Below are 57,671 nucleotides of genomic sequence, written 5' to 3'. Positions count from 1 at the left end.
CGCGACGACCGCCGTGCCGCCGCCGAGGGCGTACGTCCCCGTGAGCAGCCAGTGGTACGCCCAGTCGAGCTGGATCTACGCCCAGCCCTGGATCACCATCGTCCCGGCGGCCGGGCAGACGCCGTGCCAGTGGCTCTACGCCAGCGGTTACCCCTACGCGCAGGCCTACGCGGCCTGGGCGCAGAACGGCTACCCGGCGACCTGGTCGGCCACCGGCGACGGCTACCCGTGCCAGAAGTCCTACGGCATGCAGCACTAGCCCGCCCAGGCGCGGACGACGTCCTCCAGGACCTTCAGCGGCAGCGGGCCGCCGCCGAGCACGACGTCGTGGAAGTCCTTGATGTCGAAGGAGTCACCGAGCTTCTCCTCGGCGAACCGGCGCAGGCGCAGGATTTCCAGCCGGCCGGTCATGTAGGCCAGCGCCTGGCCGGGACTTTCGATGTACCGGTCCGTCTCGGACTGGACCTCGACTTCGCTCAGCACGGTGTGCGCTCGTAGGAACTCGACGCACTGCTCGCGCGTCCACCGCAGGGCGTGCAGGCCGGTGTCGACGACCAGCCGCGCGGCACGCACCGAGTCTTCGGCGACCATGCCGAGCCGCATGACGTCGCCGGAGAACAGGCCCATCTCGTCGGCGAGCCGTTCGGTGTAGAGGGCCCAGCCTTCGCTGTAGGCGGTGATCAACGCGATCCGCCGCAGCTGGGGCAACCCGGTCAGTTCCTGCGCCAGCGAGTCCGCGAAGTGGTGGCCCGGCACGGCTTCGTGGAACGCCACGGTCTCGGCGATGAACCGGTCGCGCGTGCGCACCTCGTGGGTGTTGGTGTAGTAGACGCCCGGGCGCGAACCGTCGAGCGCGGGCGGCATGTAGTACGCCGGGGCGGCGACCGGCGCGTCCGCCTCCGGGACGGCCCGCACGACGCACTCGGCGTCCGGCACCCGGGGGAACCAGCCCGGCGCGGCGGCGGTCGCGCGGGCGACGGCCGCACGAGCGGTTTCGAGCATCTCCTCGGCGTCGCGCCAGCGGAGGCTTTCGTCGGTCCGCAGCCGGCGGCGCACCGCGGCCGGGTCGGTCAGCCCGAACACGTGCCCGCCGATTTCGGCGTACTCGGCCTCGAGCCCGGCGAGGACGTCGAGTCCCAGCTGATGCAGCTCGGCCGGCGTGCGGTCGGTGGTCGTGTGCGAGCGCGCCAGCGCCGCGTAGTGCGCTTCACCGTTTTCCAGCCAGCAGATGCCGGGCCGGTCGTCGGGCCGGCCGTGCCCGGCGACCTCGGTGGCGAGGAACTCGCGGTAGCGGGTCAGCGCGGGCCGCACCACTTCGGTCACCAGCCTGTCCCGGCGCTCGCCGCGGTCGCCGGTCAGCGGCTGGGGAAACGGCGTTTCCTGCGCCAGGAACCGGTCCAGGAAGCCGATCGCGTTGTGCGCCATGCGGTCCACCGGCGTCCGGCCCGCGTGCAGGCCGTCTCGCTGGCGCTGCGCCAATGCGTCGTAGAACGCCGGGAAGGCGGCCAGCCTGGCCAGGAAGTCCTCCTCGGCCTGTTCCCCGGATGGGGTGAGCTGCGGCAGGAAGGCCAGGTGTGACATCGCGGTCGCGAACATCGGGTCGGCGAGGGTGAACTCCACCACCCGCGCGTCGAGCTGGGTGAGCACCACTTCCGCCTGCTGGACGACGACGCCGAGCGTGACGCGGTCGTCGTCCGCCGAGGTCCGCGCCCGCGCGAGCACGCCGGCGGCCCGCGCGCGCAACCGCTCGTGGCCGGCTTCGCTCGGGTCGGGCAGCTCGGCGTCGTGGCCGGGGATGCCCACGAAGGTCGCTTCGAGCGGCATCCAGGTGCCGAGGACGTCCAGGAGTTCGTCGGCGAGGGCGATCGCTTCGGAGGTCATCGCCCCATTCTGTCGGCGCCGCTCAGCCCCGATCCAGCGGATTTCGCACCGGGGCCAGCGCGAGCTCCCGCGACAGCGCGAGCGCCGCGGTCCGCACCGCCGGGGCCAGCCGGTCGAGGTCCAGCTTCGCCGCGTTGCCCGTGATGGACAGGGCCGCGAGCACCCGGCGCCGGGCGTCGAACACCGGCGCGGCGACCGCCGACACGCCGACCTCGTACTCCTCGTGGTTGACGCCGTACCCGCTCGCCGCCGCGCGGGCCAGCTCCTGCCGCAGCCGCCCGGGCGCGACGATCGTGCGCGGCGTCCAGCGCGCCAGCCCGGCGACGGCGACCCGGCGGAAGTAGTCGGGGGAGCCGAGCGCCAGGAAGATCTTCCCGGTGGCGGTGCAGTGCAGCGGCAGCTTCCCGCCGACCTCGGACTCGATCTGCATCGACCGCCGTCCGCTCACCTTCTCCAGGAACAGCGTGTGCGGGCCGTCCTGCACCGCGAGGTGGATGTTCTCGTGCGTCGCCTCGTACAGGTCCTCCAGGTACGGCAGCGCCGCCTCACGCAGGTCACGCCGCCGCGGCACGCGCTGGCCGAGCTCGAACAGCTTCATGCCGAGCCGGTACCGGCCGTCGCTGCGTTCCAGCCCGCCCCAGCCGACCAGCTCGGCGGCCAGCCGGTGCACCGTCGGTTTCGGCAGGCCCGTCCGCGCCGTCAGCTCGGCGAGGGAGAGCGTCGTGTCGGCGGAGGCGAACGCGTCCAGCAGCGTCAGGCCGCGGGCGAGCACGGACTTCGGCGGGCCGCTCATCCCGTGATGATGATCCGGTGGGGGCGGTGAGGCAACGTCGCTGAGCCGAGCGGTCACCGGATCGCCTCGGCGACCTTCGCGGCCAGCGCCCGCACGGTCAGCTCCGGAGCCACCGAGAGCACGGCCGGCAGCAGCGACGCGTCGGCGACGTACAGGCCGTCGACGTCGTGGGACCGCCCGTCCGGGCCGACGACCGAGCGGGCCGGGTCGTCGCCCATCGGCGCGCCGCCCTGCGGGTGCGCCGCGAAGAGGCCGCTCCACACGACGTCCCGGGCCCCGGCCGCGCGCAGGCGGTCCACCGCGAACTCCAGCGCCCCGGCCAGCCGTCGCCGCTCGGCCGTCGAGAACCGCTTGCCCACGACGACCTCGTCCCCGACGCCGAGGTCGGCCACGGCGGTGTTGTCGTCGGTGACCAGCACCCGCAGACCGGTCCAGCCGGGATGACCGCGCACGACCTCGGCCAGCCGCCCGCCCCACAGCGGCCGGTGCCCGGCGTCGACGAGGCCGGCGGCGAAGGCGGCCGGGCCGGGCAGCGCGGCCGGTTCGACGGCGAACCCCGCGCCCGCGTGCGGGTCCGGGGACCCGGCGAGCAGGCCGTACACCAGCCGGGCCGGGCGCAGGCCCAGTGTCCGCCCGGTCAACCGTGCCGACGGCGCGTCGATCCCGGCGGTTTCGTGGGTGTGCAACAGGATCCGGGGCGTCGCGAGCGGGCCGGCGGCGAGCACGACGACCGGGGCGCGAAGCACGCCGTCGTCCCCGTCGCACGTGTAGCCGACGCCGGTGACCTTCGGGCGCGGCCCCGACGAGTCGAGGAGGACGCGCCGGACGTCGTGCCGCCGGCGCACCCGGGCCCCGGACGCCGGCACCGGGCGGTCGTACCACGGTTCGAGGTCGGCCGGTCCGAACGGGCCCGCCGCGCCGAGCAACCCGGTGTGCTCGTGGAACTTCGCGAGGTCGGCCGCGGGTGCGCGCTCGGCCTTCGCCGGGCCGGGCGCGGTGGGCGGCCCGATCGGCTCGTCGTCCACTGTGGACACGAAACGAGCGCGGCCGGGTCCGCTGTCGAGCAGCAGCACGTCGGCACCGCGCGCGGCCAGCGTCGCGGCGATCGGCCCGCCGCCGGCGCCGACGACCAGGACGTCGGCCCGGTCGGGCCCCCGCCGGCCCGGCGGGGTGTGGTCGCCGTAGAACGCTTCGATCGCCAGCAGCCGGAACCGGTCGAAGGCCGCGCTCCCGGCCACCCGCGCCATGGCCGGCGGGCTCGTCACCCCGGCCATGACCCCGATCGCGGCGTGCACCGCGTCCTCCTCGGCGGGGCTCAGTGCGGGCAGGGCCGTGGCGAGGTAGCGGTCCGGCCGGGCGGCGCCCGAGCCGGGGACCAGCAGCTCGCAGACCCGCGTCACCACCGCCGACTCGCCGGCGCCCAGCAGATCGCCCACATCGCCCTCCCCGCTCAGTGGAATGCCGAACCACCGTCGACGTTCAGCGTCTGGCCGGTCAGGAAGCCGCTGCCCTCATCGCAGACGTACCGCAGGGTCGAGGCCAGGTCCGCCGGGCTTTCCGTGCGCGGCACCGCCTGGCTCGCCCGGACGCGCTCGAACCCGCCCCCGGCGCCGGTCGTCCGCGCCGCCGTGTCCGTCGACGTCAGCCCCGGCGCGATCGCGTTCACCGTGATGCCTTCCGCGCCGACCGCGTTGGCCAGCGCTCGCGTGAAGCCGACCAGGCCCGCCTTCGACGTCGTGTACGCGACCAGGTCCGGCGGCCCGAGGAACACGACGGCGGACACGATGTTCACGATCCGGCCCCAGCCGGCGGCCCGCAGGTGCGGCAGCGCGGCCTGGGTCACCAGGAACGGCCCTTCCAGGTTCAGCCGCATCACCTGGCGCCAATCGTCCACTGTGGTCTCTTCGAAGGCGATCGGCGGGTAGATCCCGGCGTTGTTCACCACGATGTGGAGCGCACCGAAGGCGTCCACCACCTGTTCCACCGCGGCTTCGACGGCGACGGGGTTCGTCACGTCGACCGTCACCGGCAGGAACTCCCCGCCCGCCGCGATCACCCGCGCGGACGTCTCGGCCTGGTTCTCCACGTCCCAGCCGGAGACGCGGTGGCCGAGCCCGGCGAGGGTGACGGCGAACTCCTGACCGAGCCCGCGGGCGGCCCCGGTGACGACGGCGACCCGGCTGCTGGACGGCATGACGGGCAGCGTGGCGGCCGGCGCCGGGGCGCGACAAGGTCACCGTTTCACCCACCGAAACGCGCGTCTTGCCGAACCCGCGCCCGCCTGGTGACCTTCGCGGCTATGTCCACCCGGCTCGCCGACACCGCCCGCGGCACGCCCACCCGTCCCGAGCCCTGGTACCGCCACCTGCTGCTCGACGAGCTCGGTGTCGTGCTGGTCCTGGTCGTCCTGGTGGGCGTCGTCGGGCTGGCGCACCCGGACTTCCTCCGCCCGGTCAACCTGCTTTCCACCGCGCAGAGCTCGGTCTACGTCGGCCTGATGGCCTGCGGGATGGTGTTCCCGCTCGCGATGCGCGAGGTCGACCTGTCCCTCGGCGGGCAGTACGCGCTCGGCATCGTGCTGGGCGCCGTGCTGATCCGCGCCGGCTGGTCGCCGTGGCTCGCGCTGCCGGCCATCCTGCTGGTCGCGACCGCGCTCGGCTGCCTCAACGGCGCGATCACGACGTACCTGCGGCTGCCGTCGTTCATCGTCACGCTGGCGGCCGCGCTGCTCTTCCGCGGCGCCGCGCTCGCGCTCGCCGACGGCAAGCAGATCAGCGGCATGCCCCTGGACCACCCGTTCTTCAGCGTGTTCGGCGGTGAGCTGGCCGGCGTGCCGACGTCGGTCTGGGTGCTGGTGGTCGCGACCGTGCTGCTCACGGTGGTGTTCACCCGGACCCGGTTCGGCGCGCGGGTGCGGGCCATCGGGTCGAACCCGGACGCCGCCGAGTTCAGCGGCCTGCCGATCGCCCGGACGCGGATCGCGGCGCTCGGGCTGTCCGGCTTCATGGGCGGGGTCGCGGCCGTGCTCGGGCTGGCGTTCTTCACCGCGGGCGACCCGACCGTCGGCAACGGGTACGAGCTGACCGCGATCGCCGCCTGCATCATCGGCGGCACCCCGCTCGCCGGCGGGCGCGGCTCGGTGCCCGGCGCGATGCTCGGCAACCTCATCCTCACCACCGTCGCGGCCAGCCTGGTGTTCCTGCAGGTGCCGATCAACTGGACGACGTTCGCCACCGGCGCGGTGATCCTGGTCGCCGTCGCCTTCGACAGCGTGCTGCGCCGCACACGCGGCCACGGCCTGTTCCCTCGCTCGAGGAGAAACCATGAAACGCACCCCGGTCCTGGTCCTGATCACCTGCCTGACGCTGAGCGCCTGCGGTAGCTCCGGCAACTCCGGCGGCGGGTCGTTGAAGATGGGCATCGCCGTCGCCAACATCAGCCTCAACTTCGCCCACGAGATGGTCGAAGGCGCGGAAACGGCGGCGCAGCACGAGGGAGGCGTCGACTTCAAGGCCGTCGGCCCGCCGAACACCGACGGGCCCGCCGAGCAGCAACTGTTCACCAACCTCACCCAGACCAACCCGGACGGCGTCGTGCTGGAGAACCTCGACCCGCCGATCTTCACCCGCCCGGCCGCGACGGCGATCGACCGGGGCGTCCCGGTGGTCGCCCTCGACACGGCGCCCACCGAGGGCAGCAAGATCACCTTCTACGTCGGCAACGACAACTACGACCTCGGTGTGCAGCTGGCGCAGGAACTGCTGAAGCGGTTGCCCCCCAACCCGTCCGGCACGGTCGTCGTCGGGGTGCCGAACCCGGGGACGCCGGTGCTGGACAGCCGCGCCCGCGGCATCAAGGAGACGCTGAACGCCAAGGCGGCCGGGATCAAGGTGCTGGGCCCGTTCCAGACCTACAGCGACCCCAACCAGAACTACGGCGCGTGGTCGGCGCTGGTGCACGCGAACCCGGCGGCGCTGGCGTTCCTCGGCGTCGGGGACGCGGACAGCTACGACCTAGCGAAGATCAAGCAGACGGAGAAGGGCAAGTACCTCGTCGCGGGAGCGGACGTCGACGCGAAGACGTTGCAGGGCGTCAAGGACGGCCTCGACTTCGTCACCATCGACCCCGAGCACTTCCTCAAGGGGTACGTCGTGACCGCGCTGCTGATCCGTTCGGTGAAGGAGAAGAAGCCGTTGCCGCAGGGCTGGCTGCGGATGCCGGGCCTGGTGGTCGACTCGTCGAACATCGACGCGGTGATCAAGCGCCAGACGTCCACGCAGGCGGCTTATGACTTCTACAAGCCGGAGATCGACCGGATCCTGGCGAACCCTTCCGCTTTGGTCCGTCCCCTGGCCGAGGCTCGCTGACGTGCTTCGCGCCACTGGCCTGACCCGGCGCTACGGCGGTGTCACCGCACTGTCCGAAGTGGACATCTCGCTGACGCGCGGTGAGGTGCACGCCGTGGTGGGGGAGAACGGCGCGGGCAAGTCGACGCTGGTGAAGATCCTCTCGGGAGTCGTCCGGCCCGATGCGGGCGCGCTGTCGCTGGGGGGTGCGCCGGTCACGTTTTCGGGGGCCGGGGAGGCGGTCGGCCGCGGGGTGGCGCTGGTGGCGCAGGAGCTGGCGGTGTTCCCCGACCTGACGGTGGCGGAGAACCTGTTCCCGCTTTCCCCGCCGCGTCGCGGGTTGCTGCTCAGCCGGCGGCGGATGGCCGCGCAGGCCGAGCCGGTGCTGGCGGAGCTGGGGCTCGACGTCCAGCTGGGTGCCCGGGCGGGGTCGCTGTCGCTGGCGGACCAGCAGCTGCTGGAGATCGGGCGGGCGCTGTTGAGGAATCCGGCGGTGCTGATCCTCGACGAGCCGACGTCGGCGCTGCCCCGCGAGGCGGTGGAGCGCTTGATGGCCGTGTTGCGGCGGCTGGTGTCGCGCGGGGTGGCGGTGCTGTACGTGTCGCACTTCATCGAGGAGGTGCTGCGGATCGCTTCGCGGATCACGGTGCTGCGGGATGGGCGGGTGGTGCTGGCCGGGGTGGACGTGAAGTCGGTCGACCTCGACGGCGTGGTGGCGGCGATGCTGGGCGATCGGGCGCCGGCGGCGGGGCTCGGTGGGCGTGCTTCGGCGGGTGGCGAGTCCCTGCCCGGGTCCAGCGGGCGTGCTTCGGTGGGTGGCGAGCCGCTGGGCGAGGAGCTGCGCCAGACTGGGCCCGGCGGGCGTGCTTCAGCCGATCCGCTGGCTTCATCGCTTTCCGGCCGCCCGCCGGCCGCTCCCGATCGGCCGTCGATTTCGCGCGAAGGACTGCCGCCCGCTGTCGTCGTCGAAGGGCTGCGTGGCGCCGACCTCGTCGATGTCTCCTTCAGCGTCGCCCCCGGGGAGATCGTCGGGTTCGCTGGGCTGCAGGGCTCCGGGCACCTGGCCGTGCTGTCCGTGCTCTCCGGCCGGGCGTCCGCCGCCGGGTGGGTCAGCGTCAACGGCGCCCCCGCGCCGCGATCGCCGCGGGCCGCCGTGCGGGCCGGGATCGCGTTCGTGCCCAGCGACCGCAAGCGCTACGGGCTGATGCTCGACAAGCCGGTGTGGCAGAACACCAGCACGGTCGGCTGGCTCGCCCTGGGCCGCGGCGGCCGGTGGCTGCACCGCCGCACCCACGTCGAAGCGGCGCTCTCACTGGCCACGCGCCTGCGCATCCGCGGCGGCCCGCACGACCTCGTGTCCGGCCTCTCCGGCGGCAACCAGCAGAAGGTCGTCGTCGCGAAGTGGCTGGAAGCGGCCCCGGAGATCCTGATCCTGGACGACCCGACCCGCGGCGTCGACATCGGCGCGCGAGCCGAGATGCACGCGGTGATCGCGGCACTGGCCGCCGGCGGCAAGGCGGTCCTGCTGGCGTCGACGGACCTGGCGGAGCTCTGCGAGCTGTGCGACCGCGTCCTGGTGTTCCAGCGCGGCCACGTCGTGGCCCGGCTGACCCGGGCGGAGCTTTCGGAGCGGGCGCTGAGTGTCGCGATGAACGCGGGTTTCACCGCCTGAAAAGCAACCGGGCCGGGAGCTGGTCGCTCCCGGCCCGGCCGGTACCTAGGTCAAACTCGAACAAGGTCTCGCATCAGGATCCTTCGCCCCGTTCGGGACCCACCGCACGTTCGCGAACGACGCCTGGAACGCGGCGTCGGTGTAGACCAGGAACGGCGTGTTGATGTGCTCGAAGTCCAGCCCGTTGTTGAAGCAGGACAACGGGATCTTCACCGTCGTCTTCGCGCCGCCCGCCAGGTCGGTGAACAGCTTCGTCGCGTTCACCTCCGAGAAGCACGGGTAGACGCAGTGCATGCTGATCACCGTCCGGTTGACCGGCGCCTGCTGCACGACGGTGTCGAACTCCAGCGCCCCGTCCGCGTTCAGGTAGCTGCGCAGATCGTTCGTACCCGCCGGGTTCTGCAGGTAGAACTGGGCCGCGCCGGTGCCCGTCCAGGTCGTCTTCAGGCCGTCACCCTGCACGTTGACGTCCGTCGGGACCGTGGTGATCTCGGGGTGGTCGGCCGTGCCGTCCGGGCCGATCTCCGTGCCGCCCCAGTTGGACGCCGAGCCGATGAAGCTCTTGTACGGCGCGACGTCGGTCCGGTCGAAGATCGACAGGTCCTCGGTCGCCGTCCCGCCGCCGCCGGTGGACCCGCAGGTCGCCGGGCCGGGGGTCTCGTCCAGCTGGCCGATCGTGGTGCGCTGGCCGCTCTTCAGGCCGTAGCCCAGCTTGAACAGCGGGTCGTAGTCCGGGGACCACGGGTTGAGCGGCGACTGGCACGCGCTCTTCGGCCACGAGTACGACAGCGTGCCCTGGTAGCCGGTGCCGTCCTTGCCCTTGACCAGCATGTCGGCGACGCCGCCGCCCTCGGTGCCGGGCAGCCAGGCCGCCACGAACGCGTCGGAGCGGTTGATCTCGTGGTTCATGTACAGCGGGCGGCCGCCGACGTAGAGGGTGACGACCGGGGTGCCCTTGCCGCTGACCTTGTCCAGCACCGCCGTGTCCTCGGGGTAGAGCTTCGAGGCCTCGAGGGTCTTGCGGGTCAGGTCGCCGACACCTTCGGCGTACGGCGTCTCACCGATCACGGCGATGACGGCGTCGTAGCCCTTCGGGTCGATGTCGCCCTTCTCGTCGAAGGTGACGTTCGCGTCGCCCAGGTCCTGCTTGATACCGGTCAGGATCGAGGTGGCGTTCGGGAAGTCGGCGTTGGTGTTGCCGGTGCCCTGCCAGCTCAGCGTCCAGCCGCCGGTCTGGTTCTGGATGTTGTCGGCGCTCTTGCCGACGACGAGGACCTTGGACTTCGGCTTGAGCGGCAGCACGTTGCCGTTGTTCTTCAGCAGCGTCTGCGACTCGCGGGCGGCGTCACGGGCCAGCCAGTTGTCCTTCAGCGCCTCGTCGGAGTTCGCGTAGGAGCGGTCGGACGGCTTCTGCGACTCGAACAGCCCGTCCCGCAGCTTGACGCGCAGGATGCGCGTGACCGCGTCATCGATCCGCGTCATCGGGATCTGGCCGCTCTGGACCTGGGCGATCGTGTTGGTGATGAACGCCTTCCAGTCGGCGGGCACCATCACGACGTCGATGCCGGCGTTGATCGCCTGCGGGCACGAGGAGTTGGTGCAGCCGGGGACCTGGCCGATGCCGTTCCAGTCGGACACGACGAGGCCGTCGAAGCCCATCTTGCCCTTGAGGATCTCGTTCATCGCCTTGTCGCTGCCGTGCAGCTTGCCCTCGTTGATGCCGAGGTCGGCGTTGGTCCAGCTGTTGAACGACACCATCACGGTCTGGGAGCCGGCGGCGAGCGCGCCGTAGTAGCCCTGGCCGTGGATGTTGATCATGTCGGCTTCGGACGAGGGGTTGACGCCCTGGTCCTGGCCCTTGATCGTGCCGCCGTCACCGATGAAGTGCTTGGCGGTGGCGATCACGCCGTTGTAGCCGATGCGCTTGGTGGCGCCGTCCTGGAGGCCGTTGATGGCTTCGAAGCCGTAGGAGCGCGTGATGCGCGGGTCCTCGGAGAAGCCTTCGTAGGTGCGGCCCCAGCGGTCGTCCTGGACGACGGCGAGGGTGGGCGAGAAGGCCCAGTCCTGGCCGGTGGCGCGGATCTGCCGGGCGGTCGCGCCGGCGACGTCGCGGACCAGGCACGGGTCGTGCGCCGCGCCGAGGCCGATGTTGTGCGGGAAGACGGTGGCGCCGTAGACGTTGTTGTTGCCGTGCACGGCGTCGATGCCCCAGATGACGGGGATCTTGGTGCGGCTGGTCTTGGAGGCGTTCCAGTAGGCGTCGGCGAGGTTCAGCCAGTCCTGCTGGGTGGCGTGCTTGTTGCCGCCCGGCCACGCGCCGCCGCCGTTGAGGACGGTGCCGATGGAGTACTGGCGGACCTCGTCGGGGGTGATCGAGGTGATCTCGGGCTGCGTCATCTGCCCGACCTTCTCCTCGAGGGTCATGCCCTGGAGGATCTGGGCGATGCGCGCCTCGTCGTCGGCCTTGCCCTTGAACCGGCTGTCGACCTTGGGCCAGTCCGCGAGGGTCGGGAGGCTGTTCTCGATCTTGGCGCAGCCGTCCTTGTCCTTGGCCGGCTGGCCGATGACGGGCTGGGCCGGTGCGTCTGCTTGGGCCGGCGTCGCGGTGGCGACCCCGCCGAGCAGGCTCAGGCTCATCAACGTGACGAGCGAACTTCGGCGCGCACGGGACCACGCGCGTGATCTTCTGGCCATGGTCTGGTCCATTCTGCGGTGAACGGCGGCGGACCGGCCGATCCTCACCGGGCGAAGGGGACGGCGTCAATAGTTTCGGTCGGTTGGGGCGCAAGTTAATTCTCGACATAAAATAAGAGTCGCCCGACGGCGGGGTACTGATAGCGCGTGGCGTGCTTGCGGTCAAGGGTGCTGCGGGGCAAAGGTGGTGCCCCATGGACATCCGCCGGGTGGCCGCACTCGACTCGCTCTTGGCGGCAGGGCACCTGTTCGACGACCCACCGATCCCGTCGGCGGCTTCGCGCTTCCTCGAGTCGCCGGGGCACCACTTGCTGATCGCGTACGTGAACGACGAGCCGGCGGGCATGGTGACGGGCGTCGAGATGACGCATCCGGACAAGGGCACGGAGATGTTCCTGTACGAGCTGGGAGTCGACTCGCCGTTCCGGGTCGCGGCATCGGCCGGGCTCTGGTGACGGCGCTGGCGGACGTGGCCCGGGAGCGCGGGTGTTACGGCATGTGGGTGGTGACGGAAGGGGACAACGCCGCGGCCGCGGCCACGTATCGCGGAGCCGGCGGGGTCGCGGAGGAACGGCAGACGGTGCTGGAGTGGACCTTCGACCCGCCCGAGTCGACCCCCTGATCACGCGAGTCGACCCTCCAATCACGCGAGTCGACCGTCTGGGCACGCGAGTCGACCCCCCAATTACGCGAGTCGACCCTCTGGGCACGCGAGCCGACCCTCCCGGTACCCGGAACTCGCGTGACCTGACCCGGAACTCGCGTGATCGAAGGCGGAACTCGCGTGATCAGGCGGGCATCTCGTGTGATTGGAGGGGCATCTCGCGTGATTGAGGGGGCGACACGCGTGATTGGAGGGGCGACACGGCGTCAGCTCAGTACCGAGCCCGGCAGCTCCTCGAAGATCAGCCACGTCCGGGTCGAGCGGACCCCCTCCAAAGCCTGCAGCCGCTCCAGCACCACGTCGCGCAACGTCGTGTTGTCCGGGGTTCGCACCAGCAGCAGGATGTCGAAGTCGCCGCCCACCAACGCGACATGGTCGACGTACGGGATCTCGTGCAGGTCCGTCGCCATCGTGCGCCACGACGTCTGCTCCACCGTCACCATGATGTACGCCGACGTGCCCAGCCCGGCCCGGCGCGGATCGATCCGCGCCCCGAAGCCCGTGATCACGCCCTCCGCCATCAGGCGCTCCAACCGCGCGTAAGCGTTCGTGCGCGAGATGTGCAGCTTCTCCGCCAGCGCCCGGACCGCCAGGCGGCCGTCCGCGGACAGCTCCGCCAGCATCGCCCGGTCGACCTCGTCCAGGGCCGGGACCGTTCGTCCCGGAAGCGCCCCGTGGGCCACGGCACTCTTGGACGTTTGGTCCACGGATCCGGCACTGAAAGACTGTTTGTCGCTCATTTCTGCGAACCCTTGAACAGACGACCACCAAGAACCACCATTTCAGCATCATATGTCTGCGAGAGGTGGTGTGCGCCATGGCCGTGGAGACCCTGCTGCCGTCCGCGTCGCCGGTGCGGTTCGTCGCCGAGGACGGGACGCGCGCCGACCAGCACGGCGAGTACGCCGAGCCTGCGGAAGACCGGCTGAAGGCCGCCTACCGGCTGATGGTCCTGGGCCGCCGGTTCGACGTCCAGGCGACCGCCCTCACCAAGCAGGGCCGCCTCGCCGTCTACCCCTCCAGCGCCGGCCAGGAGGCCTGCCAGGTCGGGGCCGCGCTCGCCCTCCAGGACAACGACTGGCTCTTCCCGACCTACCGCGACTCGGTCGCGCTCGTCGCGCGCGGCCTGAAGCCCGGCGAAGTCCTAACGCTGCTTCGCGGCGACGCGCACTGCGGCTACAACCCCACTGAGACGCGCGTAGCGCCCCAGTGCACTCCGCTCGCGACGCAGACCCTGCACGCCGCTGGTCTCGCGCACGCGATGCAGCGACGCGGCGAAGACGCCGTCGCGCTCGCGCTCATCGGAGACGGCGCCACCAGCGAAGGCGACTTCCACGAGGCGCTCAACTTCGCCGCCGTCTTCAAGGCGCCCGTGGTGTTCTTCGTGCAGAACAACCGCTACGCCATCTCCGTCCCCTTCGAGAAGCAGAGCGCCGCGCCCGCGTTGGCGTACAAGGGCATCGGCTACGGCATGCGTTCGGAGCAGGTCGACGGCAACGACGCCGTCGCGGTCCTCGCCGTCCTCGACGATGCCGTGAAGCACGCCCGCGAAGGCAAGGGCCCGGTCCTCGTCGAGGCCCACACCTACCGCATCGACGCCCACACCAACGCCGACGACGCCACCCGCTACCGCGACGCGGACGAAGTCGCGAAGTGGCGCGAAGCGGACCCGCTGAAGAGGCTCGAAACGTACCTCAAGGACCGGAACAGCCTGACCGAGCACGAAATCGAGCTCTGCCACGCCGAAGCCGAGGAGTTCGCCCAGTCCGTCCGCGACACCCTGAACGCCGAGTCCGAGCTCGACCCGATGTCCCTGTTCGACCACGTCTACGCCGAGCCGACCCGCCAGCTGCGGCGCCAGCGGGCCATGGTCGAAGCCGAACTGGAGGCCTGATGACGACCACGATGGCGCAGGCGCTCAACGCGGCACTGCGGGACGCGCTCAAGGACGACGACCGCGTGCTCGTCTTCGGCGAGGACGTCGGCGCGCTCGGCGGCGTCTTCCGGGTCACCGACGGCATCACCGCCGACTTCGGCGAGGACCGCTGCTTCGACACACCGCTGGCCGAGTCCGGCATCGTCGGGTTCGCCGTCGGGATGGCCATGGGCGGCTTCCGCCCGGTCGTCGAGATGCAGTTCGACGCCTTCGCCTACCCCGCGTTCGAGCAGATCACCTCGCACGTCGCGAAGCTGCGCAACCGCACCCGTGGCGCGCTCTCGCTGCCGATGGTGATCCGCATCCCCTACGCCGGGGGGATCGGCGGCGTCGAGCACCACTGCGACTCCAGCGAGGTCTACTACACGCACACGCCGGGCCTGCGCGTCGTCACGCCGGGCACCGCGCAGGACGCCTACGACCTGCTCCGCGACGCCATCGACTCGCCGGACCCGGTCGTCTTCCTCGAACCGAAGGCCCGCTACTGGTCGGGCGAAGAGGTGAGCTTCACGCGCAGCGGCCCGGCCATGGACCAGGCCGTCGTCCGCCGCGAAGGGAAAGACGTCACGCTCATCGCGTACGGCCCGATGGTCGCCACCGCGATGGAGACCGCCGAAGCCGCGAAGGACGAGGGCTGGGACGTCGAGGTGGTCGACCTGCGGTCCCTGAGCCCGTTCGACGACGAGACCGTGACGGCTTCGGTGCGCCGCACCGGCCGGGCCGTGGTGGTGCACGAGGCCGCCGGCTTCGGCGGCTACGGCGCCGAGGTCATCGCTCGCGTCACAGAGCAGTGCTTCCACCAGCTGCACGCGCCGGTGCTGCGCGTGACCGGGCTCGACATCCCGTACCCGGCGCCGAAGCTCGAGCGCCACATGCTGCCGGACGTCGACCGGATCCTCGACACGATCGCGCGCCTGCAGTGGGCCGACACCCCGGTGGTGGCCGGTGCCTGACTTCCTGCTGCCGGACCTCGGCGAGGGCCTGACCGAGGCGGCCATCCTGAACTGGCACGTCGCGATCGGCGACACGGTCAAGGTCGACCAAATCGTCGTCGAGGTCGAGACGGCGAAGGCGGCCGTCGAGGTGCCCGTGCCGTTCGCCGGCGTGGTGTCCGCGCTGCACGGCGAGCCGGGGCAGCTGCTGCCGGTCGGCGCGCCCCTGCTGTCCGTTGGCGGCTTCGCCGAACCCGGCGTCACGACGTCCTCGGGCAGCGGCAACGTCCTGATCGGCTACGGCACCGCGCCCACGACCCGGCGCAAGCGTGTCCGGCGCGTCGAAGCTCCCGCCCCGAAGGCCAAGGCGCCCGGCGTGATCTCGCCGTTCGTCCGGAAGCTGGCTTCGGACAACGGGATCGACCTCGCGAAGGTGACCGCCACCGGCGCGGACGGCATCATCCGCCGCACCGACGTCGAAGCGCTGCTGAACAAGAAGCCGGCTGAAGGCGAGCGGCGGATTCCGCTCACCGGGATCCGCAAGGTCGTCGCGGACAAGCTCACGACGTCCCGGCGGGAGATCCCCGAGGCCACGGTCTGGGTGGACGTCGACGCGTCCGGGCTGGTCGCCGCCCGCGCGGCCCTGAACGCCAAGACGGACCGGCCGGTCAGCCTGCTCGGGCTGATCGCGCGGTTCGCCGTCGCGGGCCTTCGCAAGTACCCCGAACTGAACTCTCGCGTCGAAGGCGACGAGATCGTCGTGCTCGACAAGATCCACCTCGGGTTCGCCGCGCAGACCGACCGTGGGCTGGTCGTCCCTGTCGTGCGGGACGCGGGGGACCTGTCGACCCGGGACCTCTCGGCGGCGATCGGCGACCGCGCCCGCACCGCGCGCGACGGCAAGCTCGCCCCCGCGGACCTCACCGGCGGCACGTTCACCGTGAACAACTACGGCGTCTTCGGCGTCGACGGCTCGGCCGCGATCATCAACCACCCCGAGGCCGCGATCCTCGGCATCGGCCGGATCATCGACCGGCCGTGGGTGGTCGACGGCGCGCTGGGCGTGCGGAAGGTCTGCGAGCTGACGCTGGCCTTCGACCACCGCGTCTGCGACGGCGGGACCGCCGGCGGGTTCCTGCGGTTCGTCGCGGACTGCGTCGAGTCGCCGGTGACGGCCCTGGGCGACCTGTAAGACTCACCGGCCGCATTGGCCGGATGTGACGGTGGTGGCACTTAAAGTGTTCGCGTGACGACTCCAGCCCAGCACGACCGGGACCAGGCGGAAGCCCGCGTGGGCCGGCTCAAGCAGGACCTGCGCGGCGGGCTGGCGACCCCGCCCGCCGACGTCGAGGCGATGGACGAGCTCGTCGCGACGGCCTACCGGCTGCTCGACTCCGAGGTCGCGTTCGACGAGGCCAGGCACCGGCTCGCCAACGCCGAGCTCGAGTCCCGGCACGCGGCGACGCAGCGCGCGGTCGTGTACTTCGCGGCCGCGCCGGTGCTGGTGCCGCTGGCCGCCGCGGCGCTGGTGCTGTTCGACGTGCTCTCGCCGGTGTGGCTGCTCGCGCTCGTCCCGCTGTTCGCGGCGGGCCTGTGGATCGGCTTCGGCCCGGTCCGGCGGGTCGGCGACGTCATCCGCGAGCGGACGCGGGCGGCGTGGGCGGGCAGCGTCACGGCCGTGGTGCTGGTGGGCGCGCTGGTCCCGTGGTCCGGGGCCGTCGTCTGCACGATCCTGATGGCTCTCGGCGTCGCGGCCACGTGCGGGCTGCTGTGGCGGGAAAGCCGGATCCCATGAGCCACGGCTACGCGACCTACGGCGACGATCCCGAGTTCTCGCAGGAGTACGCCGACTACCCCGAGTCCGCCGACTCGACGCGGCGCGACCTCGACGAGCTGTTCGCGGCGGTCGACGGGCTGCGCACGGCCGTCGAGGAGTCCGACGACCGCGACCGCGGGCTGCGGAAGGACTTCGCCGACCTGGCTGACCGGCTCGAACGCGGCAGCGGGCACCGGCAGGAAGACCGGATCGACCTGCTCGGCCGGCAGCTGGAACGGCTGCAGCAGCAGGTGCAGGCCCTCGAACGCGCGGTGCGCGTGGCCGACGGGGTGCCCCAGATCAACCTCGACGACGTCGGCGCGGAGACCCGGGCGCTCGCGAAGGAGGCGGCGCGCTGGGACGACCTGCACAAGGAGCTCGTCACGAAGGAGCAGCGCGCCCGGCACGAGCAGGAGATCGCGCGCCTGGATTCGGTGCGTGCGGCGCACTCCCAGTGCGATGCCGACCTGCTCGACGTGATCGGGGTCTTGGCTTCGACGGAGCGTTCTTCTCGCGCCCGAGGCGACGCGGATTCCCGGCTGCGCGCGCTGTCGACGCGGCGCCGGACGCTGCTGGACGAGGAGATCCCGGCGGCGTCGGAGGCGGCGGAGCAGGCGAAGCTGGCGTTGCGTGAGGCGGACTCGGTCGAGGCGCGGGTGGTGCCGCAGCTGGAGCGCGCCGAGCGAGCGTGGCACGACCTGCAGGTGCGGCTGCGGACCCGCATCACGGACGCGCTGGGCTCGAACGCGCTGCTGCCGACGTGGTTCGGGCACGCGCTGGGGGTGTCCCCACCGGCGGGAGCATCGGGAGACGCCTGGATCCGGACGGCGGCGTCGGTGCTGGCTTACCGGGTGACGTTCGGGATCAAAGACCAGGCTTTGCCGCTGGGCCCGCCCGCGGGGGAGGGGACGGACACCACCGAGCGCCGCTGGACCTGGCGGGCAAGGCTGGAGTCCGACCTGGACGAGCTCTCGCTGTAGCGCCTCATTCGAAGCTGCAGGATCGCTCGTTTTCGTCGTCGCCCAGCTGTCGGTACCGCACGCGGGCCCGCTCAAGACAGCGCGTGGCCTCCGCGGTGGCGCCGTCGAGGCGGTGGGCCTCGGCCAGCGCGCGTTCCGCGTCCGCGAGACGGGCGGCGTCGCCCATCGCCCTCGCCCGGTCCGCGCTGTCCAGCAGGAGCGCGACCGCGTCAGCGTGCCGGCCGCGCTCGGCGGTGACGGCGCCCAGCCGCCGGAGCTGGTCGGCGATCCCGGGCGGGTCGCCGAGCTCCTCCCTCGTACGCAGGCTCTGTTCGTGGACCTCGGCCGCGCCGGCGAGGTCGCCCGTGCCGCGACGGTGCTCGGCGAGCTTCGCCAGGGACTCGGCGTAGCCGGCGAGGTCGAAGAGCCGCCGGTTGAGGTCGCCTTGCGCGGCAAAGGCGCATTCGGCGCGTTCGGAGTCACCCAGCTCCCGCGCGACGTCGGCGCATTCCCCGAAGTTCGAGGCCGCGTACCAGGGGTCTTCGAGTTCTTCCGTCCGGGTGAAGCTCTCGCGGAGCAACTCGATGGCTGTCGTCCGGTCGCCCATGGCGGCGTGCACACGGGCGAGCTCCGCCAGCGCGAGCGCGACGGCCCCCTGGTCCTCGGCGGCGCGTTCGAGCTCCAGCCGTGCTCGGCTCGCGGCCCTGGCCTGCTGGAAACCACCGGCACGGAGGTGGGTCCGGGTCAGCGCGGCCAGGATCCTGCTCCGCCGAGAATCACCGTTGCGAGCACAGAGGGCGGCAGCCGCGGAGTACGTCCAGCGCGCCTGGTCGTACCGGCCCCGTTCGTGGTCGATCTCGCCGAGCAGGATCAGGAACCGGACCCGGTCCGCGTCACTGTCCACCGAGCTGGCCGTGGCCAGCCCCAGCCGGGCGTCGACCGCGGCTTCGGTGAACCGTCGCAGTCCGCTGAGAACCGAGACGAGCCGGCCGCGCAGGTCTCCGGCATTGGCGAAGTCCCCGATGGCGGTGGCCAGGTCGAGCTCGGCGCGCAGCAGGTCGAGCGCTTCGGCACCGCGGCCTTGGTTGACCATCGCTTCGGCGGCGAGGTGCCTGAGGTGGAGGAGCCGTCCTCGAGCGCCCGCTTTCTCCAGCGCGGCCGAGGCGGAGTCGCGACACCGCGCCGCCTCGTCGAACCGGTACTGGTCGGTGTAACTCCTGACCAGCCAGACCACGCCTTCGCGTACGGCGCTGGTGACGTCCGAAGGGCCGGCGAGAAACTCTTCGACCAGCGGGCGTGCCTTGGCGAAATCGCGGCGGTGGACGTGGAGGCAGGCGATGAGGAAGGTCAACTGCGTGGCACCGTACCGATTTCCCTCCTGCCGACGCAGGTCGAGCGCGCGTTCCAGGCAGACCTGGGCGTCGTCGAACCGCCCGGCCCATTGGTGCACGTCGGCGATGTCGGTGAGGCTCCAGCCGCGCCGGTACGAATCCGTTCCCATTTCCGAGCGGACGGCCAGCGCTCGTTCGAAGACATCGATGGCCTCGCGGTTGCGGCCGAGCCCGGCCCTCAGGTTTCCCAGAGTGTCCAAGGTGTAGGAGGTGGATCCCGAGTCACCCTGCTCGGAATAGATCCGCAGGAGATGGTGCGCGTGAGTCGTGGCCTCCGCGTATCGCCCGCAGTCCCGGTACACGTCCACGAGCGACGAGATCGCCTCGGTACGAAGCTGGTTGCTGTCGGCCAGCTCCGCGTATTCCTCGAGACAAGCGGCGGCTTGCCGGACACGACCTTGCTCGGCGTAAGCGAGACCGAGTGCCTGGACGGCACGGCCTTCGACTTCCGGGCGTTGCCCGCGTGCTCGTTCTCGCTGCTCGCGCAGTACCGCGATGGCCTGCCGGTGGTTTCCGGTGTGGGTGTGGAACGCGCCTCGCGCGATCAGCGCGGAAATCGTGAGTGCGGGGTCTCCGGCCGCCTTGGCGACCGCCACGCGCCGGGCGAGGTAGCCTTCGCAAGCTGCGTAGTCGCCTGCCGTCCGGGCCGCTTCGACCAGTTCGTACAAGACCGGCAGTTCTTCGTAAGCCGTCGCGCCCTCGTCCAGAAGAATCCGGTGCGCGGCTCGCTGTGCTTCGTGAGCCGGCGTGCCGGCTCCGAACTGGCCGAGGATGCTGCCGCGCAGGCTGATGGTTCTGGCCACGCTGATCGGATCGTCGAGGGTGCCGTAGATGGCCTGCGCTTGGTCGACGCAGTCGATCGCGGTCGCCACGTGGCTGCGGTTGCGGTCGGCTCCGGCGCGGCGGACGAGTGAGTCCGCTTCGAACCAGGTGTCACCGAGACGTCGCCAGATCTCCAGGGCCTGCTTCAGGCTGGCCGCAGTTTCGACGAAGAGGAACTGGTATCCCTGGACGTCGGCGAGAAACACCCAAGCGCAGGCTTCGGACCGGGCATCGCCGAGCCGGCGCTGCATGCTCAGCGCGGCCTCCGCGGTCTCCCGCGCGAGTTTGACCCGGCCACTCACGAGGTGCGCGTCGGCGAGGTGTCTCAACGCGGCCGCGTGGTCGGCCGGGGCCAGCCGGGTGACGAGAGTTTCGAGTTCGTCCGGGTCGGGCTCGTCTCTTGCGCCGGACAGCGCTCTGGCCAGGTGGAGCTGGACGCGGACCTTGATCCTCGACACCTCTGCGGTCGTTCCCAGCGCTGCTGTCAGGGTCCTTTCCCAGTCGTCGAAATCGCGTCGCTGCCGGAAGAAGGGCGATAGCAGGCACGCCAGCTCGGGTTCGTCGCCGTCGAGGACCGCGGCCACCAGGTTGCCGCGTTCCAGGTCCAGCCAGCGGATCGCGTCGCTGCACCGGCGGAAGTGCCGGTCGACAGCCAGGCTCGAGTCGAACCACGACGTCGCCTGCGCGACCCGGTCGCGATACCAGGTCAGTACGCGGGCCGCCGCGGTGAAATCCGCCGAGTTCGCCTGCCGTTTCGCGTAGAGGCGCAGCAAGTCGTGGAGCCGGTAGCGGGCCGGCACGTAGTGGTCAGCCAGGTTCGCCCTGGTCAGCTCTTCGAGCAGCTTCCTCGTCGTGGGGGCGGAAGTGCCGCTCAGCACGCAGGCGGCTTCGAAGCCGATGTCCGGCCCGGGCTGCGTGCCGAACTGCCGGAACAGCGCAGCCGCGCCGGGCGTCAGCGAGCGGTACGACCACGAGAACACCGACTCCAGGTTCGTGTGGGGATCGCCCGCGTCCAGGGCGGCGAGCCGGTCGTCTTCGACGCGCAGCTCGTCGGCCAGGAGCCGCAGCGGCAGGCCCGGGTCAGCGGCGGCCCGGGCCGCGGTGATCGCCAAGGCCAAGGGGAAGCCGGCGCAGGAGCGGAGCAGCGACTCGGCCGCCTCGGGTTCGGCGTCGACCCGGTCGGCGCCCAGCCGGCGAACCAGCAATGAGCGGGCTTCGGTGGAGGTCAGCACGTCGAGGTTGACCAGGTGCGCGCCGTCCCGGGCGACCAGCCCGGCGAGCCGGTTGCGGCTCGTGACGATCACAGCGCACGTCGGGCTCCCCGGCAGCAGCGGCCGGACCTGGGCGGCGTCGCGCGCGTTGTCCAGGAGCACGAGCATCCGCCGGCCGGCCAAGATGCTTCGGAACAACGCCGACTGTGCTTCCTCGTCCGCGGGAACGGCTTCCATCGGCACCCGGAGAGCCGCGAGGAAGCCGCGCAGGGCTTCGGTGGCCGCCATGGGAGCGGCGGTGGGCTCGAACCCGCGCAGGTTGACGTACAGCTGCCCGTCCGGGAACCGGTCCGCCGCCCGGTGGGACCAGCGCACCGCGAGCGTCGTCTTGCCGATGCCGGCGGCGCCGTCGATCGCCGAGATCACCACCGCTTCCGGGCGATCCCCGGTCAGCAGCCGGTCAAGTTCACCGAGCTGCGTCGCGCGCCCGGAGAAGCCCTCGGTGACCAACGGGAGCTGACGCGGCACGGGAATACCCGGTGGCGACGGTAAATGGAGGTGCACTCCACCTTCGGCCGATCCCTTCTGCGCGAAGGTGCCGGCGGAGCCCGGCATGCTCTTGTGAATCGCCACCATTCCTCCCGGCCACGTCCGACAACGACAGTGTGCTCGCCCGTCACGCGATGCATCCAAAGTCTGGCAACGCCAGCACATTCACCCGAATGGCAGGTCGTGTCGGTACTTACGGCTCCTCGGGAAGACCGGCCGAGGCCGAGCGACTGTGCAGGCAGGGAACAGCACGGGAAGAACACCTCCGAGCGGCCGCAACTCCGGAAGATGATCCAGAAGCACAGCCTCGGCGGGTCACGCTCGGAGAGCGGATTCCAGCTGCCGGTGCAGTTCGCCCAGGCGGGTTCGGCCCGGCTTGCCCTCCGGGAAGCGGCGGAGGATGTCGGACACCGCAGCAGGTGCGTGGTCGAGGGCCCAGCGGACCTCCGCTTCCGCGTCGCCGCCGGACAGTTCGGACGCCAACGCCGCTTGCTGCGCGGGTCCGACGATGTGCTTCACCTGGTGCGGTGACGCCAACGGGTGCAAGTACGCGGCACCCGCCGCACCGACCGCGGCGCGAGCGGCAGCGGCCGCCACAGCGTCGGAAGTCGAGCCCGCGGCGGACAGCGCAGCCCACGCCACTGTGCGAAGCAGCTTCGTCCGCGAAGCCCCCGAAGCGAACTCCCGCGCCGCGTCGATCGCCGCAGCCGGACGCGAGTCACCCGGCACCCGGGATTCGTACAGCGGCAGCACCCGGGCGGCGCAGTCGGCGGCCCAGCCCGTCAACGCACGCAGCTCGTCCTGAGTCAGCTCCATGCGGGTGAAGCGTATCTTTGAATACCCGGTTGAGACTTTCAGACGACCGCCGGGCGCCGCAGCGCCTGCCGCCGGAGACGGTTGAACAGCTTCGCGTTGTTCAGCGCGAACACGCCGACCGTCGCCCCGTCCCGCTCGAAGGTCGCCACGAACGACGAGTCCGACGGGCCGCCTTCCACATACGTCAGGGTGTCGTCCGGCCGAGGGTGTCCCGCCAGCTGCAGGGTTCCCGCGTACTGGTCCGACCAGACGTACCCGCTCGGGACGTACGTGCGTTCCGTCCGGCCCGCGAGGAGGTTGCCGATCGCCACCGGGGCCTGTTCCGACGCGTTCGTCCAGTGCTCGTGCCGCCGCCCGGCGCCGTCGGCGTGATACCGGGCGACGTCGCCGATCGCCACCACCTGGGGCAGCCCCGTGACCAAGCCCGCGTCGGTGTGGACGCCGTTGCCGACCTTCACCCCCGAGCCCGTCAGCCAGTCCGTGGCCGGGGTCATGCCGACGCCCACCATGACCACGTCGGCCGGCACGAGCTCACCGGAAGCCAGCTCGACGCCGGCCGGAGAGAGACCCGAAACCTGGACACCGCAGCGCAGGTCCGTGCCGTGGTCGGCGTGCAGCCGGGCGCACACCGCGGCCAGCTCGGGCCCCAGCACCGGGGCCAACGGCGCGTTCAAAGCTTCCAGGACGACCACGTCGAGGCCGAGAGAACGGCACGTCGAAGCCACCTCGGCCCCGATGAACCCGGCCCCGACGATCGCCACGCGCACGCCGGGCACCAAGGCCGCGCGCAGCGCCAGCGCGTCGTCGAGAGTCCGCAGCGTGTGGGCCCGCTCGAAGCCCGGCAGGGTGCGGGCGCGGCCGCCGGTGGCGATGACGACGCCGTCCGCGTGCACCGACCCGCCGTCCGACAGGAGCACTCGACGCGCAGCGGGCTCCAAAGCCGTGGCCCGCACGCCGAGCCGGAAGTCCAAAGCCAGCGACGCGAGGTCCCCCGCGTCGAGCAGTTCCAGCGAAGCGGCCGAGGCCGTCCCGGCGAGGAACGCCTTCGACAGCGGCGGCCGGTCGTAAGGCAGGTGCGCTTCCGAACCGATCAGCACGATCCCGCCGTCGTAGCCCTGCGCACGCAGCTCCTGCGCGGCGCGGACCCCGGCGAGCGACGCGCCGACGACCGCGACGCGCTTCACGCGGCGTCCTCGCGAGCCACGCCCTGCACGTAGATGACGCCTTCGTCGACGACCACGGAGTACGTGCGCACCGGCTCCTTCGCCGGCAGGCAGCTCGGCATGCCGGTGCGCAGGTCGAACAGGGCCGCGTGCAGCGGGCACTCGACGAAGCAGCCCTCGAGCCAGCCGTCGGCCAGGGAGGCGTCCTGGTGGGTGCAGGTGTCGTCGATGGCGTACAGGTCCCCGTCCTCGGTGTTGAACACCGCGATGGCGGGCGGCCCCGGGATCCGGACGGACTCACCCGGGGGCAGCTCGTCCACCGTGCACGCGCGAATCATGACGCCTCCGAGACTGTTGCGCATTGGGGAACATCAACTGTGATCCGCAACAAAGTCTGAATCCCATGATGGACGTCGTCAAGGGGGTACGCCCCGGTAGTTTCCGTTACCCGCTAACGGATAATCCGGGCACCACGAAGCGCCCGTACCGGGGACGGCGGTACGGGCGCTACGACGTCCGGGCTAGTTCTCCCCGTGCCGGTAGAACGGCGTCTTGATCGGGGCGAGCGGGGTGTTGCCGAGGATCAGGTCGGCGGCCTTCTCGGCGGTCATCATCACCGGCGCGTAGATGTTGCCGTTGGGGATGTAGGGCATGACCGACGCGTCGACGACGCGCAGGCCCTCGGTGCCGTGCACCCGCATGGTCTGCGGGTCGATCACCGAGCCGTCGTCCACGCCCATCTTGGCCGTGCACGACGGGTGCAGCGCGGTCTCGGCGTCCTTCGCGACCCAGTCGAGGATCTCGCGGTCTGTGTCCACTCGAGGCCCCGGCGAGATCTCCCCGCCGTTGTACCGGTTCATGGCGGACTGGTTGAGGATCTTCCGCGCCACCCGCACGGCTTCGATCCACTCCTTGCGGTCGTTCTCGGTCGACAGGTAGTTGAACTTGATCGCCGGGTGCTCCCGCGGGTCGGTCGAGGTGAGCTTCACCGAGCCGCGGGTGTCGGCGTACATCGGGCCGACGTGCACCTGGTAGCCGTGGCCCTCCGTGGGCGCCGAGCCGTCGTAGCGGATCGCCACCGGCAGGAAGTGGAACATCAGGTTCGGGTACTTCACCTCGTCGTTGGACCGGACGAACCCGCCGCCCTCGAAGTGGTTGGTCGCGGCCGGGCCGTTCCGCAGGAACAGCCACTGCGCGCCGATGTAGGGCCGCTTCCACTTGGCCAGCGACGGCTGCATCGACACCGGTTCCTTGCAGGCGTACTGGATGTACACCTCCAGGTGATCTTGGAGGTTCTCGCCGACACCCGGCAGGTCCTTCACGACGTCGATGCCGAGCTTCTCCAGGTCGGCCGCGTTGCCGACGCCGGAGAGCTGCAGCAGCTGCGGGCTGTTGATCGCGCCGCCGCAGAGGATGATCTCCTTGCCGTACACCTCGCCCGGCACACCGCGGCCTTCGCTGTACTCGACGCCGATCGCGCGGGTGCCGTCGAAGAGGATCTGCGACACGAAGGCGTGCGTCTTCACCGTGAGGTTGGGCCGGTTCTCCACCGGGTGCAGGTAGGCACCGGCGGCCGAGAGCCGGCGTCCTTTTCGGACGTTGCGGTCGAACGCCGCGAAGCCCTCCTGCCGGTAGCCGTTGACGTCGTCGGTGCGCGGGTAGCCCGCCTCCTCGGCGGCGTCGAAGAACGCCTGGAACAAGGGATTGCTGGCCGGACCACGCTCCAGTTCCAGAGGCCCGTCGTGGCCGCGCCACTGGCCGTCCGGGGCGTCGGCGAGGCAGTTCTCCATGCGCTGGAAGTACGGCAGGCAGTGCGCGTAGTCCCAAGTGGACATCCCCGCGTCGCCGGCCCAGCGCTCGTAGTCCATCGGGTTGCCGCGCTGGAAGATCATCCCGTTGATGCTGGACGAGCCGCCGAGCACCTTGCCGCGCGCGTGGTAGATGCGGCGGCGGTTCATGTGCGGCTCGGGCTCGCTGCGGTAGCCCCAGTCGTAGAACTTCGACCCGATCGGGAAGGTCAGCGCGGCCGGCATGTGGATGAAGACGTCCCACTTGTAGTCGGACCGCCCCGCCTCCAGCACCAGGACCTTGTTCGACGGGTTGGCGGAGAGCCGGTTCGCCAGCGCGCAGCCCGCCGAGCCACCGCCGACGATGACGAAGTCGTAGGTATCGGAACTCATGGGGCCTCCTCAGCCGGGTAGTGAATCCGGGGCGTCGTCGGGCATGTGCTCGGGGCTCGTGTGCGACGAACCCCAGGTACCGCGCCGGATGTAGAGCATGATCGCACCGATGATCACGATCAGCCCGGTGACGATCACCGCGCCCCACTGGAAGTACCAGTGGTCGTCGCCGTAGACCTCGGCGCGCGGCCAGATCAGGTTGACCGTCATCGCGCCGCCGTAGACGACCGCGACCAGGTTCACCAGCGTGCCCCAGCGGCCGAGCTTGAAGTACGGGCCGTGCCCGGGACGCGGCCACTGCCCGCGCAGGCGGCGCAGCAGCAGCGGACCGGTGACCATCAGGTAGGGGATGTAGAACAGGATGATCGCCGTCGAGGTCAGGATGAAGAACGCCCGCTGGTTGCCCAGGTTGATCAGCAGCACCACGATGGTGAGGCCGCCGGTGAGCAGCGCCGGCAGGACCGGCGTCTTCGAACGCGGCGACACCTTCGCCATCGCCTTGCTGAACGGCAGCCGGCCGTCGCGGGCCATCGCCCACGCCATCCGGATCGCCGCGGTCTGCACGGCCAGGCAGCACACCGTGATCGCGATCGCCGAACAGATCAGGAAGGCGTTGCCCAGCCCGGTGCCCAGCGTGCTCTTCAGCAGGTAGGGCATGCCGGACGTGCTCAGCTCCTCGGCGTTGATGTCGCCGACGGCCATCATGCCGACCAGCATCACCAGGCCGCCGACGATGAACGACGCCGTGATCGCCCGCAGGATCGCGCGCGGCGCGTGCTTGCGCGGCTGGGTGGTCTCTTCGGCGAGCGAACCCGCGGTGTCGAAGCCGTAGAAGACGTACGCGCTCATCAGCGACGCCACCAGGAACGCCCCGAGGTACCCGAGCGAGTGACCGTCACCCGTGGCGTGCGTCTCGAAGACCACCTGCGGGCCACGCTTGATGTGCACGGCCAGCGCGATGATCAGCAGGATGACCGCGGACAGCTCCACCGCGACGCCGAAGTTGTTGATCTTCGCCATCAGCTTGACGCCGATGACGTTCACGATCGTGGCGAACACGACCAGCACCAGGGCCAGGATGATGGCGTTCTGCGCGCCGCCCGGCGTCGACGTCAGGCCGGCGTCGGAGTCGCTGCCGACGATCTGGAACGCGGTCGAGACCTGCGGCAGGATGATCTGGTAGGCCACCGCGACGGCGCCGGCGGTGACGATGGCGCCGATGATCATGATCCAGCCGGCGAACCACGACGTCGCGGGCTTTGCGATCTGTTTCGCCCACTGGTACACCGAGCCGGCGAGCGGGAATTGGCCGGCGAGCTCGGCGAAGCAGAGCGCGACGGCGAGCTGGCCGATGAAGACCAGCGGCCAGGTCCAGATGAACGCCGGCCCGCCCGAGCCGAAGCCGAAGAAGAACAGCTGGAACACGCCGGTCATGATCGAGATGTAGGAGAACCCGGCGGCGAAGCTGGAGAAGGAGCCGAGGGAGCGTTCGAGCTCCTGGCGGTAGCCGAACTTCTCGAGGTCGGAGCTGTCGTCCGGGGCAGGCCCCCCGCCCGCCTTTTCTTGCGTGGTCATGGCAATGTCCTCACGTGGGGGAAGGGGTCAGCCCTTGAACCAGTGCTGCGGAACGGGATCGATGTTCTGGTAGACGTGCTTGCTCTCCTGGTACTCCGCCAGCCCGGACGGTCCGAGCTCGCGGCCGATGCCGGACCGGCCGAACCCGCCCCACTCCGCCTGCGGCAGGTAGGGGTGGTAGTCGTTGATCCACACGGTGCCGTGGCGCAGGGCCCCGGCGGCCCGCTGGGCGCGGGACGCGTCCGACGTCCACACGGCCCCGGCGAGCCCGTACTCGGTGTCGTTGGCCAGGGCGATCGCGCCGGCCTCGTCGGTGAAGCGTTCCACGGTGACGACCGGGCCGAAGACCTCTTCCCGGACGACCGCCATGTCCCTGGTGCAGTCGCTGAACACTGTCGGGCGGAGGAAGAAACCGCTTTCGTACTCGGCGCCTTCGGGGCGCCCGCCGCCCGCTCGGAGCGTCGCGCCGGCTTCGATCGCGCCCTGGATGTAGCCCTCGACCTTGGCGCGGTGCTGCGCCGAGACGAGCGGGCCCGTCTCGGTGGCGGGATCGAGGCCGTCGCCGACCCGGATCCGGTCGGCGCGCGCGGCGAGGTCCGCCACGAACCGGTCATGGATCTCATCCTGGATGATCAAGCGCGCGCCCGCTGAGCAGACCTGTCCCGAATGGACGAACGCGGCCATCAGCGCGTAGTCGAGGGCGGTGTCGTAGTCGGCGTCGGCGAAGACCACGTTCGGGTTCTTGCCGCCGAGTTCGAGGGCGACGCGGCGGACGCCCTTCGCGGCGGCCGTCATGATCTTCTCGCCGGTCGCGTAGCCGCCGGTGAAGGAGACGAGGTCCACGGCCGGGTGCTCGACCATGGCCGCGCCGACGTGACCCGGCCCGAGCAGGAGGTTGACGACGCCGGGCGGGGTCCCGGCCTCTTCGAGGAGGGCGACGAGCTTGATCGTCGTCAGCGGGGTGACTTCGCTGGGCTTGAGCACGACGGTGTTGCCCGCGGCCAGGGCGGGCGCGACCTTCCAGGACATCTGCAGCAGCGGGTAGTTCCACGGCGCGATCAGGGCGCAGACGCCGACCGGCTCGTGCACGATCCGGCTGACGACGCTCGCGCTGCCCGCGTCGACCAGGCGTCCGGCGTCCTTGCCGGCGAGGTCGGCGTAGTAGCGGAAGACGTTCGTCACGTCGTCGATGTCGATGCGGCCTTCGCTGAGCGTCTTGCCGGTGTCGAGGCTCTCGGTGCGGGCCAGTTCCTCGCGGTCGCGGACGAGCAGGTCGGCGGTGCGCCGGAGCAGTTCGCCGCGCTCGGTGGCGGTGGTCTGGCGCCACGGGCCCTGGTCGAACGCCCTCCTCGCGGCTCTGACGGCGGCGTCGACCTCCTCGCGGCCGGCCTCGGCGACCTGCTCGATCACCTGGCCGGTGGCGGGGTTCAGCACGTCGGAGTGCGTTCCGGCGTCCGTCCAGACGCCGTCGATGTGGAGGTCCTTCATGCGGCCCCTTCCGGATCGGCAGTGGCTGCGTGGCGCGTTGAGTGCGTACATTTGTACGCGAAGCGTGTACAGATGTCCACAAGGGGGCTCGATGGCGAAGACCGAACCCGGCGCGACCCGGCGTCGTGGCCCGAACGACCCCGAGCGGCGGGCCCGGATCGCCAAGGCGGCGATCGAGGTGGTCGCCCAGCGGGGCATCGACGGGCTCACGCACCGCGCGGTCGCGGCGGCCGCCGACGTCCCGCTCGGCTCGACGACCTACCACTTCGCGACCCTGGACGACCTGCTCGAAGTGGCCCTCCACGAGGCCGCCGAGAAGAACGTCCACGCGTTGAAGGAGTGGGAGTCGGCGCTCCCGCCGGACGCCGACTTCGCGGCGGCGCTCGCGGACCTCGTCATGGGGTACATCAACGAGCAGTACCGGGACACGGTCGTGGAGTACGACCTGTACGTCGCGGCGCTGCACCGCCCCCGGCTGCGGGCGGCGAGCGCGGCCTGGGACGAAGCGCTCATCGCGTTCTTCGGCTCCCGCACCGACCCCCTCACCGGCCGTCTCCTGGCCGGTCTGTTCTGCGGCCTGCTGATGCAGGCGGCCCTGGCCGACCCCCGCCCGACCCGCGCGGAGATCGAAACCCTCTTCCGCCGAGCCATCCACGGCCCCGCCAACCCGTAACTCGCGTGTTCGAGCACGGAACTCGCGTGATTGAGGCCGGAACTCACGAGTTCCGGTCCCAATCACGCGAGTGCGGGTTCTGATCACGCGAGTTACGGATCCGGTCACGCCGTATGGGTGAAACCTGCCCGAAACCTGTGGTGGGCGTTGAAAAACCTGTCTTGACATCGCTGCGGGGTGGCAGTCACTCTGTTTCGGGGTGAGCAACAAGACGCGTTATGCGCAACTCCCGAACTGATCCGCGGAGAGGACCACGCCGGTGACCACTACCGATCTCCCGCCGAGCCTGCTGGCCACGCTGCCCGGCACCTACTACACCGACCCGGCGATCTTCGCGCTGGAGCAGGCGAAGATCTTCGAGGCCGACTGGTTCTGCGCCGTGCGCAGTGCGGACCTCGCCGGGCCCGGGTCGTTCGAGACCGTCCAGGTCGGCAAGGAGAGCGTCCTGGTCTCGCGGGGCCGGGACGGCAAGCTGAACGCGTTCCTCAACGTCTGCCGCCACCGCGGTGCCCGCCTCTGCACCGACGACTCCGGCACCGTGAAGCGCGCCTTCCAATGCCCCTACCACGCCTGGACGTACGGGCTCGACGGCAAGCTGATCGCCGCGCCGAACCTCACCGGCATGCCGGACGTCGACCGCACGACGTTCGGGCTCACCCGCGTCCACCTGCGCGAGTGGCTCGGGTACGCCTGGGTCTGTCTCGCCGAGGGGCCACCGCCGTTCGACGGGAGTGTGGTCGCCGCGGTCACCGAACGGCTCGGCGGCGCGGACGCGATCGAGGCGTACGGCGTCGACGGCTTGGCGCTGGGCAAGCGCATCGAGTACGACGTGAAGGCGAACTGGAAACAGATCATCGAGAACTTCATGGAGTGCTACCACTGCGCGACGATCCACCCGGAGCTCACCGAGGTCCTGCCGGAGTTCGCCGACGGCTACGCCGCGCAGTACTACGTCGGCCACGGCGCGGCGTTCGGCGGCGACGTCCGGGGCTTCACCGTCGACGGCAGCGAGGGTGTCGACCGGCTGCCCGGGGTCACCGAGGACCAGGACCGCAAGTACTACGCGATCACCGTCCGGCCGCAGGTCTTCGTCAACCTGGTGCCGGACCACGTGATCCTGCACCGGATGTTCCCGCTGGCCCCGGATCGGACGCTGGTCCGCTGCGACTGGCTCTACCTGCCCGGCGTCGTCGAGTCGGGGCGCGACCTGACGCGCTCGGTCGAGCTGTTCCACCGCGTCAACCTGCAGGACTTCGAGGCGTGCGAACGCTGCCAGCTCGCGATGGACTCGCGCGCCTACGCCGGCGGCGGCGTGCTCGTGCCCAGTGAGCACCACATCGGCGAGTTCCACGACTGGGTTCGCGGCCGGCTGGGGCTTTAGATCAACGCCCGGATGGCGGCCTCGAACCCGGCGACGTGCTCGAGCGTGAGCGCGGCGGCCTTCTCGGCGTCGCCTTCGATGATCGCGGTGAGGAGTGGGATGTGTTCGTCGACGTGGCCGGCCATCCCGGACAGCCGGGGCACGAACACGCACCAGATCCGGGTCGCGAGGTTGTCGTACCGGATCAGCGTGTCCTCGAGGAACGGGTTGTGCACGCACCGGTAGATCGCCCGGTGCAGGGCGAGGTCGGTGCGCAGCAGCTCGGCGTTGTCCCCGGCCGGGACGCCGGCGTCGAGCTGCGCGCGCAGCTCGGTGAGCGTGGCCCGGTCGGCCGCGGTCGCGCGCTCGGCCGCGGTGGCCGTCGCCATCGGCTCCAGCGTGCGGCGGACCTCGGAGATGTGTGCGAGGTCGGAGATGTGGACGTCGGTGGCGAACGTGCCCCGCCGCGGATAGGCGACGACCAGCCGCTCCGACTCGAGGCGCTTCAGTGCTTCGCGGATCGGCGTGCGGCCCATGCCGAGCGTGCTGCCCAGCCATTCCTCGTTGATGGGGGAGCCGGGCCGGATGTCGAGCATGACGAGCCGGTCGCGGATGAAGACGTACGCCTGTTCCGCCAGCGATGGGGCATTGACCTGTGGGTGCACGCCGCTTAGCCTACATCGACGATTGATATATCAGAAGTCGACCAGACGGAGTTTTGGATGACCTCGACGATCGACCCAGTGCTCAACCGCTCCTTGGCCGACTACGACCCGGCGGTGGCCGACGCGATCGGCGCCGAGCTGCACCGGCAGCAGTCGACGCTGGAGATGATCGCCAGCGAGAACTTCGCCCCGGTGAGCGTGCTGCAGGCGCAGGGCTCGGTGCTCACCAACAAGTACGCCGAGGGCTACCCGGGCCGCCGGTACTACGGTGGCTGCGAGCAGGTCGACGTGCTGGAGCAGCTCGCCATCGACCGGGTGAAGGCGCTCTTCGGCGCCGGTTTCGCCAACGTCCAGCCGCACTCGGGCGCCCAGGCGAACGCGGCCGCGATGGCCGCGCTCATCAAGCCCGGTGACAAGATCCTCGGCTTCTCGCTGGCCCACGGCGGGCACCTGACGCACGGCATGCGGATCAACTTCTCCGGCCTGCTCTACGACGTCGCCGCCTACGAAGTGTCCGAAAAGGACTTCCGGGTCGACATGGCCGAGGTCGCGCGGCTGGCCCGCGAGCACCGGCCGAAGCTGATCATCGCCGGCTGGTCGGCCTACCCGCGGCAGCTGGACTTCGCCCGCTTCCGCGAGATCGCCGACGAGGTCGGCGCGTACCTGCTGGTCGACATGGCGCACTTCGCCGGGCTGGTCGCGACCGGCCTGCACCCGTCGCCGGTGCCGCACGCGCACGTCACGACGACGACCACGCACAAGACCCTCGGCGGCCCGCGTGGTGGCGTGATCCTGACGAACGACCCCGCCCTGGCCAAGAAGGTCAACTCCGCGGTGTTCCCCGGCCAGCAGGGCGGCCCGCTCGAACACGTCATCGCCGCCAAAGCCGTCGCGTTCAAGATGGCGTCCGAACCGGAGTTCGTGGAACGCCAGCAGCGCACCCTGCGCGGCGCGAAGCTCCTCGCCGAACGGCTCATGCTCGAAGAGGACATCTCCGTGTTGACCGGCGGCACCGACGTCCACCTGGTGCTCGCCGACCTGCGGAACTCCGAGCTGGACGGCAAGCAGGCCGAGGACCGGCTCCACGAGGTCGGCATCACCGTGAACCGCAACGCCGTCCCGTTCGACCCGCGGCCGCCGATGGTCACCTCCGGCCTGCGGATCGGCACCCCGGCCCTGGCCACGCGCGGCTTCGGTGACGCCGAGTTCCGCGAAGCCGCCGACGTCATCGCCGAGGCGCTCAAGCCCGGCTACGACGTCGAGAAGCTGCGCGCCCGGGTCACCGCGCTGGCCGAAGCGTTCCCGCTCTACCCGGGGGAGGCCCGATGACCGACCTGCCCGAGCACCCCGACTTCCTCTGGGACAACCCGGACCCGAAGCCGGCTTACGACGTGATCGTCGTGGGCGGCGGCGGGCACGGCCTCGCCACCGCGTACTACCTGGCCAAGGTGCACGGCATCACGAACGTCGCCGTGCTCGAGAAGGGCTGGCTCGCGGGCGGCAACATGGCCCGCAACACCACGATCATCCGCTCCAACTACCTCTGGGACGAGAGTTCGGGCATCTACGAGCACTCGCTCAAACTCTGGGAGGGCCTCGAAGAGGACCTCGGCTACCCGATCCTGTTCAGTCAGCGCGGGGTGCTGAACCTGGCGCACAGTCTCCAGGACGTCCGCGACAGCGTCCGCCGCGTCGAAGCCAACAAGCTCAACGGCATCGACGCCGAATGGGTGGACGCGGCAGGCGTCAAGGAGATCTGCCCGATCGTCAACACTTCGCCGGACGTCCGCTACCCGGTGCTCGGCGCGACCTTCCAGCCGCGCGCGGGCATCGCGAAGCACGACTACGTGGCCTGGGGCTTCGCCCGCGCGGCGCACGCGATGGGCGTCGACCTCATCCAGAACTGCGAGGTCACCGGCATCTCGACGGTGAACGGCCGGGTCACTGCGGTCGAGACGTCGAGGGGCCGGATCGCCGCGGGCAAGGTCGCGCTGTGCGCCGCCGGGCACTCGTCGGTGCTGGCCCGCATGGTCGGCCTGGACCTGCCGCTCGTGTCACACCCGTTGCAGGCCTTGGTGTCCGAGCTGCTGGAGCCGATCCACCCGACGGTCGTCATGTCGAACGCCGTGCACGTCTACGTTTCCCAGGCGCACAAGGGTGAGCTCGTGATGGGCGCCGGCATCGACAGTTACAACGGCTACGGCCAGCGCGGCTCGTTCCACATCATCGAACAGCAGATGGCCGCCGCGCTGGAGCTGTTCCCGGTGTTCGCGCGGGCGCACCTGCTGCGGACGTGGGCGGGCATCGTCGACGTCAGCCCGGACGCGTCGCCGATCGTCGGGCTCACCCCGGTCGAGAACCTGTTCCTCAACTGCGGCTGGGGCACCGGCGGTTTCAAGGCCACGCCGGGGGTCGGTGACGTCTTCGCCGCGACCATCGCGCGCGGGAAGCCCCATGAATACGCCGAACCGTTCACTTTGGACCGGTTCACCACCGGTGCCCTCGTCGACGAGCACGGCGCCGCCGCCGTCGCGCATTAGGAGTCTTTGATGCAGCTCATTCCCTGCCCGTGGTGCGGGCCGCGCGAAGAGGCCGAGTTTCACTACGGCGGCCAGGCCCACGTCGCCTACCCCGAAGACCCGGCCGCACTGTCCGATGAGGACTGGGCGAAGTTCGTCTTCTTCCGCGCCAACCCCAGCGGGCCGCTGGCCGAGCGCTGGAGCCACTCCGCGGGCTGCCGACGGTGGTTCAACGCCGTCCGCGACACCCGCACCCACGACCTCCAGGCGGTCTACCGCCTCGACGAGCCGAAGCCGGTGATCTCATGACCCGGCTGTCCGGCGTCCCGCTCAAGTTCACCTTCGACGGCCGCGAGCTGACCGGTTTCCTCGGCGACACCCTGGCTTCCGCGTTGCTGGCCAATGGTATCCACCAGGTCGCGACCAGCATCAAGTACGGACGGCCGCGCGGCATCGTCGCGGCGGGCGTCGAGGACTCGAACGCGCTGGTGCAGATCGAAGCGCCGTTCCCGGAGCCGATGCTGTCAGCCACCACCGTCGAGCTGTACGACGGCTTGGTCGCGCGCGGCCTGTCCGGGCAGGGCCGCCTGGCCGCCGAACCCGACCCAGCGCGGTACGACGCCAAGCACGCTCATTGCGACGTCCTGGTCATCGGCGCCGGACCCGCTGGGCTCGCCGCCGCTGCTGAAGCCGAGGGCCGGGTCCTGCTCGTGGACGACCAGCCCGACGGCGAAGCTCCGGAGGGTGTCCGGTTCCTCTCGCGCACCACGGCGTTCGGCATCTACGACGACGGGTTCGTGCTGGCTTTGGAACGCCGGGGCGAGCCCGCCGCGCCCGAACGGATCTCGCGGCAGCGGGTGTGGCGGATCCGGGCTCGAAAGATCGTGCTGGCCACCGGCGCCCACGAGCGGCCGATCGTGTTCCCGGACAACGACCGCCCGGGCATCATGCTCGCCGGTGCCGCGCGCACGTACCTGAACCGCTACGGAGTCTTGGCCGGGCAGCGGGTGGTCGTGTTCACCACCAACGACAGCGCGTACGAAGCCGCGTCCGACCTGGCGGCGGCCGGCGCCGAGATCGTGCGGATCGTCGACGCTCGCGAGGGCTACGGCGTCATCGGCACCGACGGCGACACGCACATCACCGCCGCCCACGTGGCGAAACTGGGCGAGATGGAGGGGGAGCGGGTCGAGTGCGACCTGCTGCTCGTGTCCGGGGGTTGGAACCCGGCCGTGCACCTGTTCAGCCAGGCCCGCGGCAAGCTCCGGTACGCGCCTGAATTGGGCGCGTATGTTCCCGATGGCGATCTGCCGACCGTCAGTGTCGTTGGCGCGGCGGCGGGCGAGGGCCTACCGGAAGTGAAGACGTTGTGGCAGGTGCCCGCTCCGGAGTCCGAAGTGGACACCCGGTTCGTCGACCAGCAGCGCGACGCGACCGTGTCCGACGTCTTGCGCGCGACCGGTGCCGGGCTCCGCTCGCTAGAGCACATCAAGCGCTACACCACGATCGGCACCGCGCACGACCAGGGCAAGACCTCCGGCCTGCTCGCCGCGGGCATCACGGCCGAAGCCCTCGGTGTCGACTTGGCGACGCAGCGGCCGACGACGTTCCGGCCGCCGTACACGCCGGTGCCGTTCGCCGCACTGGCCGGACGGAACCGCGGTGACCTGCACGATCCCGTGCGCGTCACCATGATCCACCCGTGGCACGTCGAGCACGGCGCCGAGTTCGAGAACGTCGGCCAGTGGAAACGGCCCTGGTACTACCCGCAGCCCGGCGAGTCGATGCACGACGCCGTCCTGCGCGAGTGCCGTGCGGCTCGGACGAGCGTCGCCGTGATGGACGGGTCCACTTTGGGCAAGATCGACGTCCAGGGCCCGGACGCCGGCGCGTTTCTCGACATGCTCTACACGAACATGATGAGCAACCTCAAGGTCGGTCGCATTCGCTACGGCGTGATGTGCGGCGTCGACGGCATGGTGATCGACGACGGCACGGTCATCCGCGTGGGCGAGGAACGCTTCCTCGTCACCACCACGACCGGCAACGCGGCGATGGTCCTCGAGTGGATGGAGGAGTGGCTGCAGACCGAGTGGCCGCACCTGAACGTCTTCGCGACGTCGGTCACCGAGCACTGGGCCACGATCCCCCTGGTCGGGCCGAAGTCGCGGGAAGTCCTGGGCCGCCTGGCACCGGACCTCGACGTCTCCAACGAGGCTTTCGGGTTCATGACCTGGCACGACGCCGAGGTCGCCGGAATCCGGGCGCGCGTCTGCCGGATCAGCTTCTCCGGCGAGCTGGCCTACGAGATCAATGTCCCGTCCTGGTACGGGCTCGCGCTCTGGGAGTCCATAGTGGACGAGGGCGCCACGCCGTACGGCACCGAGACCATGCACGTCCTGCGCGCCGAGAAGGGCTATCCGATCATCGGCCAGGACACTGACGGCACGGTCACCCCGCAGGACCTCGGCATGTCCTGGGCGGTGTCGAAGAAGAAGGTCGACTTCCTCGGCAAGCGTTCCTTCGCCCGCGCGGAGAACAACCGGCCGGACCGCAAACAGCTCGTCGGCCTGCTGCCCGTGGAGCCCTCGGTGCTGCTGCCGGAAGGCGCACAGATCATCGAATCCGAGACCGTGCCCGAACCTCCCGTGCGGATGCTCGGCCACGTCACCTCCAGCTACGACAGTGCCGCGTTGGGCCGGACCTTCGGGCTGGCCCTCGTCCGGTCAGGCCGCGAGCGGATCGGCGAAACGCTCTACGTGCCGGTCGGTGACCAGGTCGTGCCGGTGACCGTGACCGAATCCGTGCTCTTCGACAAGGAAGGAGCCCGCCGTGACGGTTGACGCGGTCGAAGAACCGTTCCGCACCCAGCTCACCGTGCGCCTCCGGGAGGGGCACAGCCTGCTCGGCGTCGACCTGCCCGGGCCGTGCACGTTCACCAGCGCCAACGGCGTCGACATCCTCTGGATGGGCCCGGACGAGTACCTCGTGCTCGCCGAGCCCGGACGTCAGATCGAGCTGGAAACCGCACTCCGGGAAGCGGGCGCTCTAGCTGTGGTCGACGTCTCGGCGCAGCGCAATGTCTTGCGGCTCAACGGGGAGCACGCTCGGGACGTCTTGGCCCACGGCTGCTCGATCGACCTGGACCCGTCGGTCTCGCCGCTCGGCACCTGCGTCCAGACGCTGTTCGCGCGCACCGGCATCGTGCTCATGGTCCGGGAAGAGGGATTCACGATCCTCGTGCGGCAGTCGTTCGCGAACTACTTCACGACCTGGCTGGCCGACGCGAGTCTGGAGTACGTCTCGTGACCTTCACCTTGACGCTCAAGTGCCCGGAACGCTCGGGCATCGTGCACGCCGTCACGACGTTCCTCGTCGGGCAGGGCTGCGACATCGTCGAGCACCAGCAGTTCGACGACGACGTCCGCGGCTCGCTGTTCCTGCGCACGTCGTTCACCGCGCCGGATGAGACCACAGTGGATGATCTGCGCCGCGACTTCGTGCCGGTGGCGGGAACCTTCGAGATGGAGTTCGGGTTCGCCGACGGCACCCCGGACCGGCTGCTGGTGATGGTCTCCAAGTTCGGGCACTGCCTCAACGACCTGCTGTTCCGCTGGCGCGCGGGCAGCCTCGGCGCGGACATCGCCGTGGTCGTGTCGAACCACGAGGACCTGCGGCCGATGGCGGAGGCGGCCGGCGTGCCGTTCGAACACGTCCCCGTGACGCCGGAGACCAAGCCCGAGGCCGAGCAGCGGCTGCTCGACCTGGTCGGCGAGTACCAGGCGGACCTCGTCGTGCTCGCGCGGTACATGCAGGTGCTGTCCAACGACCTGTGCCTCAAGCTCGAAGGCCGCGCGATCAACATCCACCACTCGTTCCTGCCCGGCTTCAAGGGCGCCAAGCCGTACCACCAGGCCTACGACCGGGGCGTGAAGTACGTCGGCGCGACCGCGCACTACGTCACGCCCGACCTCGACGAGGGCCCGATCATCGAGCAGGAGGTCGCGCGCGTCGACCACACCTACTCGCCGCGCGAGCTGGTGACCGTCGGCCGCGACGCCGAAGCCCTCGCCCTCTCCCGCGCGGTGCGCTGGCACTGCGAACGCCGAGTCCTGCTCAACGGCAACAGCACTGTTGTGTTCAGGTGAGCCGTCTTCCCGTTAGTTAGGAGTTCCGCCATGACCACACCGAAAGCCGTGATCATCGGCGCCGGCATCGTCGGCGCGAACCTCGCCGACGAGCTGACCGCCCGCGGCTGGACCGACGTCACCGTCCTCGACCAGGGCCCGCTGCCGCGCACCGGCGGGTCGACGTCACACGCGCCCGGCCTGGTGTTCCAGACCAACGCGTCCAAGACGATGACGGAGTTCGCGAAGTACACCGTCTCGAAGTTCCTGGAACTGGACTGTTTCCTCCAGGTCGGCGGCATGGAGGTCGCGACGACGCCGGCGCGCTGGGACGACCTCAGGCGCAAGCACGGCTGGGCGACGTCGTGGAGCGTTGCCGGAGAGCTCATCGACGCCGAGGAGTGCGTCCGGCGCTGGCCGCTGCTCGACGGCTCGCAGGTCTTCGGCGCGCTGCACGTGCCCAGCGACGGGCTGGCCCGGGCGGCGAAGGCGGTGGGCGTGCTGGCTGAGCGGGCCACCTCGCGGGGCGCTCGTTTTGTCGGGTCCACAAAGGTCACCGACGTCCTGCAGGAAGGCGGCCGCGTCGCCGGCGTCCGGACCGACCAGGGCGACTTCCCGGCCGACGTCGTCGTGTCGTGCGCCGGGTTCTGGGGCCGCGAGATCGGCGCGATGGTGGGCATGGACGTCCCGCTGTTGCCGCTCGCGCACCAGTACGTCAAGACCGGCCGCGTCGACGAGCTGGTCGGGCGCAACACCGAAGAGGTCGAGGCGAGCCTGCCGATCCTGCGCCACCAGGACCAGGACCTGTACTTCCGCGAGCACGTCGACCGGATCGGCATCGGGTCCTACGCGCACCGGCCGATGCCGGTCGACGAGTCCACTTTGGATCCTTCGGTGACCGAGACGGCCATGCCGTCGATGCTGCCCTTCACCGAAGACGACTTCGCGCCTTCCTGGGAGGAAAGCAAGCTGCTGCTGCCCGCGCTGCGGCAGACCAAGGTCGAGGAGGGCTTCAACGGGATCTTCTCGTTCACCCCGGACGGCCAGTCGCTGGTCGGCGAGTCGGCCGACGTCCGCGGGTTCTGGCTCGCCGAGGCCGTGTGGGTGACGCATTCCGCGGGCATCGCCAAGGCCGTCGCCGAGCTGCTCGTCGACGGGCACTCCGAGACCGACCTGCACGAGGTCGACGTCCACCGCTTCGAAGACATCCAGCTCGCGCCTTCTTATGTGAGCGAGACTTCGCAGCAGAACTTCGTCGAGGTCTACGACATCCTGCACCCGTTGCAGCCCAAGCTTTCCCCGCGCGACCTGCGGGTGACGCCGTTCCACGTCCGGCAGCGCGAGCTGGGCGCGGTGTTCCTGGAGGCGGGCGGCTGGGAGCGGCCGCACTGGTTCGAGGCCAACGCGCCGCTGCTGAAGAAGCTGCCGCACGACGCGCTGCCGCCGGCGCGGGACGCGTGGTCGGCGCAGTTCCACTCGCCGATCGCGGCGGCCGAGGCCTGGCACACGCGCAACGGTGTGGCGCTGTACGACATGACGCCACTGAAGCGCGTGGAGATCAGCGGAAGTGGGTCACTGAAGTTCTTACAGTCGCTGAACACGAATCAGCTGGAGAAGTCCGTCGGGTCGGTCACCTACACGCTGATGCTGGACGACGCCGGTGGGGTGCGCAGCGACGTCACGGTGGCGCGGCTCGGCCCGGAGCGGTTCCAGGTCGGGATCAACGGCAACATCGACGTCGACCACTTCGTGAAGCACGCGCCGCCCGGCGTGCAGGTCCGGGACATCACCGGGGGGACCTGCTGCATCGGCGTCTGGGGTCCGCTGGCGCGGGACCTCGTGCAACCGCTGAGCCGGGAAGACTTCTCGCACACGGCGCTGAAGTACTTCCGGGCCCGCGAGGCGCGGATCGCCGGGGTGCCGGTCGTCGCGATGCGACTGTCCTATGTGGGCGAACTCGGCTGGGAGATCTACACGAGCGCGGACAACGGCCTGCGGCTGTGGGACGCGCTGTGGGCGGCCGGGCAGCCCCTCGGCGTCATCGCGGCCGGGCGGGCGGCGTTCAACAGCCTGCGGCTGGAGAAGGGCTACCGGCTGTGGGGCACCGACATGACGACCGAGCACGACCCGTACGAAGCCGGTGTGGGCTTCGCCGTGCGTCCGGCGAAGGGGCCGTTCTCGGGGCGGGACGCGATCGAGGGGCGCAGCGAGGAGACGGCGTCGCGGCGGCTGCGGTGCCTGACGATCGACGACGGCCGCACGGTCGTGCTGGGCAAGGAACCGGTGTTCGTCGACGGAGTCGCTTCGGGCTACGTCACGAGCGCGGCGTACGGCTACACGATCGGCCGGCCGATCGCCTACGCCTGGCTCCCGGCGTCGGCGGACGTCGGGAGCGGTGTCGAGATCGAGTACTTCGGCCGCCGGGTCGCGGCCACCGTGGCCGCCGAGCCACTGGTCGACCCCGGCATGGAACGGATCCGGCGGTAGTTTCGGAAGGCGGAGTCATGCGTGACCAGATCCTGAGCGACTTCCTCAAGGCCCTCGCGTCCGACGCGTCCCCGGGCGGCGGGGCGACGGCAGCACTGCACGTCGCACAGGCCGCGGCGCTGATCGGCAAGGCGTCCCCCGACGGGCGCGAAGCCAGGACGCTGAGCATGCACGCGTTGCGGCTGGCGGAGAAGGAGGCGCACGCGGCGGCGACCCTCGCCCGGGCGCGCCGGCTGCCGCCCGGTGAAGCACGGGACGCCGCGGTGGCCGAAGCACGCCGGCGCGCGTGCGAGCCGGCCGCGGAAGTGATCACCGCCGCGGCGGCGGTGCTGGACCTGGCGGACCGGGTGCCGCCGGACCCCCTGGTGGCCACCGACCTGGCGGCGGTGGCGGAGGCGGCCAGGGCCGCGGCGACGACGGCCGGGGTGAGCGTCGAGATCCACTCCGGCGCGGCCGCCGGGCCCGAAGTCGCCGCGGTGCGCGAGCACGCGGACCGCTTGACGGCGACCATCCGGAAGGTGGTGGTCCCGGCGTAACGTCGATCACGCCGGCATGGCGGCCGCTCCCCTCGGGTATATCCACAGCAACTCCATAAAGCCGCGCCAGGAAATTCTCAGGAACGCGGGGTTTCCTGGAGCGGCCGGAGGCTTGTCGAGGGCTGGAGCTGTGCATGAGCGAGTACGACCGAGGACCGCAGGGCGGCGGCGAGTATCCGTATGGCTACGGCCAGGGCGAGTACCCGCAGGGTCAGGGCTACTACGACCAGCAGCCCTATGGTCAGCAGCAGTACTACGGGCAGCAGCCGTACAACCAGGCCCGGGACCAGTGGGGACGCCCCTACCCGCCGCAGTACACCCAGCCGATGGGTCCTGAAGGTGCCCCTCACGGCTACGGCTACGGCTACCCGCCGCCCGTCCCGCAGCCGCCGCGCAGGCGGCCCCTTCGCGCCCTGACCGTCGCCGTCGTCGCGGTCGCTCTCGCCGTGGTCGCCGGGCTCGGCATCGGGCACCTCATCTCCGCCTCGAACAGTCCCACCGCGGGCGGCAACCAGAACTTCGGCTTCTCCGGGCAGCCCAGCGCCGCGGCCACCGCGCTCGACGCCGACGCCGTGGCCGCGAAGGTCAACCCGGCCATCGTCAACGTCAACACCGAGCTCGGCCTGCAGGGCGCGGCCGCGGCCGGCACGGGCATCGTGCTCACCCCGGACGGCGAGGTGCTCACGAACAACCACGTCGTCGCCGGCGCGACCAGCATCAAGGTCACCAGCATCGGCACCGGCGACACGTACAAGGCGGAGGTCGTCGGCTACGACCGCAGCGAGGACATCGCGGTCCTGCAGCTCGAAGACGCGTCCGGCCTGCCCACCGCGAGCATCGGCGACTCGTCGACGGTCAAGGTCGGCGACCAGATCCTCGGCCTCGGCAACGCCGGCGGCCGCGGCGGCGACCCCGTGCCGGCGCCCGGCACGGTGACCGCGCTGGACCAGTCGATCACCGCGTCCGACGAGTCCAGCGGGTCGTCCGAGCAGCTCACCGGGCTGATCCAGGTCCGCGCGAACATCGAGTCCGGCGACTCGGGCGGCCCGCTCGTCAACGCGAACGCGCAGGTCATCGGCATCGACACCGCCGCGTCCACCGGCTACCAGCTGAACGGCCGCCGCAGCGGCGCCGGCGGCCAGGGCTTCGCCATCCCGATCAACCAGGCCATCGACATCGCGCACCAGATCGTCGCGGGCACCGCGTCCGACAAGATCCACATCGGCAAGACGGCCTTCATCGGCGTCTCGGTCTCCGACGGCCAAGGCCAGGGTGCGCAGATCCGCGACGTCGTCGCCCAGGGCCCGGCGCAGCAGGCGGGCCTCGCGGCCGGCGACGTGATCACCGCCATCGACGGCAAGGCGATCGACTCGGCGACGACGCTGACGAACGTGATGGACACCCATCACCCGGGCGACAAGCTGACGCTGACGGTGACCAGCGCCGCCGGTGGGCAGCAGCAGATTCAGGTGACGGCCGCCGAGGGGCCGGTGGGCTGAGCCGTCAGCCCAGCGTTTCGGTGAGCACCTCGCGGTGCGTCCGCTTCGCCGCGAGGTACTTCTCCCGGCCGGCGTCGGTGATGGTCACGAAGATGCCGCGCCGGTCCAGCTCGCACAGCGCGCGCTCGACCAGGCCCTCCTTCTCGAGGCGGGCGACCAGCCGCGAGGTGGCGCTCTGGCTGAGGTGGATGGCGCCGGTGAGGTCGGCCGAGCGGCACTTGAAGTCGCAGGTCGCGAGCCGTTCCAGGGCCTCGAACTCGTTCGCGCCGATCCCGTGGCGCTCCTGCAGGCGGCACTCGAGCGCGGTGAACACGGCCGAGTAGCGGGCCAGCAACTCGTGCCACTCCTGGACCAGACCCTGTTCAGCGACGTCGCTCACGGCGACCAACTTAGCATGCACACACATCAGATGCAAACACATTAAATGCTTCGACATTAGATGCGTGTGCATGTACTGTCGCCGACATGAGCTCTTCCGTGTCCTTGTCCACCACCTCGACCCGGTGGGACGCACGTCTCTGGGGTGTCCTGCTCACCGTTTCGATCGTCATCGGTCTCGACGCGCTCGACGTGTCGATGGTCGGCGTCGCGCTCCCCGCCATCCAGTCGGACCTCGGCCTGTCCACCAACGCGCTGCAATGGGTCGTCAGCGGGTACGTCCTGGGTTACGGCGGGCTGCTGCTGCTCGGCGGGCGCACCGCCGACCTGCTCGGCCGCCGCCGCGTGTTCCTCGTCGCCGTCGCCGTGTTCGCGCTGGCCTCCCTGCTCGGCGGGCTCGTCGACGACGGCGCGCTGCTCATCGCGAGCCGCTTCATCAAGGGCCTGGCCGCCGCCTTCACCGCGCCGGCCGCGCTGTCCATCATCACCACGACGTTCCAGGAGGGCCCGGCCCGCAACAAGGCGATCAGCATCTTCGCCGTGTTCGGCGCGAGCGGGTACTCCGCCGGGCTCGTGTTCTCCGGCCTGCTGACCGAGGTCGGCTGGCGCTGGACGTTCCTGCTGCCCGCGCCGATCGCGCTGGTCGCGTTCATCGCGGCCTGGAAGCTGATCCCGTCCTACCGGCGGGAAGAGGGCCGCGGCTACGACTTCCCGGGCGCGATCACCGGCGCCGCCGGCTCACTGCTGCTGGTGTTCGGCGTCGTCGAGGCACCCGAGATCGGCTGGGCCGCGCCGCGCACGCTGATCACGTTCGCCGTCGCGCTCGCGTTGCTGGTGACGTTCGTCCTCATCGAAAAGCGCAGTCCCCACCCGTTGCTGCGCCTGGGGATCCTCCGCGCCGGCCCGCTGGCCCGCGCGAACCTCGGCGGCGCGCTGTTCTTCGGCGCGTACATCGGGTTCCAGTTCGTCGTGATGCTGTACCTGCAGCGGGTGCTGGGCTGGTCCGCGCTGCAGACCGCGCTCGGCTTCCTGCCGGCGGCGCTGATCGTGGCGTTCGGCTCGCCGCGCATCGAGCCGCTGATCGACCGGGTCGGCACGCCGCGCACGATCTTCGCGGGCGTCGTCGCGCACGTCATCGGCTACGCGCTGTTCCTGCGGGTGGACGAGCACTCGGGCTACGCGGCCTTCGTGCTGCCCAGCATGATCCTGCTCGGCATCGGCTTCACGCTGGCGTTCTCCTCGCTCAACATCCAGGCCACGGCCGGGATTTCGGACAGCGAACAAGGGCTGGCCGGCGGCCTGCTGAACACGTCACTGCAGGTCGGTGGCGCGATCGGGCTCGCGGTGGTGACGGCGGTCCTGACCGCCAACGGCGGCCGCGAGGCCTCCCCGGCGGCGCTGCTCACCGGCTTGACGCCGGCGTTGACGGTGGTCACCGGGATCGCGGTGCTGGGACTGCTGGTCGCGATCAGCGGCCTGGCCGCCCGGAAGAAGCCAGCCGAGGAGCCGGCCGCGGAGCCGGAGGACCTGCTGGCCCTCGCCGACTGAAGACGGGGAAGAGCCACCATCGCGGGGGATGGTGGCTCTTCCGCTTTCACGCCGGGACCACTTCGGTCCGGTTCGCTCCCCTGAAGCGCAGGGCGGCCAGTGCCGTCACGGCGATTCCCGCGGCTGCCAGCAGAACCGCTGTCCGCAGACCGTCCACTGTGGCCATTCGTAAGGTCTCGCCGGACAGTCCGTCCGTTCCCGTGTTGGCCACCGCGACGAACACCGCCAGGCCCACCGTTCCGCCGACCTGCTGGGCCGTCGACGCGACCCCGGACGCCACTCCCTGGGCGGACGGCGGAATCCCGGCCGCCGCCGCACCGAACATCAGCGTGTACCCCGCGCCCTGGCCCAGGCCCAGCACGACCAACGCCGGGACCAACGCCAGGTAGGACGCCTCCGCCGTCATCGACAGCCCGAGCAGGACCGCCCCGGCTCCACCGATCATCAGTGAGACCACCAGCGTCGGGCGCGTGCCGTAGCGGGTGGCCAGGCGGCCCGCCGCCTGCGAGCCCGCCGCGATCGCAACCATCGGCACGCCGAACGCCAGCCCGGTCGCCAGCGCGCCGTAGCCGTGCACGCCCTGGAAGTACCCGGTGAGGAAGTACAGCAGCGTGCCGAACGTGCCCATGTAGAGGAACGTCACGACCACGCCGGTGCCGAGGTTGCGCTCCCGCAGCAGCCACGGCGGCAGCAGCGGGTCGCGGCCCCGGCGCTCGAGCACGGCGAACGCGGCGAGCAACGCGACGCCCACCGCCGCGGACGTCAGGACCACCGCCGAAGTCCAGCCCAGCTCCGGACCTTCGACCAGGGCGAACACCGCCGACGTCGTCCCGAGCGTCGCCGTCAGCGCCCCGGCGAGGTCGAACCGGCGGCCGGGCTCTCGCGCCGGGGAGACGGGCAGGAGCACGAACGCGAGCGCCGCGGCCGCCGCGGCGAGCGGGACGTTCACGAAGAACACCGCAGCCCAGCCGAACGCCTGCGTCAGCACGCCGCCGAGCAGTGAGCCGAGGATCATCCCGCTGCCGCCCGCGGTGCCCCACACCGCGAACGCGCGGTTGCGTTCGCGGCCGGCCGCGAACACCGTGCTGACCAGGGTCAACGTCGCGGGGAAGAGCAGCGCCCCGCCCAGGCCCTGCCCGGCCCGGGCGCCGACGAGCAGGCCGGGATCGACGGCCAGTCCACCCACCAGCGACGAGCCGGCGTAGAGCGCGCACCCGAGGGCGAACACCCGGCGCGGGCCGAACAGGTCGCAGGCCCGGCCGCCCAGCAGGAGGAACCCGCCGAACGCCACGGCGTAGGCGCTCACCACCCATTGCAGGCTCTGGGCGGAGAAACCGAGTTCGCGGCCGATGTCCGGCAGCGCCACGTACACGATGTTGTAGTCGAGGGAGATGATCAGCTGCGCGAACGCCAGCAGCGCCAGGACCGCGCGCGGCCGGCGGGTCACCGGGCCACCCGCTCGTCCGTGCCGGGCACCTTCGCCGTCGTGATGGCGATGCGGTTCCACGTGTTGATCGTGAAGATCAGCGCGAGCAGCTGGGCCAGCTCCTCCTCGCCGAACTGCCCGGCGGCCCGGGCGTAGACGTCGTCGGGGACGCCGCCGGGGATCAGCGTGACGGCCTCGGTCAGGGCCAGCGCCGCCTGCTCCTTCTCGCTGAAGAAGCTCGTCGCCTCGTGCCACACCGCGACCATGTGCAGCCGTTCTTCGCTCTCGCCGGCCTTGCGGGCGTCCGAGGTGTGCATGTGCAGGCAGTAGGCGCAGCGGTTGAGCTGCGACGCGCGGATCTGGACCAGCTCGACCAGCGCGGGGTCGAGCCCGGCGCGGGCGGCGGCGTCGAAGCCGATCAGGGCCTTGAAGGCCTTCGGGGCGGACTTGGCGAAGTTGATGCGGGAGTTCGTCATGACCAGAAATCTAGGGCCCGGTTGACCTCCGTGTAGGGTGCATTTCCGTGGCAGATTCGTGGGTCAATTCTGGAGTGGATCTCCACCTGGAGCTGGCGGGCACCGGCGGCAGGCGGGCCGCGCTCATCGCCGCGCTGCGGGAGGCCGTCCGCACCGGCCGGCTCGCCCCGGGCACCCGGCTCCCGCCGTACCGGTCGCTGGCCGCCGACCTCGGGCTGGCGCGCAACACCGTCGCGGACGCCTACGCCGAGCTGGTCGCCGAAGGCTGGCTGGCCGCTGTCCAGGGCTCCGGCACCCGCGTCGCCTCGCGGGCCGAACCGCTCCCGGCCGCGCGGACGCCGAAGAAGTCCCCGGGTGTTCCGGCGCCGCGGTACAACCTGCGCCAGGGCCAGCCGGACGCGACGTCGTTCCCGCGTCCCGAATGGCTCGCCGCCGCGCGCCGCGCGCTGAACGTCGCCCCGCACGACGCCTTCGGCCCCGGCGACCCGCGCGGCCGGGTCGAACTGCGGGAGGCCCTGGCCGGCTACCTCGCGCGGGCCCGCGGCGTGCGGACGTCGCCGGAGCGGATCGTCGTGTGCTCGGGGTTCGCGCACGCGTTGCGGCTGCTGTTCCCGGCGGTGCTGCCCGGCCCGGTCGCCGTCGAGGCGTACGGCCTCGCGTTCCACCGCTCGATCTTCGCCGCGGCCGGTGTCGAGACGATTCCCCTGGCCCTGGACGAAAAAGGCGCGCGCGTCTCCGAGCTGGACGTGCCGGCGGTGCTGCTGACGCCCGCGCACCAGTTCCCGACCGGCGGCCCGCTGCACCACGACCGCCGCACCGCGGTGGTCGACCACGTCCGCGCGACCGGCGGCGTGCTCATCGAAGACGACTACGACGGCGAGTTCCGCTACGACCGCAAGCCGGTGGGCGCGGTCCAGGGCCTCGACCCCGAGCACGTCGTCTACGCCGGCTCGGTGAGCAAGAGCCTGTCACCCGCGCTGCGGCTCGGGTGGCTGGTGCTGCCGGAGCACCTCGTCGACGCCGTGCTGGCGGTGAAGGGCGAGCGCGAGGCGTGGGCGGGGGTGCTCGACCAGCTCACGTGCGCGGAGTTCCTGGCTTCGGGCGCCTACGACAAGCACATCCGGCGCATGCGCCAGCGGTACCGCCGCCGCCGCGACCTCCTCGTCCAGGCGCTCGCCGAACGGGCACCGCACGTCGTGCCGACCGGCATCGCCGCCGGCTTGCACGCGGTGCTGCGGTTGCCACCCGGCACCGAGCCGTCGGCGGTGAAAGCCGCGGCGTGGCAAGGGCTCGCGCTCGATGGTCTGGCGGCGTTCCGGCACCCGGCCAGTACTATGTCTACAATGGACGGACTGGTGGTCGGCTACGCGACACCGTCCGAACACGCCTACCCGGCAGCGATCGACGCGCTGTGCCGCGCACTGCCACCCGCCTGACCGCTGACGGCTCGCCCCAAGCGCCCCAATGTGGCCTTGGTTGCGTCAGACGCACCAAAGGCCGCCTTGGGTGCGTTGGACGCACCGAAGGCCACATTGGGGCGCTTCAGGCCGGCTGCCAGAGCTCGACGCGGTTGCCCTCGGGGTCGGTGACCCAGCCGAAGCGGCCGACGCCGTCCATGTCCTGCGTCTCCTCGGCCACGTCGGCACCCTTCTCGCGCAGCTGGGCGAGCATGGCGTCGAGGTCGCGGACCCGGAAGTTGAGCATCGTCTGCTGGGTGGGGGAGCCGAAGTAGCCGGTCCCGGTCTCGAACGGCGCGAAGACCGTGGGCCCCGGCTCCGGCTGCCACCGGCCGTGCTCGTCGGCGCCGAGGCCGAGGCAGTCCCGGTACCAGGCACCCAGTGCCGCCGGGTCCGCCGCGCGGATGAAGTACCCACCGATCCCGCGTACGCGTTCCATGCCGCGATCCTGCCAGCGCGGCGGGGAGCCCGGGGCCGCCGACACGCGGAAGGGGCCCCGGACCCCGGCCCTACCCGACGATGTCGACCTCGAACGGGTCGCCCGCGCTGTAGTTGATGTCGGCCCACACCGCGCCCGGCAGGTCGTAGCGCCGGTGCGACGTCAGCTTGTTGTTGTAGCCGGCGATCTGCGTGGGGTTGTGGCCGACGCCTTGGTGGTCGTTGCCCCAGGCGAAGATGTCGCCGACCCACATCGGCTTCGAGAAGCCGTCGCCGCCGAGCCGTGGCCGGATGATGACCGCCGCACCGGGGCTGCCGGACAGGAACACGCGCACCGTGTTCTGGTTGGCGTTGGGCGGGGTGACGGTGATGCGCTCCATGATCTCCACTCCAGTCGAGGCGGATCCGTTTCCGTCCACACCGGGCCAGTAGTCGGCGACGGACGAGACGTCGTAGCCCGGGGCGACGTCCCCGCGGTACTGCTTGGCGATCGCACCGTCGGGGATCGCGGGATCCCCGTTGTAGTGGGCGATCCAGTAGTGCGGCTCGGCGACGCCGGCCGACGAGAACGCCGAGCGCACCGTGGGCCAGGTCGAGAGGTTGCAGTAGATCGTGGGGTCCGCGCCGGCCGTGCGGCGCATCCGGACCCAGCCCGGTGCTTCGGCGGGCGTGGCGTCGCCGGGTTCGACGTCCAGGACGTGGCCGTCGTTCGTGCTCGCTTTCTTGACGATGGTGACCTTGACCGCGCTGGGGAAGCGCGCCCAGTCGGCGGCCGACCAGGGTTCGAGTTTGATCTTGTCGATGTATCCCGCGACCATCTGCGCGCCGGCGGGGATGTTCGCGGCCGTGACCGCGTCGTACATCGTGCGCACGGGTTACGTCTCCGTTCGGTGCCGTTCGCCGTTTCGGGGACGGCGAAATCGTCTCCGCGATCCGCCATCGTGCTGTTACCCATGTGGGACGGGCGTCAAGCGAAAATGTTACGCAGTTTCGGTCCGTCACCAAAATGGCGGCACCGCACAATTCCTTCACCACGGGTTCACGGGGCGATGGTGACTTTCCGCTATCGGTACTGGCTTCCCGCTCACCCGGCTGGCAAGCTGCCAGGACTTCACGACGGAAGGTACGTGCATGGCGGCACACCCGGCGCGGGCCCGGCGCATCGACGCGCGGGTCGTCGTCCTGAGCGTGCTGCTCGTGGTCGCCCTGCTGGCCTGGTTCGGCGTCGACTACCTGCGCGACCGCCTCGCCGCGGGAGGCTGTGACACCACGACGCCGGTCCACATCACGGCGGCGCCGGACCTCGCGCCGGTGCTCACCGCGCTGGCCCGGTCCGTGCCGGAGCAGGACTGCTACACCGTCGAGGTCACGGCGTCCGCGTCGAGCGCCACCGCGGCGGCACTGGAAACCAACGGTGCGAACGGGCCCGACGTCTGGGTGCCGGAGTCGAGCACCTGGCTGCTGCAGGCCCGCGACGGCGGCGCGTGGAACCTGCCCGAATCCGGCCAGTCGGTGGCGAGCTCGCCGGTCGTGCTGGCCCTGACCGACGAAGTCGCGAAGCAGGCCGGCTGGCCGGGGAAGTCACCGTCCTGGTCGGACGTCCTTTCCGGAAGCCCGGTCGGGCTGCCCGACCCGAGCCGCGACCCGGCCGGGATCGCCGCGCTGATCGGCCTGCAGCAGCTGACGAAGGACGCGCCCGACCCGGCCGCGGCGTTCACCGAGGAGATCCGCAAGGTGTCGGCGGTGAAGGAGCCGTTCACCGCGTCGCCGGCGTCGGAACAGTCCGTGCTGGCGCGCAAGCTCGTCGCCGCGTACCCGGCGGCCGGCGTGCCGAGCTTCGACTACCCGTACGTCGTGCTGCCGCGCGCGTCGGAGGCTTCGCGGTCGGCGGCCGAGCGGTTCCTGCGGCTGCTGCTCGACCAGACCGCCACGAAGACGTTCGCCGACGCCGGGTTTCGGACGCCGGGCGGGCAGCTGCTCGGCGACCGGCCCCCGGACACCCGCACGAACGCCGCGCCGCGCCCGGCCGGGCCGCCCGCGGCAGATGCGATGTACGGCGTGCTGCAGGCGTGGGCCGGGGCGAACCTCAGCGCCCGCGTCCAGGTGCTGCTCGACGTGTCGGGCTCGATGGCGGCCACCGTCCCCGGCACCGGCCGGAGCCGGATGGCGCTCACCCTGGAAGCCGCGACGCAGGGCCTCGGGCTGTTCAAGCCGACGACGGAAATCGGCCTGTGGCTGTTCTCGACCCGGCTCGACGGCGACAAGGACTACAAGGAACTGCTGCCGATGCGGTCCATCTCGCAACAGCTCGCCGGGGGCGGGGTCGCGACGCTGCAAGCGGTCAAGCCGAAGGCCGGCGGGGCGACCGGGCTGTACGACTCGATCCTCGCCGCCTACCAGAACGCGAGGCAGAACTGGCAGCTCGGCCGGATCAACGTCGTCGTCGTGATGACCGACGGCCGCAACGAAGACAGCGACTCCGTCGGGCTGCCCGGCCTGCTGGCCGAGCTGGGCCGCCTGCAGGACCCGCGGAAACCGTTGCCGGTGATCGGGATCGGCATCGGTCCCGACATCGACGCGAGCGAGCTGAAGCAGGTTTCGGCGGCGACCGGCGGCGCCTCGTTCACCACGCCGGACCCGCGCAAGATCTCCGACGTCTTCTACCAGGCGCTGAGCACGCTCATGTGCCAGCCGCCGGCCTGCAAGAAGTGAGGAACCCGTGCTGGAGCTGACCGAGAAGCCCGCGCCACGGGTGGCGCGAAGACCGTCCACCCTGGTCGTGGCGGCGTTCGTCGCGGGCGTCGTGCCGTTGGCGTTCCACGCCTGGGCCGCGCTGCACGGGAGTTTCGCGCAGGACGACTTCATCATGACCTACCGGGCCGCCGTGGCCGGGCCGTTCGACCTCGGGTTCCTCTTCCAGGACTACCACGGGCACCTGTCGCCCGGCGGGTTCTTCCTCGCCGCGGTGCTGACCTGGTGGGCACCGCTGAACTTCCCGCTCATGGTGGTGCCGCTGCTGCTGATGCGGGCGGCCGCGACCGTGCTGTTCTGGTGCCTGCTCGTGCGCTGCTTCGGCCGCCGCTGGGCGATCCTGGTGCCGTTCACCGTGTTCTCGGCCTCGACGCTGCTGCTGGTCCCGACGTTGTGGTGGGCGTTCGGCGTCCAGATCGTCCCGGTGGTGCTGGCGGCCGCCGGGGCGCTGTACTGGCACGTCCGCTACCTGGCCGACGGCGGCCGGTGGTGGATCGGCACGTTCGCGTGGACGCTCTTCGGCCTCGCGTTCTACGAGAAGGCGGCCGTGGTGCCGCTGCTGCTGGTCGCGGTGACCGTCCTGCTCGGACAGTCCTTCCGGGAGCACCGGCGTTACTGGGCGGGGCACGCGGCGCTGCTGGTCGCGTTCGTCGTGGGCTACCTCGCGTCGACGTCGAGCCAGGTGACCCCCGGCGGCCCGCCGATGACCGCCGGCACCGTCGCCGACCTGACCGGCCGGATGCTCGGCGACACCCTGCTGCCCGGGCTGGCCGGCGGTCCGTGGTCCGGGCCCGGCCCGGGCGCGACCTGGGCGCCGTCGCCGTTCGCGGTCGTGGTCCTGCTGTTCGCCGCGGCACTGGCGCTGCTGTTCGCCGGGGTGCGCGCGGGCGGCCGCCGGGCCTGGCGGGCGTGGGCGCTGCTCGGGCTGCTGTTCGCCGTGGACGTCGGGCTGCTGGCCCTGACCCGGCTGCGCGAAGTCGGCCCGGCCGCCGGGGACGACCCGAGGTACGTCGCCGAGCTGGCGCTCGTGGCCGCCCTTTGTGGAGCGTTCGCGTTTCTGACGCCCGGCGAAGTTGCGCCGTCCGGCGGAAAGCGTGAACGGCCGATCGCGCTAGCCGCGTGCGTGCTTTTGCTCATCAGTTCCGCGGCAGGGTTTTCGCGGCTGGCCCCGGCCCTGCGGTTCGAACATTCCGCGCAGTACCTCGGAAACGTCCGGGCGGCCGTCGCCGAGGACCCGGATCTCGTCTTCTACGACACGTTCGTGCCGTCCGATGTGGTCCACGAGTGGTTCGGCACGGACTCGCAGGCGTCCCGGGTCGCCGGCCTGGTGCCCGGCACGCACTTCGACCAGCCGACGAACCGGATGCACCTGCTCGACGCCACCGGCAACCCTCACCTGATCACCGGGGTGGAGGCGGAATCCCGTGGAGTGCCGGGGCCGGTGCCGAACTGCGGGTACACCGTCGGCCAGACCCAGGTGCGCGTCCCGCTCGACAAACCGGTGCTCGGCCGGCACCTGCTGAAGATCGACTACTTCACCTCGGACGGCGGCGAAGGCCTGGTGGACCGGACGCCGGTGTGGTTCCAGGCCGGGCTGCACTCGCTGTACCTGCCGGTGGACGGCCTCTTCGACCACATCGGCGTGCAGCTGTCGAGCGCGGGCGCGCCGGTGTGCGTCGCGAAGATCGAGATCGGGAAACCGGTTGCTCAGTAAGGGTCGTACGGGCTGTCGTGCCCGAAGAGCCGAGCCACCGGCCGCAGCCGCAGGCGCAGCAGCACCTTGATCCCGACGTTGCGCAGGAACCACGGCAGCTGCGCCAGCACGCGCACACGGTCCGCCGTGGACGGTGGGGTCAGCCGGAACCGCGCCAGCGACGTCGCCCGGTCCACATAGGCGTACCGGCGTCCGAAGAGGACTTTCGCGATCGTGCCGAGCGTGACGCCGATCGAGGAAAAGCAGTCGTGGACCAGGATTTCCGCGTCCGGCGGCAGGTGCGCCGACCAGCGCAGGTCATCGGTGTAGGTCCAGTAGTCGTGCTTGCCGTCGATGTAAAGCAGCTGTATGGGCCGGTCCCAGTCAGGCCGCAGCTCCGTGCTGTAACCGGCGACGAGCTCGACGACGTCGTCCAGCCCGGCCTGGCGGATGTTGCGCTCGAACAGCTGCCGCGTCGGTGATCCGCCGAACAGCCTGCCGTCCACGAAGGGGTCGACGGCGATCACCGTGGCGCCGACCGTGCGGGCCGCCGCGCCGAGGACGATCGTGGATCTGCCCTGGTGGCTGCCGATCTCCAGGACGACGTCACCCTTTTCGAGCCGGCGCGCGGCCTGCCACAGCGCCTCGCCCTGCGCGCGCGTCATCCAGCCCTTGACCGGCTCGGCCAGTGCCCATGCGTCGGCGAAGCCGTCCGCCACCAGTTCTTCGGGAATGGCGCACCTGCCTGTGCAGTCGGAAGTCGGGAAAATCGTCGGCACATGGTAGCCAGGTTTCGGCTTAGTATCTACCGGATGGTAACCACCACCCGCGAACGCACCCGGGACGACGCCCCGCCCTCGGGCGGCGCCCGGAAGTTCTCGGCCGGTGCCTTCTTCCGCCGGCCCAGCACGTGGATCGTGCTGGCGCTGACCACGTTGTCGTTCCTGCAGATGCCGGGGAAGACGACGTTCGACACGAAGCTCGACCTCGCCGTCGACCCGCTCGCCTTCCTCGGCCGCGCGCTGCACCTGTGGAACCCGCAAGCCACGGCGGGGGAGCTGCAGAACCAGGCCTACGGCTACCTCTTCCCGATGGGCCCGTTCTTCGCGCTGTGCCAGGCCGCCGGCCTGCCGGCGTGGGTCGCGCAGCGGCTGTGGGGCGCGGTCCTGCTCTCGGCCGCGTTCGGCGGCGCCCTGCTGCTGGCGCGGGCGATGAAGCTCGGCACCGAGCGCACGCGGCTGATCGGCGCGCTCGGGTACGCGCTCGCGCCGCGCATGCTGACCGAAATCGGCGGTCTGTCCGCGGAAATGCTGCCCGCGGTGCTGCTGCCGTGGGTGCTGGTGCCGCTGGTCCGGGCCGGGACGATCGGCTCGCCGCGGCGTGCCGCCGGGCTGTCCGCCCTCGCCGTGCTGTGCATGGGCGGGGTCAACGGCGCGATGGTCGTGATGGCGCTCGTCCTGCCGGGACTGTGGCTGCTGACGCGCAAGTGGACGCGCCACCACGTCGAACTGGTCCTGTGGTGGTTCGTCTTCGTCGTCGGCGCGACGCTGTGGTGGATCCTGCCGCTGCTGCTGCTCGGCGAATACAGCCTGCCGTTCCTGGACTACATCGAGTCCGCGACGAACACGACCGCGCCCATGTCGCTGTTCGAGGTGCTGCGCGGGACCAACCAGTGGGTCGCCTACGTCGTGCAGGGCACGCCGTGGTGGCCGGGCGGCTGGTCACTGATCGACAACCCGGTGCTGATGCTCGCGACCGGGCTCGTCGCCGGTGTCGGCCTGCTCGGGCTGACCCGGCGCGGCCTGCCGGAGCGGCGGTTCCTGGTGCTGGGCGTGCTCACCGGCCTGACGCTGCTGACCATCGGCTACGTCGGCACGCTCGACAGCCCGCTGGCCGAGCAGGTCCGGCACCTGCTCGACGGGCCGCTCGCCCCGCTGCGCAACGTGCACAAGTTCGAGCCGGTGCTGCGGCTGCCGCTGATGCTGGCGTTCGTGCACGGCATCTCGAGCCCGGTCCGGGTGAAGTCCGCGCGCCGGTTCCTCCGGCCGGCGCTGGGCCTGCTGCTGGTGCTGGTGATGGCCGCGCCCGCGTGGCTGCTGAACCTGCGCTCCGGGCCGGGCTGGGACGAGGTGCCCGGCTACTGGTACGACGCGATGGGCTACGTCGCGAAGGCGGACCCGAACGCGCGGACACTGCTGCTGCCGGCCACCGGCTTCGGCGAGTACGACTGGGGCCGCACGGTCGACGAGCCCGCGCAGGCGATCGCGAAGAGCCCGTGGGCGGTCCGCAACCAGGTACCGCTGGGGTCCGAAGGCAACACCCGGCTGATGGACTCGGTCGACGCCGCACTCGCCGACGGCCGCGGCGACCCGGGGCTCGCCGCGCTGCTCGCGCGGTCCGGGTACCGGTTCTTGCTGCTGCGCAACGACATCGATCGGGAACGGAGTACCGCGCCGCCGATCGCGACGCTGCGGGCCGGGCTGGCCGGCTCGCCCGGCATCGGCAAGGCGGCGGAGTTCGGGCCGCTCGAGATCTACGAGGTCCGGCAGCCGGTGCCGCTGGCCACGGCGACGTCCGCGAAGGACGTCCCGACGGTGAGCGGCGGTCCGGAGAACCTGCTCCCGCTGATCGACTCCGGCCAGCTCGACCCGGCGACGCCGACCGTGCTGACCGGCGACGGCGGTTCGCCCGGCGGCCCGCGGCTGGTGACCGACGGCCTGCGCCGCGCCGAGCGGAACGTCGGCGGCGTGCGGGACAACCTCAGCCAGACCCTGACCGCCGGGGAGGCGTTCCGTCAGCAGCGTGCGGCCGGTGACGTCCTGCCGTTCCCGGGCGAGGAGCACCAGACCGTCGCCGCCTACCGGGGCATCCGCGCGGTGACGGCGTCGACGGCCGCGTCGTTCGCCGACGCCTTCGGCGGGTCCGATCCGGGGCACCAGCCCTTCGCGGCGATCGACGGCGACCCGCGCACGGCGTGGCATTCGTCGGCGTTCACCGGGCCGATCGGCCAGTGGCTCGAGGTGGAGCTCGACACCCCGCGGCTGGTGAACGCGGTGGACCTGCAGATGGTCGACGACCTCCGGGTGGGCTGGCCGCCGACCCGGATCCGGATCACCACCGACAACGGCTCGGTCGACCAGCAGGTGATCCGCGGGGCCGGGTCGCACACCTACTCCGTCATGGCCGGGGTCACCCGCAAGGTGCGCGTCACGCTGCTGTCGCTGGTGGTCGGGCGGCAGGACGGGAACGTCGGCATCGCGGAGCTGAAGATCCCCGACACCGAGCCGCAGCGCGCCTTGGAAGTCCCGGCCGACCTACCCGCCGGGCCGGCGCCCGGGTTCGCGTTCACTCGCGGCGCCTCGCCGCGGTACGCCTGCCTGCCTTCGGACGGGGCGGTGCGGTGTGACGCGTCCGCCGCACGCGACGGCGAAGAGCCCGACGGCATCCGGCGGCTGTTCAGCACCCCGGCCGAGCAGACGTTCCTCGTCGGCGGCTCGGTGCTGCCCGCGGGCGGCGGGAAGAACCCGGTGCAGCTGCCGGGGGTCACGGTGGCGTCGACGTCGCAGCTGGCCGGCGACCCGGCGGCGGGCGGGTTCGCGGCGGTGGACGGCGACGCGGGCACGACGTGGCGTCCCGACGCCACCGACCTGCGTCCGACGCTCACCCTGGGCTGGACCGGCACGAAGCGGATTTCCGGGCTGCACATCGGGGTTTCGCCGTCGAGCGGTGCTCGCGCTCCCCGGCAGGTCGAGCTCGTGGGTCGCTCGGGGTCGCGGACGGTGCAGCTCGACGACGGCGGGTCGGCGTCGTTCGAACCGCTGGACACCGACCAGCTGCAGGTCGTGCTGCCGGGGGACGACGACGACCCCGCCGCGCGGGCGGTGGTGGGCATCGGGAGCCTGGAGCTCTCCGGCACCGACGGGCTCCTGCCCGGGCCGGACCCGGCGTTCACCGTGCCGTGCGGCTCGGGGCCGAACGTCCACCTCGACGGGCTCGACTACCGGACGTCGGTGCAGGGCACGCTGGCCGACATCACCGCGCACCGGCCGCTGGCCTTGAAGATGTGCCGGGACTCGGAGGGCGGGATCTCCCTGCCGCCCGGCGGGCACGAGCTGCGGACGGACCGGTCGGAGTCGTTCGTCGTCCAGGATCTGTGGCTGCGTCCTTCGGTCGAGGCGGCTCCGGTTGTGCGCCGCGCGGTGCAGGTGGAGAAGTGGGACGCGGCGTCGCGGTCGGTGAAGGTGGCGCCGGGCGAGGAGGCGGTGCTGGCGGTCCCGGAGAACGCGAACGCGGGCTGGGTGGCCACTTTGGACGGACGCGAGCTGGCCCGCACCCGCGTCGACGGCTGGCAGCAGGCGTGGATCGTCCCGGCCGGCGCGGGCGGGGTGGTGTCGCTTTCGTTCACGCCGGACTCTTCGTACCGGACGTCGTTGCTGATCGGCGCGTTCGCGGTGGCGCTGATGCTGGCGGGGGTCTTCTGGCCGGCCCGGCGGCGGTCGTTCCGGGTGCTTCCCGGGGGATCGATCGTGCCGGTGGCGCTGATCGTGCTGCTGGTGGCACTGGGCGGGATGCTGCCGGTGGTGCTGCTGATCGCGTGCCTGCTGGCCCGCCAGTTCTGGGACCGCGCGCCGAGATACCTGGCGTTCGGCGGCATGGTCGTGGCGGCGGGGGTGTCGGTGACGGGCCGCCTCCTGGGCCACGGCCAGGAGTGGGCGTACGGCCCGGTGACCCAGGCGGCATTGCTGCTGGC

47 protein-coding genes (2 of these 47 cut by a window edge) are annotated in these 57,671 nt (G+C 71.1%); 27 read left to right on the top strand and 20 right to left on the bottom strand.

Annotation, left to right across the window (positions count from 1 at the left end):
* Positions 1 to 259: the 3' portion of a hypothetical protein gene (locus AB0C38_RS35615; RefSeq protein WP_360682009.1), read on the top strand. The gene continues 170 nt to the left of window position 1, outside the view; only the last 259 of its 429 coding nucleotides appear in the window; the start codon falls outside the window, past its left edge; its stop codon occupies positions 257 to 259.
* Here AB0C38_RS35615 and AB0C38_RS35610 read toward each other — a convergent pair.
* From AB0C38_RS35610 to AB0C38_RS35595, 4 genes are read right to left on the bottom strand one after another with little or no spacing between them, the layout of a single operon-like run.
* On the bottom strand, positions 256 to 1,881 hold the full coding sequence (locus AB0C38_RS35610; RefSeq protein ID WP_360682008.1) for a DUF885 domain-containing protein: 1,626 nt from the start codon (positions 1,879 to 1,881) through the stop codon (positions 256 to 258). The genes AB0C38_RS35615 and AB0C38_RS35610 overlap by 4 nt on opposite strands.
* Before the next feature lie 22 nt (positions 1,882 to 1,903).
* Positions 1,904 to 2,674, bottom strand: coding sequence for an IclR family transcriptional regulator (locus AB0C38_RS35605; protein WP_360682006.1), 771 nt, complete (start codon positions 2,672 to 2,674; stop codon positions 1,904 to 1,906).
* Positions 2,675 to 2,727: 53 nt separating this feature from the next.
* Positions 2,728 to 4,110, bottom strand: a complete 1,383-nt coding sequence (locus AB0C38_RS35600; RefSeq protein ID WP_360682004.1) for a GMC oxidoreductase — start codon at positions 4,108 to 4,110, stop codon at positions 2,728 to 2,730.
* A 14-nt stretch (positions 4,111 to 4,124) separates the two neighbouring features.
* Positions 4,125 to 4,868, bottom strand: coding sequence for an SDR family NAD(P)-dependent oxidoreductase (locus AB0C38_RS35595; protein WP_360682001.1), 744 nt, complete (start codon positions 4,866 to 4,868; stop codon positions 4,125 to 4,127).
* Positions 4,869 to 4,973: 105 nt separating this feature from the next.
* On the opposite strand from AB0C38_RS35595, the gene AB0C38_RS35590 reads away from it, so the two are divergent.
* Genes AB0C38_RS35590 through AB0C38_RS35580 form a run of 3 tightly spaced genes read left to right on the top strand, consistent with a single transcriptional unit; the run spans position 4,974 to position 8,692 of the window.
* On the top strand, positions 4,974 to 6,056 hold the full coding sequence (locus AB0C38_RS35590) for an ABC transporter permease (protein ID WP_360682000.1): 1,083 nt from the start codon (positions 4,974 to 4,976) through the stop codon (positions 6,054 to 6,056).
* The gene (locus tag AB0C38_RS35585) at positions 5,998 to 7,041 is read left to right on the top strand and encodes a sugar ABC transporter substrate-binding protein (RefSeq protein ID WP_360681999.1); all 1,044 of its coding nucleotides are present in this window, start codon (positions 5,998 to 6,000) and stop codon (positions 7,039 to 7,041) included. Before AB0C38_RS35590 ends, AB0C38_RS35585 begins: the two co-directional genes overlap by 59 nt.
* Before the next feature lies 1 nt (position 7,042).
* Positions 7,043 to 8,692, top strand: a complete 1,650-nt coding sequence (locus AB0C38_RS35580) for a sugar ABC transporter ATP-binding protein (protein WP_360681998.1) — start codon at positions 7,043 to 7,045, stop codon at positions 8,690 to 8,692.
* Positions 8,693 to 8,737: 45 nt separating this feature from the next.
* Here AB0C38_RS35580 and AB0C38_RS35575 read toward each other — a convergent pair whose 3' ends face one another.
* Positions 8,738 to 11,329 (bottom strand): exo 1,3/1,4-beta-D-glucan glucohydrolase, encoded by a 2,592-nt coding sequence (locus tag AB0C38_RS35575; RefSeq protein ID WP_360682064.1) that lies wholly within the window; start codon positions 11,327 to 11,329, stop codon positions 8,738 to 8,740.
* Positions 11,330 to 11,580: 251 nt separating this feature from the next.
* Between AB0C38_RS35575 and AB0C38_RS35570 the strand changes: the two genes are divergently transcribed.
* Complete coding sequence (locus tag AB0C38_RS35570) at positions 11,581 to 11,841, top strand: hypothetical protein (protein WP_360681996.1); 261 nt, start codon at positions 11,581 to 11,583, stop codon at positions 11,839 to 11,841.
* The gene (locus AB0C38_RS35565; protein ID WP_360681995.1) at positions 11,838 to 12,008 is read left to right on the top strand and encodes a hypothetical protein; all 171 of its coding nucleotides are present in this window, start codon (positions 11,838 to 11,840) and stop codon (positions 12,006 to 12,008) included. Before AB0C38_RS35570 ends, AB0C38_RS35565 begins: the two co-directional genes overlap by 4 nt.
* 248 nt (positions 12,009 to 12,256) lie before the next feature.
* On the opposite strand, the gene AB0C38_RS35560 is transcribed toward AB0C38_RS35565, so the two are convergent.
* Entirely contained in the window at positions 12,257 to 12,733 is a 477-nt protein-coding gene (locus AB0C38_RS35560) for an Lrp/AsnC family transcriptional regulator (RefSeq protein ID WP_360682063.1), read from the bottom strand.
* Between the two features lie 134 nt (positions 12,734 to 12,867).
* On the opposite strand from AB0C38_RS35560, the gene pdhA reads away from it, so the two are divergent.
* Genes pdhA through AB0C38_RS35535 form a run of 5 tightly spaced genes read left to right on the top strand, consistent with a single transcriptional unit; the run spans position 12,868 to position 17,714 of the window.
* Positions 12,868 to 13,944 (top strand): pyruvate dehydrogenase (acetyl-transferring) E1 component subunit alpha, encoded by a 1,077-nt coding sequence (pdhA, locus tag AB0C38_RS35555; protein WP_360681993.1) that lies wholly within the window; start codon positions 12,868 to 12,870, stop codon positions 13,942 to 13,944.
* The gene (locus AB0C38_RS35550; protein ID WP_360681991.1) at positions 13,944 to 14,939 is read left to right on the top strand and encodes an alpha-ketoacid dehydrogenase subunit beta; all 996 of its coding nucleotides are present in this window, start codon (positions 13,944 to 13,946) and stop codon (positions 14,937 to 14,939) included. The genes pdhA and AB0C38_RS35550 overlap by 1 nt, the downstream gene beginning before the upstream one ends.
* Entirely contained in the window at positions 14,932 to 16,110 is a 1,179-nt protein-coding gene (locus tag AB0C38_RS35545; RefSeq protein WP_360681989.1) for a dihydrolipoamide acetyltransferase family protein, read from the top strand. Before AB0C38_RS35550 ends, AB0C38_RS35545 begins: the two co-directional genes overlap by 8 nt.
* 54 nt (positions 16,111 to 16,164) lie before the next feature.
* Positions 16,165 to 16,713 carry a hypothetical protein gene (locus AB0C38_RS35540; protein ID WP_360681987.1) on the top strand — a complete coding sequence of 183 codons (549 nt, stop codon included), beginning with the start codon at positions 16,165 to 16,167 and terminating at the stop codon, positions 16,711 to 16,713.
* Positions 16,710 to 17,714 carry a hypothetical protein gene (locus AB0C38_RS35535; protein WP_360681985.1) on the top strand — a complete coding sequence of 335 codons (1,005 nt, stop codon included), beginning with the start codon at positions 16,710 to 16,712 and terminating at the stop codon, positions 17,712 to 17,714. The genes AB0C38_RS35540 and AB0C38_RS35535 overlap by 4 nt, the downstream gene beginning before the upstream one ends.
* Before the next feature lie 4 nt (positions 17,715 to 17,718).
* On the opposite strand, the gene AB0C38_RS35530 is transcribed toward AB0C38_RS35535, so the two are convergent.
* The 7 genes from AB0C38_RS35530 to AB0C38_RS35500 all read right to left on the bottom strand — a co-directional run bounded on the left by AB0C38_RS35530 (position 17,719) and on the right by AB0C38_RS35500 (position 28,888).
* Complete coding sequence (locus tag AB0C38_RS35530; RefSeq protein WP_360681983.1) at positions 17,719 to 21,645, bottom strand: tetratricopeptide repeat protein; 3,927 nt, start codon at positions 21,643 to 21,645, stop codon at positions 17,719 to 17,721.
* A gap of 336 nt (positions 21,646 to 21,981) precedes the next feature.
* A complete protein-coding gene (locus AB0C38_RS35525) occupies positions 21,982 to 22,482 on the bottom strand; it encodes a putative immunity protein (RefSeq protein WP_360681981.1) in 501 nt (166 codons plus the stop codon).
* A gap of 38 nt (positions 22,483 to 22,520) precedes the next feature.
* Positions 22,521 to 23,666, bottom strand: coding sequence for an FAD-dependent oxidoreductase (locus tag AB0C38_RS35520; RefSeq protein ID WP_360681980.1), 1,146 nt, complete (start codon positions 23,664 to 23,666; stop codon positions 22,521 to 22,523).
* The gene (locus AB0C38_RS35515) at positions 23,663 to 23,983 is read right to left on the bottom strand and encodes a bifunctional 3-phenylpropionate/cinnamic acid dioxygenase ferredoxin subunit (RefSeq protein WP_360681978.1); all 321 of its coding nucleotides are present in this window, start codon (positions 23,981 to 23,983) and stop codon (positions 23,663 to 23,665) included. Before AB0C38_RS35515 ends, AB0C38_RS35520 begins: the two co-directional genes overlap by 4 nt.
* A 183-nt stretch (positions 23,984 to 24,166) precedes the next feature.
* Positions 24,167 to 25,825, bottom strand: coding sequence for a choline dehydrogenase (betA, locus tag AB0C38_RS35510; protein WP_360681976.1), 1,659 nt, complete (start codon positions 25,823 to 25,825; stop codon positions 24,167 to 24,169).
* Positions 25,826 to 25,834: 9 nt separating this feature from the next.
* On the bottom strand, positions 25,835 to 27,400 hold the full coding sequence (locus tag AB0C38_RS35505; RefSeq protein WP_360681974.1) for an amino acid permease: 1,566 nt from the start codon (positions 27,398 to 27,400) through the stop codon (positions 25,835 to 25,837).
* 27 nt (positions 27,401 to 27,427) lie between these two features.
* Positions 27,428 to 28,888 (bottom strand): aldehyde dehydrogenase family protein, encoded by a 1,461-nt coding sequence (locus AB0C38_RS35500; RefSeq protein ID WP_360681973.1) that lies wholly within the window; start codon positions 28,886 to 28,888, stop codon positions 27,428 to 27,430.
* Between the two features lie 91 nt (positions 28,889 to 28,979).
* Here AB0C38_RS35500 and AB0C38_RS35495 point away from each other — a divergent pair, with 91 nt between their 5' ends.
* The gene (locus AB0C38_RS35495; RefSeq protein WP_360681971.1) at positions 28,980 to 29,561 is read left to right on the top strand and encodes a TetR family transcriptional regulator; all 582 of its coding nucleotides are present in this window, start codon (positions 28,980 to 28,982) and stop codon (positions 29,559 to 29,561) included.
* A gap of 259 nt (positions 29,562 to 29,820) precedes the next feature.
* Complete coding sequence (locus tag AB0C38_RS35490) at positions 29,821 to 30,942, top strand: aromatic ring-hydroxylating dioxygenase subunit alpha (protein WP_360681970.1); 1,122 nt, start codon at positions 29,821 to 29,823, stop codon at positions 30,940 to 30,942.
* Here the strand turns inward: AB0C38_RS35490 and AB0C38_RS35485 are convergent.
* Positions 30,939 to 31,586 (bottom strand): GntR family transcriptional regulator, encoded by a 648-nt coding sequence (locus AB0C38_RS35485; RefSeq protein ID WP_360681968.1) that lies wholly within the window; start codon positions 31,584 to 31,586, stop codon positions 30,939 to 30,941. The genes AB0C38_RS35490 and AB0C38_RS35485 overlap by 4 nt on opposite strands.
* A gap of 57 nt (positions 31,587 to 31,643) precedes the next feature.
* On the opposite strand from AB0C38_RS35485, the gene glyA reads away from it, so the two are divergent.
* The 9 genes from glyA (at position 31,644) to AB0C38_RS35440 (ending at position 42,754) form a co-directional block, all read left to right on the top strand.
* A complete protein-coding gene (glyA, locus tag AB0C38_RS35480; RefSeq protein ID WP_360681966.1) occupies positions 31,644 to 32,915 on the top strand; it encodes a serine hydroxymethyltransferase in 1,272 nt (423 codons plus the stop codon).
* Positions 32,912 to 34,126 carry a sarcosine oxidase subunit beta family protein gene (locus AB0C38_RS35475; RefSeq protein ID WP_360681964.1) on the top strand — a complete coding sequence of 405 codons (1,215 nt, stop codon included), beginning with the start codon at positions 32,912 to 32,914 and terminating at the stop codon, positions 34,124 to 34,126. Before glyA ends, AB0C38_RS35475 begins: the two co-directional genes overlap by 4 nt.
* A 9-nt stretch (positions 34,127 to 34,135) precedes the next feature.
* Positions 34,136 to 34,414 carry a sarcosine oxidase subunit delta gene (locus AB0C38_RS35470; protein ID WP_360681962.1) on the top strand — a complete coding sequence of 93 codons (279 nt, stop codon included), beginning with the start codon at positions 34,136 to 34,138 and terminating at the stop codon, positions 34,412 to 34,414.
* Positions 34,411 to 36,948 carry a 2Fe-2S iron-sulfur cluster-binding protein gene (locus AB0C38_RS35465; RefSeq protein WP_360681960.1) on the top strand — a complete coding sequence of 846 codons (2,538 nt, stop codon included), beginning with the start codon at positions 34,411 to 34,413 and terminating at the stop codon, positions 36,946 to 36,948. The genes AB0C38_RS35470 and AB0C38_RS35465 overlap by 4 nt, the downstream gene beginning before the upstream one ends.
* Complete coding sequence (locus AB0C38_RS35460; protein ID WP_360681958.1) at positions 36,938 to 37,414, top strand: sarcosine oxidase subunit gamma family protein; 477 nt, start codon at positions 36,938 to 36,940, stop codon at positions 37,412 to 37,414. Before AB0C38_RS35465 ends, AB0C38_RS35460 begins: the two co-directional genes overlap by 11 nt.
* On the top strand, positions 37,411 to 38,253 hold the full coding sequence (purU, locus tag AB0C38_RS35455) for a formyltetrahydrofolate deformylase (RefSeq protein WP_360681956.1): 843 nt from the start codon (positions 37,411 to 37,413) through the stop codon (positions 38,251 to 38,253). Before AB0C38_RS35460 ends, purU begins: the two co-directional genes overlap by 4 nt.
* 30 nt (positions 38,254 to 38,283) lie before the next feature.
* A complete protein-coding gene (locus tag AB0C38_RS35450; RefSeq protein WP_360681954.1) occupies positions 38,284 to 40,719 on the top strand; it encodes an FAD-dependent oxidoreductase in 2,436 nt (811 codons plus the stop codon).
* Between the two features lie 17 nt (positions 40,720 to 40,736).
* Entirely contained in the window at positions 40,737 to 41,255 is a 519-nt protein-coding gene (locus AB0C38_RS35445; RefSeq protein ID WP_360681952.1) for a cyclodeaminase/cyclohydrolase family protein, read from the top strand.
* A 134-nt stretch (positions 41,256 to 41,389) separates the two neighbouring features.
* Complete coding sequence (locus AB0C38_RS35440; RefSeq protein ID WP_360681950.1) at positions 41,390 to 42,754, top strand: trypsin-like peptidase domain-containing protein; 1,365 nt, start codon at positions 41,390 to 41,392, stop codon at positions 42,752 to 42,754.
* 4 nt (positions 42,755 to 42,758) lie between these two features.
* Here the strand turns inward: AB0C38_RS35440 and AB0C38_RS35435 are convergent, their stop codons facing one another.
* On the bottom strand, positions 42,759 to 43,133 hold the full coding sequence (locus tag AB0C38_RS35435) for a MarR family transcriptional regulator (protein WP_360681948.1): 375 nt from the start codon (positions 43,131 to 43,133) through the stop codon (positions 42,759 to 42,761).
* 86 nt (positions 43,134 to 43,219) lie between these two features.
* Here AB0C38_RS35435 and AB0C38_RS35430 point away from each other — a divergent pair, with 86 nt between their 5' ends.
* Positions 43,220 to 44,680, top strand: coding sequence for an MFS transporter (locus AB0C38_RS35430; RefSeq protein ID WP_360681946.1), 1,461 nt, complete (start codon positions 43,220 to 43,222; stop codon positions 44,678 to 44,680).
* A 46-nt stretch (positions 44,681 to 44,726) separates the two neighbouring features.
* Here the strand turns inward: AB0C38_RS35430 and AB0C38_RS35425 are convergent, their stop codons facing one another.
* Positions 44,727 to 46,127, bottom strand: coding sequence for an MFS transporter (locus tag AB0C38_RS35425; protein WP_360681944.1), 1,401 nt, complete (start codon positions 46,125 to 46,127; stop codon positions 44,727 to 44,729).
* Positions 46,124 to 46,582, bottom strand: coding sequence for a carboxymuconolactone decarboxylase family protein (locus AB0C38_RS35420; protein WP_360681942.1), 459 nt, complete (start codon positions 46,580 to 46,582; stop codon positions 46,124 to 46,126). Before AB0C38_RS35420 ends, AB0C38_RS35425 begins: the two co-directional genes overlap by 4 nt.
* 47 nt (positions 46,583 to 46,629) lie before the next feature.
* On the opposite strand from AB0C38_RS35420, the gene AB0C38_RS35415 reads away from it, so the two are divergent.
* A complete protein-coding gene (locus AB0C38_RS35415) occupies positions 46,630 to 48,018 on the top strand; it encodes a PLP-dependent aminotransferase family protein (RefSeq protein WP_360681940.1) in 1,389 nt (462 codons plus the stop codon).
* Between the two features lie 106 nt (positions 48,019 to 48,124).
* On the opposite strand, the gene AB0C38_RS35410 is transcribed toward AB0C38_RS35415, so the two are convergent.
* Together AB0C38_RS35410 and AB0C38_RS35405 are read right to left on the bottom strand one after the other, a co-directional pair.
* On the bottom strand, positions 48,125 to 48,478 hold the full coding sequence (locus AB0C38_RS35410; protein WP_360681938.1) for a VOC family protein: 354 nt from the start codon (positions 48,476 to 48,478) through the stop codon (positions 48,125 to 48,127).
* A 70-nt stretch (positions 48,479 to 48,548) separates the two neighbouring features.
* Positions 48,549 to 49,349 carry a hypothetical protein gene (locus AB0C38_RS35405; protein ID WP_360681936.1) on the bottom strand — a complete coding sequence of 267 codons (801 nt, stop codon included), beginning with the start codon at positions 49,347 to 49,349 and terminating at the stop codon, positions 48,549 to 48,551.
* Between the two features lie 259 nt (positions 49,350 to 49,608).
* Between AB0C38_RS35405 and AB0C38_RS35400 the strand changes: the two genes are divergently transcribed.
* Positions 49,609 to 51,189: a substrate-binding and VWA domain-containing protein gene (locus AB0C38_RS35400; RefSeq protein ID WP_360681934.1), complete on the top strand. Its 1,581-nt coding sequence runs from the start codon at positions 49,609 to 49,611 to the stop codon at positions 51,187 to 51,189.
* 10 nt (positions 51,190 to 51,199) lie between these two features.
* Positions 51,200 to 52,942 carry a hypothetical protein gene (locus tag AB0C38_RS35395; RefSeq protein ID WP_360682061.1) on the top strand — a complete coding sequence of 581 codons (1,743 nt, stop codon included), beginning with the start codon at positions 51,200 to 51,202 and terminating at the stop codon, positions 52,940 to 52,942.
* Here AB0C38_RS35395 and AB0C38_RS35390 read toward each other — a convergent pair.
* Entirely contained in the window at positions 52,936 to 53,640 is a 705-nt protein-coding gene (locus tag AB0C38_RS35390; protein WP_360681932.1) for a class I SAM-dependent methyltransferase, read from the bottom strand. The genes AB0C38_RS35395 and AB0C38_RS35390 overlap by 7 nt on opposite strands.
* A gap of 93 nt (positions 53,641 to 53,733) precedes the next feature.
* Between AB0C38_RS35390 and AB0C38_RS35385 the strand changes: the two genes are divergently transcribed.
* A protein-coding gene (locus AB0C38_RS35385) for an alpha-(1->3)-arabinofuranosyltransferase (protein ID WP_360681930.1) crosses the window boundary here: on the top strand, positions 53,734 to 57,671 show its 5' portion. It continues 70 nt past the right edge of the window; 3,938 of the gene's 4,008 nt are visible here — the first part of the coding sequence; the start codon lies at positions 53,734 to 53,736; its stop codon lies beyond the right edge, outside the window.

The sequence above is a fragment of the Amycolatopsis sp. NPDC048633 genome (assembly GCF_040650695.1).
GTDB lineage: Bacteria > Actinomycetota > Actinomycetes > Mycobacteriales > Pseudonocardiaceae > Amycolatopsis.
Note: the sequence above shows the minus strand (reverse complement) of the source record. Positions and strands in the feature narration are given on the sequence as shown.

What these genes read in the sequence shown, in the direction of transcription:
- AB0C38_RS35525 (WP_360681981.1), bottom strand. Translation starts at nt 22,482, where the DNA reads ATGGAGCTGACTCAGGACGAGCTGCGTGCGTTGACGGGCTGGGCCGCC.
- AB0C38_RS35570 (WP_360681996.1), top strand. Translation starts at nt 11,581, where the DNA reads ATGGACATCCGCCGGGTGGCCGCACTCGACTCGCTCTTGGCGGCAGGG.
- AB0C38_RS35470 (WP_360681962.1), top strand. Translation starts at nt 34,136, where the DNA reads ATGCAGCTCATTCCCTGCCCGTGGTGCGGGCCGCGCGAAGAGGCCGAG.
- AB0C38_RS35465 (WP_360681960.1), top strand. Translation starts at nt 34,411, where the DNA reads ATGACCCGGCTGTCCGGCGTCCCGCTCAAGTTCACCTTCGACGGCCGC.
- AB0C38_RS35605 (WP_360682006.1), bottom strand. Translation starts at nt 2,674, where the DNA reads ATGAGCGGCCCGCCGAAGTCCGTGCTCGCCCGCGGCCTGACGCTGCTG.
- AB0C38_RS35440 (WP_360681950.1), top strand. Translation starts at nt 41,390, where the DNA reads ATGAGCGAGTACGACCGAGGACCGCAGGGCGGCGGCGAGTATCCGTAT.
- pdhA (WP_360681993.1), top strand. Translation starts at nt 12,868, where the DNA reads ATGGCCGTGGAGACCCTGCTGCCGTCCGCGTCGCCGGTGCGGTTCGTC.
- AB0C38_RS35500 (WP_360681973.1), bottom strand. Translation starts at nt 28,888, where the DNA reads ATGAAGGACCTCCACATCGACGGCGTCTGGACGGACGCCGGAACGCAC.
- AB0C38_RS35410 (WP_360681938.1), bottom strand. Translation starts at nt 48,478, where the DNA reads ATGGAACGCGTACGCGGGATCGGTGGGTACTTCATCCGCGCGGCGGAC.
- glyA (WP_360681966.1), top strand. Translation starts at nt 31,644, where the DNA reads ATGACCTCGACGATCGACCCAGTGCTCAACCGCTCCTTGGCCGACTAC.
- AB0C38_RS35495 (WP_360681971.1), top strand. Translation starts at nt 28,980, where the DNA reads ATGGCGAAGACCGAACCCGGCGCGACCCGGCGTCGTGGCCCGAACGAC.
- AB0C38_RS35590 (WP_360682000.1), top strand. Translation starts at nt 4,974, where the DNA reads ATGTCCACCCGGCTCGCCGACACCGCCCGCGGCACGCCCACCCGTCCC.
- AB0C38_RS35550 (WP_360681991.1), top strand. Translation starts at nt 13,944, where the DNA reads ATGACGACCACGATGGCGCAGGCGCTCAACGCGGCACTGCGGGACGCG.
- AB0C38_RS35505 (WP_360681974.1), bottom strand. Translation starts at nt 27,400, where the DNA reads ATGACCACGCAAGAAAAGGCGGGCGGGGGGCCTGCCCCGGACGACAGC.
- AB0C38_RS35585 (WP_360681999.1), top strand. Translation starts at nt 5,998, where the DNA reads ATGAAACGCACCCCGGTCCTGGTCCTGATCACCTGCCTGACGCTGAGC.
- AB0C38_RS35430 (WP_360681946.1), top strand. Translation starts at nt 43,220, where the DNA reads ATGAGCTCTTCCGTGTCCTTGTCCACCACCTCGACCCGGTGGGACGCA.
- AB0C38_RS35515 (WP_360681978.1), bottom strand. Translation starts at nt 23,983, where the DNA reads ATGATTCGCGCGTGCACGGTGGACGAGCTGCCCCCGGGTGAGTCCGTC.
- AB0C38_RS35575 (WP_360682064.1), bottom strand. Translation starts at nt 11,329, where the DNA reads ATGAGCCTGAGCCTGCTCGGCGGGGTCGCCACCGCGACGCCGGCCCAA.
- AB0C38_RS35475 (WP_360681964.1), top strand. Translation starts at nt 32,912, where the DNA reads ATGACCGACCTGCCCGAGCACCCCGACTTCCTCTGGGACAACCCGGAC.
- AB0C38_RS35400 (WP_360681934.1), top strand. Translation starts at nt 49,609, where the DNA reads ATGGCGGCACACCCGGCGCGGGCCCGGCGCATCGACGCGCGGGTCGTC.
- AB0C38_RS35445 (WP_360681952.1), top strand. Translation starts at nt 40,737, where the DNA reads ATGCGTGACCAGATCCTGAGCGACTTCCTCAAGGCCCTCGCGTCCGAC.
- AB0C38_RS35535 (WP_360681985.1), top strand. Translation starts at nt 16,710, where the DNA reads ATGAGCCACGGCTACGCGACCTACGGCGACGATCCCGAGTTCTCGCAG.
- AB0C38_RS35595 (WP_360682001.1), bottom strand. Translation starts at nt 4,868, where the DNA reads ATGCCGTCCAGCAGCCGGGTCGCCGTCGTCACCGGGGCCGCCCGCGGG.
- AB0C38_RS35450 (WP_360681954.1), top strand. Translation starts at nt 38,284, where the DNA reads ATGACCACACCGAAAGCCGTGATCATCGGCGCCGGCATCGTCGGCGCG.
- betA (WP_360681976.1), bottom strand. Translation starts at nt 25,825, where the DNA reads ATGAGTTCCGATACCTACGACTTCGTCATCGTCGGCGGTGGCTCGGCG.
- AB0C38_RS35610 (WP_360682008.1), bottom strand. Translation starts at nt 1,881, where the DNA reads ATGACCTCCGAAGCGATCGCCCTCGCCGACGAACTCCTGGACGTCCTC.
- AB0C38_RS35420 (WP_360681942.1), bottom strand. Translation starts at nt 46,582, where the DNA reads ATGACGAACTCCCGCATCAACTTCGCCAAGTCCGCCCCGAAGGCCTTC.